This is a genomic window from Ekhidna sp. ABH4_415 (assembly GCF_056161305.1).
This window is the reverse complement of the sequence record NZ_JBSWYW010000001.1, coordinates 173,014-230,684: the sequence shown is the minus strand read 5'-3', so window position 1 is coordinate 230,684 and position 57,671 is coordinate 173,014. Positions and strand designations below refer to the sequence as shown.

General features: G+C 38.4%; 53 protein-coding genes (2 of these 53 only partly in view). 18 read left to right on the top strand and 35 right to left on the bottom strand.

Annotation, left to right across the window (positions count from 1 at the left end; translation table 11 throughout):
• A protein-coding gene (locus tag ACXAH9_RS01020; protein WP_474893029.1) for a hypothetical protein crosses the window boundary here: on the top strand, positions 1-460 show its 3' portion. Its footprint begins 95 nt before the window's first position; the window shows 460 of its 555 coding nt (coding positions 96-555); its start codon lies beyond the left edge, outside the window; its stop codon occupies positions 458-460.
• On the opposite strand, the gene prmC is transcribed toward ACXAH9_RS01020, so the two are convergent.
• Positions 447-1,286, bottom strand: a complete 840-nt coding sequence (gene prmC, locus ACXAH9_RS01015; protein WP_474893028.1) for a peptide chain release factor N(5)-glutamine methyltransferase — start codon at positions 1,284-1,286, stop codon at positions 447-449. The genes ACXAH9_RS01020 and prmC overlap by 14 nt on opposite strands.
• Positions 1,287-1,309: 23 nt before the next feature.
• Between prmC and ribD the strand changes: the two genes are divergently transcribed.
• Complete coding sequence (gene ribD / locus ACXAH9_RS01010) at positions 1,310-2,335, top strand: bifunctional diaminohydroxyphosphoribosylaminopyrimidine deaminase/5-amino-6-(5-phosphoribosylamino)uracil reductase RibD (RefSeq protein ID WP_474893027.1); 1,026 nt, start codon at positions 1,310-1,312, stop codon at positions 2,333-2,335.
• Positions 2,328-2,810, top strand: coding sequence for a GAF domain-containing protein (locus tag ACXAH9_RS01005; RefSeq protein ID WP_474893026.1), 483 nt, complete (start codon positions 2,328-2,330; stop codon positions 2,808-2,810). The genes ribD and ACXAH9_RS01005 overlap by 8 nt, the downstream gene beginning before the upstream one ends.
• Here ACXAH9_RS01005 and ACXAH9_RS01000 read toward each other — a convergent pair.
• From ACXAH9_RS01000 to ACXAH9_RS00990, 3 genes are read right to left on the bottom strand one after another with little or no spacing between them, the layout of a single operon-like run.
• Positions 2,785-4,293 (bottom strand): hypothetical protein, encoded by a 1,509-nt coding sequence (locus tag ACXAH9_RS01000; RefSeq protein WP_474893025.1) that lies wholly within the window; start codon positions 4,291-4,293, stop codon positions 2,785-2,787. The two genes, ACXAH9_RS01005 and ACXAH9_RS01000, sit on opposite strands and share 26 nt — an antisense overlap.
• Positions 4,290-5,324, bottom strand: a complete 1,035-nt coding sequence (locus ACXAH9_RS00995; RefSeq protein WP_474893024.1) for a DUF4249 domain-containing protein — start codon at positions 5,322-5,324, stop codon at positions 4,290-4,292. The genes ACXAH9_RS01000 and ACXAH9_RS00995 overlap by 4 nt, the downstream gene beginning before the upstream one ends.
• Positions 5,324-7,978: a TonB-dependent receptor gene (locus tag ACXAH9_RS00990; RefSeq protein WP_474893023.1), complete on the bottom strand. Its 2,655-nt coding sequence runs from the start codon at positions 7,976-7,978 to the stop codon at positions 5,324-5,326. The genes ACXAH9_RS00995 and ACXAH9_RS00990 overlap by 1 nt, the downstream gene beginning before the upstream one ends.
• Positions 7,979-8,087: 109 nt before the next feature.
• Here ACXAH9_RS00990 and ACXAH9_RS00985 point away from each other — a divergent pair, with 109 nt between their 5' ends.
• Genes ACXAH9_RS00985 through ACXAH9_RS00960 form a run of 6 tightly spaced genes read left to right on the top strand, consistent with a single transcriptional unit; the run spans position 8,088 to position 14,042 of the window.
• On the top strand, positions 8,088-10,139 hold the full coding sequence (locus tag ACXAH9_RS00985) for a GAF domain-containing SpoIIE family protein phosphatase (protein ID WP_474893022.1): 2,052 nt from the start codon (positions 8,088-8,090) through the stop codon (positions 10,137-10,139).
• Between the two features lie 2 nt (positions 10,140-10,141).
• On the top strand, positions 10,142-10,483 hold the full coding sequence (locus ACXAH9_RS00980) for an STAS domain-containing protein (protein ID WP_474893021.1): 342 nt from the start codon (positions 10,142-10,144) through the stop codon (positions 10,481-10,483).
• Complete coding sequence (locus ACXAH9_RS00975) at positions 10,476-10,886, top strand: ATP-binding protein (protein ID WP_474893020.1); 411 nt, start codon at positions 10,476-10,478, stop codon at positions 10,884-10,886. Before ACXAH9_RS00980 ends, ACXAH9_RS00975 begins: the two co-directional genes overlap by 8 nt.
• 1 nt (position 10,887) lies before the next feature.
• Entirely contained in the window at positions 10,888-11,739 is an 852-nt protein-coding gene (locus ACXAH9_RS00970; RefSeq protein WP_474893019.1) for a peptidyl-prolyl cis-trans isomerase, read from the top strand.
• Positions 11,693-13,042 carry a peptidylprolyl isomerase gene (locus ACXAH9_RS00965; protein ID WP_474893018.1) on the top strand — a complete coding sequence of 450 codons (1,350 nt, stop codon included), beginning with the start codon at positions 11,693-11,695 and terminating at the stop codon, positions 13,040-13,042. Before ACXAH9_RS00970 ends, ACXAH9_RS00965 begins: the two co-directional genes overlap by 47 nt.
• A 37-nt stretch (positions 13,043-13,079) precedes the next feature.
• Positions 13,080-14,042 carry an AAA family ATPase gene (locus ACXAH9_RS00960; RefSeq protein ID WP_474893017.1) on the top strand — a complete coding sequence of 321 codons (963 nt, stop codon included), beginning with the start codon at positions 13,080-13,082 and terminating at the stop codon, positions 14,040-14,042.
• On the opposite strand, the gene pheS is transcribed toward ACXAH9_RS00960, so the two are convergent.
• The 26 genes from pheS to ACXAH9_RS00830 form a co-directional block, all read right to left on the bottom strand.
• Positions 14,039-15,046 (bottom strand): phenylalanine--tRNA ligase subunit alpha, encoded by a 1,008-nt coding sequence (gene pheS, locus ACXAH9_RS00955; RefSeq protein ID WP_474893016.1) that lies wholly within the window; start codon positions 15,044-15,046, stop codon positions 14,039-14,041. The genes ACXAH9_RS00960 and pheS overlap by 4 nt on opposite strands.
• A 40-nt stretch (positions 15,047-15,086) precedes the next feature.
• Positions 15,087-16,175 (bottom strand): MraY family glycosyltransferase, encoded by a 1,089-nt coding sequence (locus ACXAH9_RS00950; RefSeq protein ID WP_474893015.1) that lies wholly within the window; start codon positions 16,173-16,175, stop codon positions 15,087-15,089.
• A 129-nt stretch (positions 16,176-16,304) separates the two neighbouring features.
• Entirely contained in the window at positions 16,305-17,309 is a 1,005-nt protein-coding gene (gene galE, locus ACXAH9_RS00945; RefSeq protein ID WP_474893014.1) for a UDP-glucose 4-epimerase GalE, read from the bottom strand.
• Between the two features lie 195 nt (positions 17,310-17,504).
• Positions 17,505-18,872: an undecaprenyl-phosphate glucose phosphotransferase gene (locus ACXAH9_RS00940; protein WP_474893013.1), complete on the bottom strand. Its 1,368-nt coding sequence runs from the start codon at positions 18,870-18,872 to the stop codon at positions 17,505-17,507.
• A 53-nt stretch (positions 18,873-18,925) separates the two neighbouring features.
• Positions 18,926-19,819, bottom strand: coding sequence for an NAD-dependent epimerase/dehydratase family protein (locus ACXAH9_RS00935; protein ID WP_474893012.1), 894 nt, complete (start codon positions 19,817-19,819; stop codon positions 18,926-18,928).
• The gene (gene gmd / locus ACXAH9_RS00930; RefSeq protein WP_474893011.1) at positions 19,803-20,837 is read right to left on the bottom strand and encodes a GDP-mannose 4,6-dehydratase; all 1,035 of its coding nucleotides are present in this window, start codon (positions 20,835-20,837) and stop codon (positions 19,803-19,805) included. Before gmd ends, ACXAH9_RS00935 begins: the two co-directional genes overlap by 17 nt.
• Positions 20,834-21,943 carry a glycosyltransferase gene (locus ACXAH9_RS00925; protein WP_474893010.1) on the bottom strand — a complete coding sequence of 370 codons (1,110 nt, stop codon included), beginning with the start codon at positions 21,941-21,943 and terminating at the stop codon, positions 20,834-20,836. The genes gmd and ACXAH9_RS00925 overlap by 4 nt, the downstream gene beginning before the upstream one ends.
• Positions 21,940-23,040, bottom strand: a complete 1,101-nt coding sequence (locus ACXAH9_RS00920) for a glycosyltransferase family 4 protein (protein WP_474893009.1) — start codon at positions 23,038-23,040, stop codon at positions 21,940-21,942. Before ACXAH9_RS00920 ends, ACXAH9_RS00925 begins: the two co-directional genes overlap by 4 nt.
• Positions 23,037-24,218 (bottom strand): glycosyltransferase family 4 protein, encoded by a 1,182-nt coding sequence (locus ACXAH9_RS00915; RefSeq protein WP_474893008.1) that lies wholly within the window; start codon positions 24,216-24,218, stop codon positions 23,037-23,039. Before ACXAH9_RS00915 ends, ACXAH9_RS00920 begins: the two co-directional genes overlap by 4 nt.
• Positions 24,215-25,528 carry a hypothetical protein gene (locus tag ACXAH9_RS00910; RefSeq protein ID WP_474893007.1) on the bottom strand — a complete coding sequence of 438 codons (1,314 nt, stop codon included), beginning with the start codon at positions 25,526-25,528 and terminating at the stop codon, positions 24,215-24,217. The genes ACXAH9_RS00915 and ACXAH9_RS00910 overlap by 4 nt, the downstream gene beginning before the upstream one ends.
• Before the next feature lie 156 nt (positions 25,529-25,684).
• A complete protein-coding gene (locus tag ACXAH9_RS00905; RefSeq protein ID WP_474893006.1) occupies positions 25,685-26,845 on the bottom strand; it encodes a glycosyltransferase in 1,161 nt (386 codons plus the stop codon).
• A gap of 7 nt (positions 26,846-26,852) precedes the next feature.
• Positions 26,853-27,812 (bottom strand): polysaccharide pyruvyl transferase family protein, encoded by a 960-nt coding sequence (locus tag ACXAH9_RS00900; RefSeq protein WP_474893005.1) that lies wholly within the window; start codon positions 27,810-27,812, stop codon positions 26,853-26,855.
• 13 nt (positions 27,813-27,825) lie between these two features.
• Positions 27,826-29,250 carry a lipopolysaccharide biosynthesis protein gene (locus ACXAH9_RS00895; RefSeq protein WP_474893004.1) on the bottom strand — a complete coding sequence of 475 codons (1,425 nt, stop codon included), beginning with the start codon at positions 29,248-29,250 and terminating at the stop codon, positions 27,826-27,828.
• A 1-nt stretch (position 29,251) separates the two neighbouring features.
• A complete protein-coding gene (locus ACXAH9_RS00890; RefSeq protein WP_474893003.1) occupies positions 29,252-29,959 on the bottom strand; it encodes a class I SAM-dependent methyltransferase in 708 nt (235 codons plus the stop codon).
• A gap of 3 nt (positions 29,960-29,962) precedes the next feature.
• Entirely contained in the window at positions 29,963-31,039 is a 1,077-nt protein-coding gene (locus ACXAH9_RS00885) for a Wzz/FepE/Etk N-terminal domain-containing protein (protein WP_474893002.1), read from the bottom strand.
• Positions 31,036-33,663 carry an SLBB domain-containing protein gene (locus tag ACXAH9_RS00880; RefSeq protein ID WP_474893001.1) on the bottom strand — a complete coding sequence of 876 codons (2,628 nt, stop codon included), beginning with the start codon at positions 33,661-33,663 and terminating at the stop codon, positions 31,036-31,038. Before ACXAH9_RS00880 ends, ACXAH9_RS00885 begins: the two co-directional genes overlap by 4 nt.
• Before the next feature lie 18 nt (positions 33,664-33,681).
• Positions 33,682-34,950: a 3'(2'),5'-bisphosphate nucleotidase CysQ gene (gene cysQ, locus ACXAH9_RS00875; protein ID WP_474893000.1), complete on the bottom strand. Its 1,269-nt coding sequence runs from the start codon at positions 34,948-34,950 to the stop codon at positions 33,682-33,684.
• Between the two features lie 495 nt (positions 34,951-35,445).
• Positions 35,446-36,753 carry a sulfate adenylyltransferase subunit CysN gene (gene cysN / locus ACXAH9_RS00870; protein WP_474892999.1) on the bottom strand — a complete coding sequence of 436 codons (1,308 nt, stop codon included), beginning with the start codon at positions 36,751-36,753 and terminating at the stop codon, positions 35,446-35,448.
• Between the two features lie 58 nt (positions 36,754-36,811).
• A complete protein-coding gene (cysD, locus tag ACXAH9_RS00865) occupies positions 36,812-37,717 on the bottom strand; it encodes a sulfate adenylyltransferase subunit CysD (protein ID WP_474892998.1) in 906 nt (301 codons plus the stop codon).
• A 69-nt stretch (positions 37,718-37,786) separates the two neighbouring features.
• Positions 37,787-38,389, bottom strand: a complete 603-nt coding sequence (gene cysC / locus ACXAH9_RS00860; RefSeq protein ID WP_474892997.1) for an adenylyl-sulfate kinase — start codon at positions 38,387-38,389, stop codon at positions 37,787-37,789.
• Entirely contained in the window at positions 38,376-39,629 is a 1,254-nt protein-coding gene (locus ACXAH9_RS00855) for a nucleotide sugar dehydrogenase (RefSeq protein ID WP_474892996.1), read from the bottom strand. The genes cysC and ACXAH9_RS00855 overlap by 14 nt, the downstream gene beginning before the upstream one ends.
• Before the next feature lie 109 nt (positions 39,630-39,738).
• A complete protein-coding gene (locus tag ACXAH9_RS00850; RefSeq protein ID WP_474892995.1) occupies positions 39,739-40,683 on the bottom strand; it encodes a UDP-glucuronic acid decarboxylase family protein in 945 nt (314 codons plus the stop codon).
• The gene (gene rfbC / locus ACXAH9_RS00845; protein ID WP_474892994.1) at positions 40,676-41,236 is read right to left on the bottom strand and encodes a dTDP-4-dehydrorhamnose 3,5-epimerase; all 561 of its coding nucleotides are present in this window, start codon (positions 41,234-41,236) and stop codon (positions 40,676-40,678) included. The genes ACXAH9_RS00850 and rfbC overlap by 8 nt, the downstream gene beginning before the upstream one ends.
• Entirely contained in the window at positions 41,233-42,096 is an 864-nt protein-coding gene (gene rfbA, locus ACXAH9_RS00840; protein WP_474892993.1) for a glucose-1-phosphate thymidylyltransferase RfbA, read from the bottom strand. The genes rfbC and rfbA overlap by 4 nt, the downstream gene beginning before the upstream one ends.
• Positions 42,097-42,236: 140 nt before the next feature.
• On the bottom strand, positions 42,237-43,292 hold the full coding sequence (rfbB, locus tag ACXAH9_RS00835; RefSeq protein WP_474892992.1) for a dTDP-glucose 4,6-dehydratase: 1,056 nt from the start codon (positions 43,290-43,292) through the stop codon (positions 42,237-42,239).
• On the bottom strand, positions 43,289-44,239 hold the full coding sequence (locus ACXAH9_RS00830; RefSeq protein ID WP_474892991.1) for an SDR family oxidoreductase: 951 nt from the start codon (positions 44,237-44,239) through the stop codon (positions 43,289-43,291). The genes rfbB and ACXAH9_RS00830 overlap by 4 nt, the downstream gene beginning before the upstream one ends.
• A gap of 118 nt (positions 44,240-44,357) precedes the next feature.
• Here ACXAH9_RS00830 and ACXAH9_RS00825 point away from each other — a divergent pair, with 118 nt between their 5' ends.
• The 8 genes from ACXAH9_RS00825 (at position 44,358) to ACXAH9_RS00790 (ending at position 50,274) form a co-directional block, all read left to right on the top strand.
• A complete protein-coding gene (locus tag ACXAH9_RS00825; RefSeq protein ID WP_474892990.1) occupies positions 44,358-45,008 on the top strand; it encodes a heme exporter protein CcmB in 651 nt (216 codons plus the stop codon).
• Between the two features lie 11 nt (positions 45,009-45,019).
• Complete coding sequence (ccsA, locus tag ACXAH9_RS00820; RefSeq protein ID WP_474893356.1) at positions 45,020-45,682, top strand: cytochrome c biogenesis protein CcsA; 663 nt, start codon at positions 45,020-45,022, stop codon at positions 45,680-45,682.
• Complete coding sequence (locus tag ACXAH9_RS00815; protein WP_474892989.1) at positions 45,675-45,893, top strand: CcmD family protein; 219 nt, start codon at positions 45,675-45,677, stop codon at positions 45,891-45,893. The genes ccsA and ACXAH9_RS00815 overlap by 8 nt, the downstream gene beginning before the upstream one ends.
• 33 nt (positions 45,894-45,926) lie before the next feature.
• Complete coding sequence (locus tag ACXAH9_RS00810) at positions 45,927-46,304, top strand: GxxExxY protein (RefSeq protein ID WP_474892988.1); 378 nt, start codon at positions 45,927-45,929, stop codon at positions 46,302-46,304.
• A 75-nt stretch (positions 46,305-46,379) separates the two neighbouring features.
• Entirely contained in the window at positions 46,380-46,787 is a 408-nt protein-coding gene (locus ACXAH9_RS00805; protein ID WP_474892987.1) for a cytochrome c maturation protein CcmE domain-containing protein, read from the top strand.
• Between the two features lie 11 nt (positions 46,788-46,798).
• Positions 46,799-47,011 (top strand): hypothetical protein, encoded by a 213-nt coding sequence (locus ACXAH9_RS00800; RefSeq protein WP_474892986.1) that lies wholly within the window; start codon positions 46,799-46,801, stop codon positions 47,009-47,011.
• A gap of 4 nt (positions 47,012-47,015) precedes the next feature.
• Complete coding sequence (locus tag ACXAH9_RS00795; protein WP_474892985.1) at positions 47,016-49,511, top strand: heme lyase CcmF/NrfE family subunit; 2,496 nt, start codon at positions 47,016-47,018, stop codon at positions 49,509-49,511.
• Positions 49,512-49,548: 37 nt separating this feature from the next.
• Positions 49,549-50,274 carry a Rossmann-like and DUF2520 domain-containing protein gene (locus tag ACXAH9_RS00790; RefSeq protein WP_474892984.1) on the top strand — a complete coding sequence of 242 codons (726 nt, stop codon included), beginning with the start codon at positions 49,549-49,551 and terminating at the stop codon, positions 50,272-50,274.
• A 49-nt stretch (positions 50,275-50,323) separates the two neighbouring features.
• Here the strand turns inward: ACXAH9_RS00790 and ACXAH9_RS00785 are convergent, their stop codons facing one another.
• Genes ACXAH9_RS00785 through ACXAH9_RS00775 form a run of 3 tightly spaced genes read right to left on the bottom strand, consistent with a single transcriptional unit; the run spans position 50,324 to position 56,054 of the window.
• On the bottom strand, positions 50,324-51,370 hold the full coding sequence (locus tag ACXAH9_RS00785; RefSeq protein WP_474892983.1) for a hypothetical protein: 1,047 nt from the start codon (positions 51,368-51,370) through the stop codon (positions 50,324-50,326).
• Between the two features lie 19 nt (positions 51,371-51,389).
• Positions 51,390-52,814, bottom strand: coding sequence for a SusD/RagB family nutrient-binding outer membrane lipoprotein (locus ACXAH9_RS00780; RefSeq protein ID WP_474892982.1), 1,425 nt, complete (start codon positions 52,812-52,814; stop codon positions 51,390-51,392).
• A 12-nt stretch (positions 52,815-52,826) separates the two neighbouring features.
• Positions 52,827-56,054, bottom strand: coding sequence for a SusC/RagA family TonB-linked outer membrane protein (locus ACXAH9_RS00775; RefSeq protein WP_474892981.1), 3,228 nt, complete (start codon positions 56,052-56,054; stop codon positions 52,827-52,829).
• Positions 56,055-56,208: 154 nt separating this feature from the next.
• Between ACXAH9_RS00775 and ACXAH9_RS00770 the strand changes: the two genes are divergently transcribed.
• Positions 56,209-57,057: a geranylgeranylglycerol-phosphate geranylgeranyltransferase gene (locus ACXAH9_RS00770; RefSeq protein WP_474892980.1), complete on the top strand. Its 849-nt coding sequence runs from the start codon at positions 56,209-56,211 to the stop codon at positions 57,055-57,057.
• On the opposite strand, the gene ACXAH9_RS00765 is transcribed toward ACXAH9_RS00770, so the two are convergent.
• A complete protein-coding gene (locus ACXAH9_RS00765) occupies positions 57,054-57,566 on the bottom strand; it encodes a DUF456 domain-containing protein (protein ID WP_474892979.1) in 513 nt (170 codons plus the stop codon). The genes ACXAH9_RS00770 and ACXAH9_RS00765 overlap by 4 nt on opposite strands.
• Positions 57,566-57,671 carry the end of a GNAT family N-acetyltransferase gene (locus ACXAH9_RS00760; RefSeq protein ID WP_474892978.1) on the bottom strand. It continues 473 nt past the right edge of the window, so the window shows 106 of its 579 coding nt (coding positions 474-579); the start codon falls outside the window, past its right edge; the stop codon is at positions 57,566-57,568. Before ACXAH9_RS00760 ends, ACXAH9_RS00765 begins: the two co-directional genes overlap by 1 nt.

Sequence of the window (57,671 nt, the reverse complement as noted above, 5' to 3'; positions counted from 1 at the left end):
TAGATTCCTTTACCCTGTTCTTTGGGTTTTTATCGGAGCTTTAATTCTTTTTGCGAATTTCATTTTAGTAAACAGTCAATTCGATTTATTTCATAGAATGAAATGGAATGGTGCAGGCTTGTTTATCGCTATCTTAATAACCTTCATGCTCAACACTACTCGATATCATTTTACTTGGTTCTTGTATAGACATTATCATTCATTGAATGACTCTTCAATTCACTTAAATCAAGAATCAAATAATCTGCTCAAAAAGGTAATAAAAAGAGAAAAGCAGCATAGCTCTGTTATCACCTGGGTGTTAGGTGCCCTTATTATGTTTGCTGGAATTATAAGCTACCTTGGCGATTATGATCCTGTTTGGGAGTATACATGGATCGCTTTTATCGTATTCGAGCTTCTTTACTTCAAGAATCTAATTGGCTACTTTCAGGACTTCAAAAAAGTTACCCAACCATAGTAGCACTCACCATCCTCTCTTTCCCTTGCATATCCTGATGGATCACCACATTTGAATACCCAGTATTTTGAAGGTATGCTTTCACTTCTTCACCAAAATCCTCATGAATTTCAAAGTAGAGATTTCCACCATTCTTTAACGAATTCAAGCCTTCTTCAACGATGCGTTTATAAAAAATTAGGGGGTCATCATCAGGAACGAACAAAGCCAACTCCGGTTCATAATCAGTCACGTTTTTAGCCATCTTATCAAACTCCATGTGAGGAATATAAGGCGGGTTGCTCACCAAAATATCCAGTTCAGACTCAGGCAAGTTCTCTTTTAATATATTGGAATGATAGAACCTCACATTAGCATTTAGTTCTCGAGCATTCTTCTCTGCAATTACAATGGCTTCTTTCGAAACATCCGTCCCAAAAACACTAGCATTAAGTTCTAGTGCCAGCGTAATTGCAATACATCCCGAACCTACCCCGACATCCAGGATCCTGGGATTTTCAACCTTGTTTTCTTTGATGATTAAACTGACTAACTCCTCAGTCTCAGGCCTTGGTATCAATGCACCGGGAGCAATATGAAATTTTCTACCATAGAAATCTGCTATTCCTGTGACATACTGGATTGGCTCATGCTGAAGTAGTCTTTGAATGTAATTACCCAGTTGATCTGAGTCAATTTCTTTCTCTTCTTCAAAAAGAATAGCGGTCTTCGAAAGGCCAAATGCATCCTCCAGCAAAAGGTAGGAGATATTCTCTGCTTCCCGTCGATCATAAACTTTTTCCAGCTGTTTCGCTGTTTCTTGCCAGATTTGCTTCACATTCTTCATTCAAAAGCGAAATTACACACTCAGTGAATGATAGCCGATATATGCAACGAGCACTCGAACTTGCCGAGTTAGGCAGAGGAAGTGTTTCTCCCAACCCAATGGTAGGTTGCGTCATTGTACATCAAGGTAAAATCATCGGTGAAGGCTATCACAAGAAATATGGAGAAGCTCATGCTGAAGTCAATGCCATTCATTCAGTAAAAGATCACTCAGTCTTCCCCGAATGCACGGCATATGTCACGCTGGAACCTTGTGCCCATCATGGAAAAACACCTCCGTGTGCGGATTTACTGATAGAGAAAAAGATCAAACGTGTTGTAGTTGCTTGTCGTGATCCTTTTGATCAGGTGGATGGAAAAGGTATTGAAAAACTGCAGAAAGCTGGCTTAGATGTTGAATTGGGAATTCTAGAGAAAGAAGCGATTGAATTGAATAAACGATTCTTCACTTCGGTTCAAAAGGAACGACCTTACGTTATTTTGAAGTGGGCGCAAACATCGGATGGGTTTGTGGCAAGGAAAAATTATGATTCCAAGTGGATCAGTAATTCATTCTCACGGCAGTTCGTACACAAATGGCGAACTGAGGAAGATGCAATTCTGGTTGGGAAAAACACGGCGATTCATGACAACCCCACCTTGACGGCAAGAGAGTGGAGTGGAAAAAACCCAATTAGGATTTTATTAGACAGTAATTTGGAGGTTCCCAAGAGTGCCAACTTATTTAAGAATGAAGCGCCAACGTTAATTCTTAATTCAATCAAAGAAGAAAAATCAGGTGCGATTGAATGGATCAAAACTGATATGAATAATCCCTGGAGTGTACTCAGAAAACTCCATGAAAAAAGGATTCAGTCCGTAATCATTGAAGGTGGTGCTCAGGTATTGAACTCTTTCATCAACGAAAACTGTTGGGATGAGGCAAGGGTATTCACTTCTGAAGAATCTTTTGGATCAGGAATTGCGGCTCCTGAAGTCAATGGTGAAGTAGTCAGTGAAGAGGCTATTTTTGCAGATCGTTTAACTATTTATCAAAACACCCATGGCTGAGGATTTAACACTCATCAAAGAAGGAACAAAAGAAGAAAGATATGAAGCGTTGATCCCTCAGATCAATGGATTATTGTATGGAGAAAAAAATCTTATTGCCAACCTTTCCAATATAGCAGCTGCTTTGAAAGAAGGAATGAACTTCTTCTGGGTTGGTTTTTACCTGGTTGATTCCGATGATGAATTAGTTCTCGGCCCATTTCAGGGGCCTGTCGCTTGTACCCGAATCAAGAAAGGAAAAGGTGTATGTGGCTCCAGCTGGCAAAGAGACCAAACTTTGATTGTTCCAAACGTAGATGAATTTCCCGGACACATTGCCTGTGCATCCGCTTCTAAATCGGAAATTGTTATTCCACTCAAAAAAGATGGAAAAACCATCGGAGTGTTGGATGTGGATAGTGATCAGCTAAATGATTTTGACGAGACCGATGAGAAATATCTTTCAAAAATCATTGATCTTTTGTGTCTTGAATGACAGCTAAATTGTGCGATTGGTAAAAAAGGCCTTCTTTGGATGAAACTCCAGTGATTATTAAATGGTATTCTCCTGACTCGTGTGATGTTGGAATATTAAGGGTTACCGATTCTGTAGGCTTCAATTGTAACCGGGAAACCCATGTTAGCAAAGAAGAGAATGAAACTTGATTGCTATTAATGCTAAAATTCTTGACTTCAGAATCAAATCCTGCCAGCTTAACTATGTTACTAGACGAAGGCGGTACAATTTCTTTTGAATCAGTAGTATTAATTTCAATAATCCCTCCATTACCCGCCTGAAAATAATTTCTCAACTTTTTAAAGGATGCGATCACTCCTATGGTTTCAACGTCAGCTGGATCTATATTTAAAATGTAGTCATAATCATAGGTTGGGATTCCATTTACAAAAAACAATGGAGGCACTTTTAATTTAGTGGTGCTTTCAAGAGCATACATACTAAATGTGTTACCTCTGACATGAACCTTTGGCACAATATCATTAAATACTTGAAACATTGACTTTACGTCATCATAATCATGTGGATTTATTACCCTATCATAATCACCTGAGTAAGTGATTCGTTCTTCATCATCCTTTTCAAATAATGAATATGAATCAAAAGCATCATTGATGACCATATTTTGAAGTTCATGCTTAGCTGATGTTGTTTCCCACCCTAAAAACTCTTCTTTCTCTAAACATTGATCCTTTATTATCGAAACCGAAACCCTATTATGAATTTGAGCGGAGAAGGAAAGAAAAATGCTATAAAAGCTCTTCTTATTCGTCTCTATTAAAAGCTCAAATTTTCCGTTTTCGTCAGTCTGAGCAGAATAAAACTCGTTCATTGAAGGTACGACCATCATAAAAGAATGATTAATGAGCGTGTTATCATCCTCATCACTCAAATAGCCATTGACTTTAATTTTACGATTAACATTTTGTGCATGAGACCCTCCTCTGTGGATTTTCGGCCTCCTTTTAGTTACAAAAACCGTAAAGTTTATCTGACCTTTTTCTTTTGGGGCTGCAAGGGTAATGCTATTCATGCCGGCAGTTGTCATACTGTCCTCTGCTATAACATCCAGCATACTTTTGGAACTTTCACTGTCAGAGGTTCTAATCATTGAGGGGTCATTGTCCAACCTCCCGTTAATGAGCACCGGGATGCTTTGTATGATTTCCTCACCAGAGGATACGGTCAATACATAAATACCAGAAATAGTGCTATCTGGTATTTCTAGTTGCGCATTCCCAATACCATCAGCAAGTAAAAAATTATTTGATCTGGTTAATTCTCCATTAAGACAAATTGTTGTACTTAATGCCTCTTCGTGATGGATATTTTCACTTAAAACACTCAACCTAATCGTCTCACCTGCGAAGTAATATGATTGATCAGTATGTATTAAATATCCATTTTGTCCTTGACAAATCTGAATAGAAATTATCAAAAGGAACGATAAACTGAGCCTCATTGATCTTTCCAATATGATGGTTTAATAGTACGAGCACCGGGAAACTGCGCACAATCATAACAATATTTTGGTGGAAATCCCGGACCACCTACACGACTGCAAATATCGAAGGGTTGAGGCGCATCAATATCCGGAGGGTAAACAAACACTCTCCGCTCATCTATACTAAATGCACCAAAATATCCCAAAACAATTTCCTCAGGATTACTGATATTCCTGACATTCCCGTATATCTGAAATGGTTGAGGATCAAATACGGAACCCTTGGAGGAACGTTGCTGATTTACCTTGAAAAAGTATTCATATGCCTCATCGCTGAAACTATAAATAATTGCATTGAGCGAGTATGCCGACTTAAATCGTACATCAAAGAGTAATTCGCCAACCAGAACTCCTTGTTCATTATCTATTGAAATATTTTCATTAGATAGAATTTTTGAGAACCCACCATTTATCTCATCGACGTAACAATCGTAGGGAGTTTGTCCCAGGGAGGTCTCATATTTAAAGGTACTTTCCCATGTGATTGCTGAATAACTCATTACTGTTGAGTAACTGATGTCAGCCACAAACTGAACAGCTGGGCTCTCAAGGACCACTCCATCATCATTGATCGTTTCCCTGACAGTTTGAATAAAAAAAAGACTGTCTAATAAAGATGGTTCGGGAATCGGTTGATTGGATGATTGATACGTATCGCCATCTACTGATAAGGTAAGTGAATAAGATCTGCCAACAATCCCACGAAACGATGATGGTGTTTGGTAGTTTCCAGGGGAATTCTCTTGTAAAAACGTTTCAATACCAAGATCATCGATGATCATGACAGTTGCACCCTGAACTTTTCTAAATGATACAATCTCGTCATTTGTGAAGGGCTCTGACTTAGAAATTGAAATGGTATGCGGTCCAAAATCAGTAGTTATAAATCCATCGATTACCAAATATTCATCTCCAGACTGAAAGTCTAATTCCACCTGCTCCTGACAGCCTACAGCTATTAAAATGAAAAATATAAGTATTCTTATCATCAGTTAAATCGAAGGTTATAAGACAGTGCAGGAAACATTCTACCAAGAATTGCGAGTTTATACGCCGCTGGTGAGCTGGTAGACCGATCCCCAATAAAAACGGAATATGGATTTTTACGAGCATAAACATTATAAAATGACAATACCCAGCTTCCTTTAAGTTTTTTGTCTTTTTTATTTGACTCCTCTAAAGTCAATGACAAGTCCAGCCTGTGATAATCTGGTATTCGATAATTATTTCTCTCAGAAAAATGTGTTAATAAAACACCGTTCGAAATATACTTCACATCCGGTCCGGTAAAAGGAATACCTGAATTGTAGGTGAAATTAACCCCTAGCTGTAACCTTTTATCCAGCTGATAATTGCCGGCTAGAACGATTTTATGTGGCCTGTCATTTTCTGAAGGAAAATATTTTCCTTGATTTATTGTTTCAGTTTCAAACTGACTCATGAACTTTTTCTCTGCTCTTGAATAAGAATAATTCATCCATCCTACCAATCTACCCCGGGTTTTCTTCAGCATGATTTCAACTCCATAGCCCCTGCCGTTCCCATTTAAAATGGCTTGTTCAGGGTTTGGATTTAGAAATACTCTTGTTGCATTTTTATAATCAATCAAATTATGAAGTTTACGATAATACAGTTCCAGGGACATTTCATAAACATTATCTTTTGAATTTCTGAAGAAACCAACGGAGGTTTGATCATTTCGCAAAGGATCATAAAAACCATCACTCGCTTTCCAGATTTCAATTGGGGTAATGGAGCTTGTATTAGATATTGAATGAATGTATTGATGCATTCGATTAAAGCTCATTTTTACACTGTTGAACTCGTTTATTTTATACCCAATGGATAACCTTGGCTCAACATTCAATTCACTTGAAATCACATCACCCTTCTCATAAGATACTATTCCTGATTGAGTATCAATATCTCTTGGAGCGCCTAAAACGTATTCATTCACTGTTCTTGGTCCTAGGTATTGATAGTAGTTGACCCTCAATCCATATTCTGTTGATACTCGGTTATTAAAGAAGCCTTGTTCCATGTTAGAATAAGCAGACTGAATTCTTAATCTCTCCTTCTGTGGTACTTCTATTTCAGAAAGGGGATCAGCACGAAAATCAAAGCTACCTGGGTTAATGGCCTGATTAGAAAAACTAAATCCACTGGTAAGCTTAGCCCGCCTGGATGGCTCCCAATAAAGTTTGGTTTCAATCGTGTGATCTTGAATGCCTGTTTGTAACTGATACAGTAAGGATGGATCCTGACCCTCTATTTTAAACGTGTAATCTGAAACGAATGCACTAACTCTTGTTGAAAAATCACCTTTAAAAAAGTGATCCCAGTTCAATACCGCAGCTCTGGATGTCCAATTGTATAAGGTATCTGAATCGAACTTAAACTCATCGTAACTTCTGTAAGCAGTAATGGAAACTTTATCTGATGAACCAATTCTGCTTGACCATTTTATGTTTAGGTCATTGAAAGCTCCATCACTTTTTCTTACCTGAAGATTCTTTTGCCTCTTCAATATCCACGACAAGTATGAAACCCTTGCCGCAAGCATAATACTACTCTTACCCTTAACAATTGGTGCTTCCAGTGAAGCCTTACTAGAAACCAGGCCCAAACCAAGGTTAGCCTTAAACTGATCAAAAGATGGCTCTTTTAAACTGATGTCAAGAACAGATGAAGACCTTCCTCCAAAAGATGCAGGAATTCCACTTTTATAAAGTGTAGCACCTCCAACTACATTTGAGTTAATATTTGAAAAAAAACCAAATAAATGAGACGCGTTATAGATAGTGGCTCCATCAAGCAATAAAAGATTTTGATCGTTATCCGAACCTCTGACATTGAATCCTTGCGTGCCTTCACCTCCGGTTGAAACGCCCGGCAAAAGCGTTACACTTTTAACCACATCAACTTCACCATAGATTGCAGGTAATCTCTTTACTACTTCCAGAGAAATAGTATTTGTCCCCATTTTGGAACCTTCAATATTATCTTCAACTCTATTTGCGCTAACAGTCACCTCCTCCAACTGTGTTAAGGATTCGAACATTTCAAGTGTGGAAGTTCCGCTGGATTTGACGAGGATTACCTGTGATGCCTCAGCATACCCTACATATTTCATTGAAACAGTATACAGACCGGGACTAATGCGGAAATCAGCTTTTCCATTTATGTCAGACACTTCACCAATACCTAATTCATCAATAAATATCTGAACTCCAGTTAGTAGTGAACCGTCTTTACCATCTTTTACCGTAAAAGTAACCTTCGCCTGTGAATCTATATTTGGAAAGGAGTCAATAACTATTATATCTTCCTCTAATTGACTTTGGAGTTCTTCAGTGTCAATATATTGGTACTTGTTTTCAGGAATCAGAATAATGAATTTCTCTCGAAAAATAGCTTTAAGACCATTTTGTTGACACACATGGTTTATCAATTCGACCAAATCACCTTCCTGAATAATTGAATAGGTGGCATCCTCGATCCATTCAGCTTTATATAAAAACTGATAGTTACTCTCCCTTTCTAGTGAATCTATTAGGTGTTTCAGAGAACTTCTCGCTGAGTATTCTTGAGCTTCAATTGATGAGATGCTCCCGATTAAATAAATAAATATGAGAAGTCGCACGCCAGCGAAGTTATAACCAAAAATATTTTAACAAATAATAAGAGAATACATAAATGCCAACTACTTACATGTTCCTCATAGAGCCTTTTGTTTCACTATTTTTGTCGCAGTGTCAGACAAGATAAAAATAAGGCTGAGCTTTCTGGGAGCAATTATTTGCTGGCTGCTGTTTGCTGGTTCAAGCATCTATTTACTTTTTGTGCAGAGCTATGACATGAAGGTGGATTTCTCCAACTTTTTCCCTCAGCTATGTTTTACCGGATTTGTGCTAACCACATTCGCGTACTATCGGTACATGATCACCAAGGCAGATTCACTGAATTTCACTGATCTGCTATGGAAGGTTTTCATCACTGGCCTGGTCACTACTTTGCTTTCATTGGCTATTCGTTTCTTCCTCACCATTTTCGCCAATAGCACACTCGTAGAAAGTCCACTTACCATCAATTTTTTCTATAATATTTTGATTGGATTGGTAGTGATTTTCATGGTCTCTACCATGGTGGTTTGGAAAAGGTTGATCCTATACCAAAAATCAAAAAACCTTTTACAGCTGTGGGGCTTCTTTGAGGTAGCTCTGTTAGCCTCACTTATTTTTGACTTCCTTGGCTTTAGCTATGGTGATCAAATATTTAGTGTGGCCCTGGTAATACTTGGAAGCTTCTCCATCATCCTTGCTTTCAATTTGAAGTGGGTGGCCTACCTCAACTTTAAGCAGAAATGGAAAGGCATATTGTTTATCCTTTTGTCGGGGATATATCTATATCACTTCCTTTTGATGCTCTTTAGGTTCTCATATACAGAGGTTTTAGTCATCGACCTGCTTGATCGTGCATTCATCGCCGGGATGTTTGGGTTTCTTTTCGTTTATGCCGTCATTTCTATTCTTGTCACGCTTTTCAACCTTCCAACCTCCTCCGTTTTTGAGCAAAAACTGAAAGAAGCGCTGGATTTCCAAAAACTAAGTCAATCGATTCCACGAGGTGAAACCAAAGATCAAACGTATGAGATTCTGCTTGAAAGCTCTATGAGCGCCGTTTTTGCAGATGCCGCCTGGCTGGAGGTGCGTGAAGAAAGTGGCACAACTCAGGTAATCCGAAACTTGAAAGATGAAGAAGTTAAGATTATAAAATCCGCTATTAAGGGAGAAACCATCAAAGAAATATTGAATCTGTCGCTTAAAAGTGAAGCAAACCCAGGCAAGCTTACTGATGATTTGAAACACCCTCAATTCAAATCAATCATTGCCCTGCCCATTATGGTCCAAAATAAACAAGTGGGCTTTATTGTTCTGCTGAATGAGGTTTCTGAGGCATTCAACCGTGAGATGGTCAACATAATCACCACGTTTGTAAACCAGGCAAGTATTTCATTGGAGAACCTTTCTCTCATCAAGGAATCCATTGAAAATGAACGATACAAAGAGCAGCTGAAAATTGCCAAGAACGTCCAAAAGAGCTTGCTTCCTACCTCACTGATTAACAATGATCACCTAACGATGGCGGCCTTTTCCATGGCTGCTGATGAGGTGGGGGGTGACTATTACGATATCCTGGAGTACAAGAAAAACAGATTCAGCTTGATCATTGGTGATGTATCTGGTAAAGGCACCAGCGCCGCATTCCAGATGGCACAGATGAAAGGTATCTTTCACAGCCTTGCCAGCCAGGGTGTGTCTCCGGAGGAATTCAACAAAAAAGCAAATATTGCGTTGAGTCAATGCCTTGAGAAGACCTCCTTTATTACAGCTACTTATTTCGACATTGACACCACGAAAAACGTGTTGCATTTTTCACGGGCAGGACATTGTCCGAGTCTTTTCTATTGCAAAAATGCAAATTCGGTTGACTTTTTGAAATGCGATGGAATGGGTCTGGGTATGTTAAGAAACTCTAGTTACAGAGATTACGTTCATAGCAATACTGTGAATTATCATGCAGGTGATACCCTGCTTTTATATACTGACGGGATCACAGAGGCAAAAAACCCGGAGGGAGAACAGTATGGAAGCAAACGTCTGAAAGACGCTTTCACCGCCCTTGCCTCAAAATCACCCAACCAAGTAAAAGAAGGAATTAAAAAAGATCTCTCTGACTTTATAGGAGAAATGATAATAGATGATGATTACACTTTAGTAGTAGTCCAATTTAAAGACAATTAAAAATGGCTGAGATAACCACCGAGAAAAACGATGGAATTCACTTCATCAATGTAGATGGCGAGATAGACGCTGGCTCTAGCATATATCTGGATAATGCATTAAAAGAAGCAATGGAATCTGGTGAAAAGAAGATTGTGGTCGACCTGACACACTTAAACTATATCTCTTCAGCCGGATTGGGCGTATTTATTTCTCATCTGGATGAATTCAAGAAACAGAATATTGAGCTCACGATTTTTGGAATAAATGAAACAGTAAAACAAGTGTTTGATATTCTCGGTTTGGAAAAACTATTAACAATAAAAGAAGATAAAGAAGCAGCAGTAGCCTCTTTTAATGAGTAAGAAACTGACCATAGGATGCAGTAAAGATGAACTGGTGAGAATCCGCCAGTTCACCTCCGATATGCTGGAGGCGCAAGGTGTACCTGACCTGCAGGCACACAAGCTCGTGCTAGCTGTAGACGAAGTGTGCGCCAATTTGATTATCCATGCGAATAATTGCAATCCTCATAGTCACATAGAATTCAATATAGATTTTAGGCCAAAGCAAATCATTTTTACATTTAGAGATAAAGGAGTAGGATTCGATATAAATGAATACAAATCTCCATCCATGGAGGAGCTTATATCCACCCGGAGGCAAGGCGGTCTGGGCTTAATGTTGGTGAAAAGAATAATGGATAAAATTGAGTTCTCTACTGAAAAGAATCACAATATTTGCAGGCTCATAAAAATGTATCCTTAAAGTGAGAAATATCCTCATTTTCAACATATTACTAATCTCAGGATGTCAATACTTCCAGCCCAAAGAGCAAACGGAAGAGAAGGTAATTGCACGAGTGGGTGAAAAAGAACTTCTTGAGTCAAATCTCAATGCGCTAATCCCTGCAAATCTTTCAGCTTCAGACAGTGTGGTCTTTGTGGAGAAATTTGTGTTAGACTGGATAAAAAAGCAATTGATGATCAGTCGTGCAGAAGAAGCCATCGATTTCAATGAAGCCAGAATTCAAAATAAGGTTTTGGATTACCAATATGCATTGATGGTTCATGAGTTGGAAAAAAAATACATCGAAGCAAACCTGAATGAAGAAGTGAGCGATGCTGAGATTCAAAAATATTATGATGAGAAATCGGAAAATTTCGTCCTCCGTCAAAACCTGGCTAAGTGTGTCTATTTCAAGATACCGTCAAAAGCACCGAATGTTTGGAGACTAAGAAGAGCTTTAAAAAACTACCCGAGAGACACTACAGAGATATGGGAATATGCTGAGGAACATGCGGTGAAAGCATTCGTTGAAGACTCTGTCTGGGTCAAGTTTGACGAAGTTCTAATTGAGACCCCATTGAAAGATGTAAATGATAAGGCATCATTTTTGAAAACCAACAGTTCAGTGGAAGTATCCGATGAAGATTTCATTTACTTTTTAAAAATATTTGAGTACAAGACGGTTGGTGAAATTGCACCACTTGAATTCATAAGAGAGAGTGTTTCAGACATCATCATCAACAAGCGAAAAATTGCTCTGAAGAAGGAGCTGGAAAAGAAAATTTATGAAGAAGCAGAACAGACAAATGCGTTTGAGATTTATAGCAATTAGTGCAGCCCTACTATTTACATTACCCTCATTTGCACAAAATAATGAGGTGGTGATTGATAAAATCATCGCTAAGGTGGATGATTATATCATTCTAAAGTCAGAACTTGAGCGCTCCTATTTGGATTTTCTTTCACGTGGAGAAATGAGAGGAAGCAACGCCAAATGTCAGATTTTGCAGCAGCTGGTTGTAAATAAAATGTTAATGGCCCAGTCAGAGATTGATTCCATTTTTGTGGACGACTCAGAAGTAAACAGCAACCTTGATCGTAGAATGTCCGTGATGGCACAGCAATTTGGCGGGGAAGAGGCCATAGAAAAAGCCTATGGAAAGAGTATTGAGCAAATCAGGAATGAGATCTTCGATAACATCAAAGAACAACTCACCATTCAGCGAATGCAGTCGGAATTGACTTCTGGCTTGAAGGTGACGCCAGCGGAAGTAAAGAAATTTTTCAAAAACATACCTCAAGACTCACTTCCGTATTTTTCTACTGAAGTATCCATTGCGCAGATCGTAAAGGAGCCTGAGCCAGGCAAAACCCAAAAAGATAAGGTGAGAAACCTCATGCTTGATATCAGAAGCCAATTGGAAAGTGGAATTGACTTTGCAGTCCTGGCTAAAAAATACTCACAGGATCCCGGCTCAGCCGCCAATGGCGGGCAGTTAGGCTTTTACAGCAGGGGAGAATTAGCCCCAGAATATGAAGCTGCTGCACTCTCAATGAAGCCAGGAGAAATTTCAATGCCAGTAGAAACCCAGTTCGGTTTTCACTTAATTCAGCTTCAGGAAAAAAGAGGTAACACCTATAAAACCAGGCACATTCTGATTACACCACAGCCCAATCAGGATGACTTTAAAAAAGCAGAGAGTTTTCTGGATAGTATCAGAACAATGATTCAGCTCGATAGCATCAGCTTTCAAGCTGCAGCAAAAGAACACTCTGATGATCAAGCTACATCCTCAGCAGGTGGATTTTTTCAGGATGAAACCGGGGCTTTGAGAGTGCCGGCAGATCAACTAGATCCAAATATTTTCTTTACCATAGACACAATGAAAATAGGAAATATTACCAAACCAATAAGGTATCAGAAGCAAGATGGCAGTTATGCATTCAGAATCATTTATTACAAAAATAAAATAGCACCGCACCAGGCAAATCTGGATATCGACTATCAAAAAATTGCCAATGCTGCGCTTGCCAGAAAGAAAAATGCCAAAATTTCTGAGTGGTTTGAAAAGGCCAGGGGCAATGTCTTCATTGAGATAGACCCGGATTACGATTATTGTGACCTAGCTAACTAAATTGGGACTTAAGGTGCATTATTAAAGAAATAATTACATGGCAGGAAATACAGATGTGAAACTTGCAGATGAGTTAGCCAAAGATTTTCAAAGTCTGGAGGCAGAAATTTCTAAAAAAATCATAGGACAGGCTGATGTCGTTCGATTACTCATCACCTCCCTTTTTTGTAATGGACACTCACTCTTAGTAGGTGTACCGGGCCTGGCCAAAACCCTCTTGGTTCAAACTGTATCCAAATGTCTTGGGTTGGATTTCAACCGAATTCAATTTACTCCTGATTTGATGCCCTCTGATATATTGGGCGCTGAAACGTTGGATAAAGAACGAAATCTACGATTCATCAAAGGCCCTATTTTTTCCAATGTGATCCTTGCGGATGAGATCAACCGAACCCCTCCAAAAACACAATCTGCATTGTTGGAAGCCATGCAGGAAGGAGCTGTGACAGTGGCAGGACATAACTACGATTTAGATAAGCCATTCTTTGTTTTGGCAACTCAGAATCCAATCGAACAAGAGGGTACATATCCTCTACCTGAAGCTCAGCTTGATCGATTTATGTTTATGATCAAATTGGATTATCCTAAATATGAAGATGAAGTTGAGGTAATTAAAAGTACCACTTCACAGCAATTAGAAGAAGTAAGTGAAGTCATTTCGAAAGAGAAGATATTGGATTATCAAGAGCTGGTGAGAAAGGTGCCTGTAGCTGATAATGTATTTGAATATGCTGTTAATTTGGTTTCCAAAACACGACCCAATGGAGAGAAAGCAGACAAATTATCACAGGAATACCTGGAATGGGGAGCTGGTCCACGGGCAGGGCAGTTTTTAATTCTTGCAGCTAAATGCAATTCGTTAATAAATGGAAAATATTCGCCTGATATCGAAGACGTGAAGCTGGTGGCGGCACCTGTTCTTCGTCATCGCATTGTACGAAATTTTAAAGCGGAAGCAGAAGGCATTTCAGAGGAAAAAATTATCTCTGACTTACTTTAAAACTGCTTCAGGAATCTTACGTCATTTTCTGAAAATAAACGCAGATCATCAATCTGGTACTTGAGCATAGTGATGCGCTCAATACCCATTCCAAATGCAAACCCACTGTACTTTGTAGAATCGATACCACAATTCTCTAGTACGTAAGGATCTACCATGCCTGATCCGGCAATTTCTACCCATCCTGTTTGTTTACAGATTTTGCACCCATCACCACCGCAGATAAAGCAGCTAATGTCAATTTCGGCACTAGGCTCAGTGAATGGGAAATAAGATGGGCGCAACCTTATTTTGGTGTCCTTACCGAACATTTCTTTTGAGAAATGATACAGCGTATTTTTCAAATCTCTGAAGCTGATATTTTCTCCCACAACCAATCCCTCTACCTGGTGGAAAAAGCAATGTGCTCGCGCTGATATGGCCTCATTCCGGTATACCCTTCCAGGCATGATGGATCGGATTGGTGGCTTTTTCTTATTCATCAGTCTTATCTGAACGTTGGACGTGTGTGTTCTCAATAATACATCCGGATTCTTCTCAATGAAATAGGTGTCCTGCATCTCTCTGGCAGGATGATTTTCAGGGAAGTTTAAAGCTGTGAAATTATTCCAGTCATTATCTATTTCCGGACCATCTTCCACATTAAAACCCTGACGCTCAAAAATCTCAATGATACGACTTTTAGTTTGAGAAATAGGGTGAATGGATCCTTCTGTACCATACGCTCCAGGAAGTGTGACATCCACATCACTGGATGAAGCGTTTCCAGTACTTACTGCGTTTGATAACTCTTTTAATCTCGATTGTGCAAGATTCTTAAGGCTATTTAAGGCTGGTCCCAGCTCTCGCTTCTGTTCAGCAGGCACCTGCTTAAACTCTTCAAAAAGGTCATTGATCACATTGTTTCTCCCAACAAACTTCAAACGAAAGTTTTCTACTTCCTCCTCCGTTTTAGCAGTGGCATTCTCAACTTCAGAAATAAACGATTTTACCTTTTCGAGCATATTTTTTTTTGCAGTTCAAGATCAACCGCAAAAATAGCAATTATACTGAGGTATGCGATTTACTCATCTTGATTTCCGGTGGAATCAGCTGAGCTAATCGAGCAGCTTCCCTTCTCATTAGTTTGCGATCGAGGAGCGCTCCTAAGGAAACAGTTGTGACGGTCATGATTAGCATGATCCATAGTTCACCAATGTGTTGGAATCCTACTGCAAAAGCAATCATTAGAATACTGTAGGCAACAAGACTCAAGGTGGATTGACTATGGTTCAAGCCAAGCTTTAAAAGCACGTGATGGATGTGATTCCTATCCGGTGAAAGTGGGGGCTTGCCAATAAACAACCTGATAAGAATTACTCTAAGGGTATCGTAAACCGGTAATGAAAACAATGCCAAGCTAGTTGCAACCGGTGATAATATAGTAGAAGGTGGTATCGGCGTGGTTAAAAACTTCACCATTAAAACAGTAAGAATAAACCCAAATACCATTGATCCGGTATCCCCCATGAATACTTTCGATGGGTACCAGTTATAAAGTAAAAATCCTAAGGTTGAACCGGATACTGCTAATGCAAGAGTTGCATTGACGTACAATCCACTCTGAAATGCAGCCCAACCCAAAAATGTTGCTATTACTAATGCAATACTCCCTGCTAATCCGTCGATACCATCAATCAGGTTAAATGCATTTGTCATCACAACGATTACAAAAATTGTAAAGATTTCATCAAAGAGCCATGGAAAATTATCAACGCCAAATAAGCCATTGAAGCCTTCTATTTTGACATCCCCCAAAAAAACGACAAGGAATGCAGCAAAAATTTGCACAATGAGCTTGTGCTGAGCCAGTAGGCTTGATAAGTCATCTCTCACACCTAGCAAGAAGATAAGTGAGGTAGCACCCAACAAGTATTTTTCGTTCGCTAACTCTGCAATTGGTAGTGCAAGTAATAATGCCATCACCAAGCCAATGAATATAGCTATGCCACCAAGCGATGGCGTGCTTACGCTATGTATCTTTCGCTTATCCGGCCGATCCAGTAGGTCTATGGATCTGAAGATCCTAATTACTACGGGCATCAGGGTAAGTGTTACTGAGAACGATGTTGCTATGGCGAGCGGCAGTCCCATGATTTAAATTTTGATCAGACTTACGGAAATACTCCAAAAGCCTGATTCAAAAATGTTGATTTTTTAAGGGATATTTTAACTATTTCGGCAAAAGGATCGATTTTGTAGTTGAAACGTAGCTTATTAACATTATAAGGTTTTTTGCCACTTCCAGGCCGAACGAGTCATCTCATCCAACCCCAATTCGGCTTTCCAGCCTAGTTTTTGATTCACTTTGGTTGTGTCCGCATATATTTTCTCAATGTCTCCAGGCCTTCGATCTACTATCTCATAATTGAGCTTTACTCCTGAAACCTTTTCAAAAGACTTGATAACCTCCAATACAGAGTATCCGTTTCCGGTACCAACATTGAAGAAATCGTAATTTTCTCCCATTCTGTCAGCATACTCCAGTGCAGAAATATGTGCCAATGCTAAATCCACGACATGGATATAATCTCTGATGCAGGTTCCATCCGGGGTATCATAATCGCCCCCAAAAACATTGAGTTTTTCTCTTATTCCAGCGGCTGTCTGAGTGATGAATGGAACCAGGTTGTTAGGTACACCTAATGGAAGTTCACCGATTAATGCGGTTTCATGAGCTCCTATAGGATTAAAATACCGCAGTGAAATCGCATTAAACGACGGATTTACCCTACAAAAATCTTCGATGATCTCCTCACAAATCTGTTTCGTGTTACCATATGGCGATTCTGCTGGTTGTTTAGGAGTATCTTCTGTAACAGGAAGTTTATCTGGCTGGCCATATACAGTACATGAAGATGAAAATACAAACTCATTGACATTATATTCAATGCAAATCTCCAATAAATTCATAAGAGAGATCAGGTTATTTTGGTAGTAATGAAGCGGCTTTTCGACCGACTCTCCTACCGCTTTTGATGCAGCAAAGTGAATGATTGCGTCAATCTTATGACTCTCAAAAAGGGATCTTACTTTACTTTTATCAGTTAAATCAAACTCCTTGAAAAGGATATCTCTACCGGTGATTTTAGCTATTCTATCTTTAACTTGAATTTCTGAGTTGGACAAGTTATCAACAGCGATAACCTTATATCCCCTTTGTAAAAGTTCTACACACGTATGAGAACCGATAAAACCAAGCCCCCCGGTTACAAGTACATTCTTCATTTATTCAAAGTTTTGGCAAAAGTAGTAAATGGATATTGGTAGTTTATTGAACATTTTAGAGGTTGCTAACTGCTAAAGCTAATGGCCAAAAACACACCCCTCGATCCCCTAAAGGGGAAGGGCAAAACCTCCAACTAAAGGCCAGTTACCAACAGCTAGAAGCTAATAGCCAAGAGCTAATCGCCAACAGCCAACCTAATATGCTTTTTGATCTCCCCGGATAATTGAAATTGCCGTCAACAGAATGATCTTGAAATCAAGTGTCAGGGACCAGTTCTTCACATAAAAGCGATCCAGTTTTACTCTTCCACTCATGTCACTTAGTTCTGCCGTTTCCCCTCTAAATCCTCTTGCCTGTGCTAACCCTGTAATACCTGGCTTTACAGCATGTCTTTGCCAGAATCGATCAATTTGTGGTTGAAACTCTTCATTTAACGCGATTGGGTGTGGTCTTGGACCTACCACAGACATATCACCTAAGAAGACATTGATAAATTGAGGCAACTCGTCGATCGATGTTTTTCTCAGTATAGCGCCAATTTTAGTGATGCGATTATCGTTCTTTTTGGCTTGCTTAAATGCTGCATTTTTTTGGTACGTCATGGTTCTAAACTTCCAGCACAAAAAATTCTCATTATCCTTTCCATGTCTCTTCTGCTTAAAAAAGATGGGGCCCTTTGATTCCATCTTTATCAACAAGCCGATGATTGGTACAAGCCAGGAAAGTATGCCCATAAGTACCAACGAAGAGAATAAAATATCAAAGGATCGCTTCACGATACGATTCAATTCATGATCCAGCGGTATGGTATTAACATTAATGATTGGAATATTGCCGTACTGCTCAATGGTCAGATTATGTGTCATCAACCTACTGAACTGAGATATTAGGTTAACCTTAATAAGGTTATTTTCTGCAAAATCAATAATTTCTTTCACCTCCTCCTCGCTGAGGTTTGGAAGGTGGCAAAATATAATATCGGTGTTTTTTTCTAAAGCCATCTTTTCGAGCTCCTGAAGAGAGGAGCCATCTTTACTGATATCATGTATACCTACCAGATTATATCCCAATTCCGGATTCTCCTCAAAGTGCTCAATCAAGGTGTCAGTAAGATCACCGGCTCCAATTACAAATACATTTCTAAGGTTGAAACCTTTAGTTCTGGAATACCTTATGAAATAGTGCCAGACAGATCTCCAAATAATAATTGCAATCGTAAATACCAGATACGTTACAAAAAGATATTTTCTTGAGTAATCAACCGGTTGCAGCGCAAACCAGAGTGCAAATACGATAGAAAGATTAATCACCAATGCCGATAAAACTCGATTAAGATGATCCAGTAACTGAGACTGACGGTTAATATCCTGGAGGCGGCTGCTAAAGAAAATGAGTACCCATAGTATATTTAAGAACATATGAAGTGTGGCATATCTCTCAGGATAGTCAATCGAATTAAATTGATAGTATGTGGCGGCAAAAACACCCAGGTTAAGTGATACCAAGTCTCCAACCAGGAAGATTATGAGGAAATATTTGGATAAACGATGGTGAGAAGGCATAGCCTTTTGAAATTAAATCAAATATAGTACGAGATAACTACTTACCTGCGAACTTAGCTATCTAACATTTCACGCAAGACAACTTCCAATGGTAAGGGTTCAGGAACTTCAATAAGCTTTGATAACTTTTCTATCGAACCTTTTAACTCATATATTTCATTTTTCCTTATAAAATCAGGATTGACCTCTACGGCTATTGAGTGATTAGTTAACCATTCAAGTTCCTTCAGTATGTTATTTATTGAGTATGATACTGATGAACAAGCATTAACGATTGTAGAATGCGCACTACTTAATAAAAGCCGTTTATAGATTTCTGAGATGTAGCCTATATTATTGAATTCTCTTTTGACATTAATATTTCCCAGGAAAATTTTACTTCTCTTTTGCTTGAAATGGTCAACAAGTTTTGGAATTAGAAAATTAGAACTTTGATTTGGACCGGTATAATTAAATGGTCTTACAATAATGACAGGTATCTTGTCATAGTAGTTAGCAATTATTTTCTCCATCGCTAATTTTGAGCATCCATAATGATTTGATGGTATTGGGGTCATTCCCTCATGAAGAATTGATGATTCTTGGTTGCCATAAACAGTAGCACTACTAGGAATCAGAATCTTCTTTGGAATATGCTCAATACTCACTAATGCCTTTAAGATATTTTCTGTTCCAATTGTATTAACCCTATAAAAATCTAAAATTTCAGGATGACCAACGTACGATATAGCTGCTAAATGAACAATATAGTCTGGTTTAAGGTCATTTAGAACTCTCTTAACATCCTCTAATTGGTTAATATCCAGAGTTGATGTTTCAGCATCTTTTGGATTGAGTGCAGTTCCAAGTACTTCGAAACCATTGTTTTTTAGATATGACCTGAGATGAGTACCTGTAAAGCCTTCAATTCCCGTAATAAGAACTTTATTTTTAGAATGAAGCTCCATCCTGATTTCTCTGAATATCTGATTTTACCATTATTCTGGCTAACTCTTTAAGATCTGTTTTTGGTGACCACCCTAATACTTTATTTGCCTTCGAAGCATCTCCAATCAATAAATCAACCTCGGCCGGGCGGTAGTATTTCTTATTTACAGAAACTATTGTCTTTCCTGTTTGGGAATCAATACCAACCTCATTTTCTTCCTTGCCTGACCACTCAATTTCTTTACCTATCTCTTTGAAAGCCATGGTAACAAAATCACGGACTGTACTAGTGACCCCAGTTGCTAAAACATAATCGTCTGGTTTTGACTGCTGAAGCATTTTATACATTCCTTCAACATATTCCTTTGCAAAACCCCAATCACGTTTTGCATCTAAGTTTCCTAACTGTAGACTGTCCTGGATACCGAGGTGAATTTTAGCCACAGAATCAGTGATTTTTCTGGTGACAAATTCTTTCCCCCGTAAGGGGGATTCATGATTGAATAAAATTCCACTACAGGCATAAATATCATATGACTCCCGATAATTAACCATTATCCAATGTCCGTAGAGTTTTGCAACACCATAGGGACTTCTGGGATAAAATGGGGTAGTCTCTTTTTGCGGTATTTCTTGTACTTTCCCAAACATTTCAGAAGTAGAAGCTTGGTAAAAACGAATCTTTGGGTTGATGATTCGAATTGCTTCAAGTAAATGGGTTACGCCAAGACCTGTAATTAAACCTGTCATTATTGGTTTTTCAAATGAAACACCGACAAAGCTTTGAGCAGCTAAATTATAAACTTCATCAACTTCGTATTTTGTAAGAATCCGGATGATGTTCGCCTGATCTGTGAGATCAAGCTCAACCAAATGAAAGTTTTCGTGATTTCGAATACCCAGATCCTCAATTCTCCAAAAATTTTCACTGCTTGTTCGCCGAAAAGCACCGTAAACCTCATAACCCTTATCGAGTAATAGTTCGGATAGATAAGCTCCATCCTGTCCGGTAATTCCAGTAATTAATGCTTTTTTCATTTTACAATTGTGTCTATAAAAGAAGTTATTTCTTGTTTGAATCTTTTCTTGGAAAATCTTTCGGCATTCTTTCGTGCTGCTTCCGGCGCAAAAGTAAAGCTTTCAAAATTTTCAATCGCCTCATTTAAAGCTTTGGCTGATTGTTCATAAAAAAAGACTGCAGTTGCATTTTTTTTATCTAGATGGTAAGGTATCATGGTATCGAGAATACCTCCTTTCCCATAAGCGATTACAGGCCTTCCTGCAGCATTAGCTTCGATTGGAGTCAATCCATAATCTTCATGTTGCGGAAAAATAAATCCTTTACATTTCATATATAATTCAGCCAACTCTGAAGCAGAAAGCATTTCTTGGAATTCAACGTTATCTCTCGCTATACTTTTCAAGTACCGCTTCATGCTGCCGTTACCAACTACTACAAGTTTTCGTTTGGAAATATTAAACGCCTCAATTGCCAAATCAACCTTTTTATACGGTTCCAACCGGGAAACAATTAAATAATAGTCGCCAGTTTTCTCTGATTGCTTATAATCATCGAGTTCAACTGAGGGATTAATAATGGGAATTTCATTTTTAGGTTTATAACATTCTATCAGTCTCTGCTTGGTTTCTTTAGTCATTGCAATAAAGTAATCTATCTTTTTCGATTCTTTAAAGTCAATTTTTATGAGGCAATTGATGACACGGTTGAAAATATATCTCACTATTCCTTTTGAATTCGAATAGGCTGAATAAGAATTAGGATTCCATGCTAACCTAAATGGTGTATAACAGTAAGCAACTACAGTACTTTTTGGATCGATTTTTACATATTTACCGCAATAAGTGGTCGATATTATTACTAAATCAAACCCTTTAATTGTTAAAGATTTCATTGCTATTAAACCCAAAGGGAAAAACAACCACTTCATTAATAACTCATTTTTAGCGAAGTATTGAAACCATGATGTATAAATCTTTTTTGTTTTAAACTCAGGATAAGTTAGATCTGGACGATAGGCTAAAGTGAAAATAGGTGCGTCAGGATACATTTCACTAATTGTAAGGGCCACTTTTTCAGCTCCACCTCGCCGCATTAAATCATCATGGACTATTGCTACTTTCATCTACTTAATAAACTTTTTACTTTATTTAAAACTTTAGTATTAAAGTCTTCCCAAGAATAATTATCAATCTTTTTGTATCCGTTATCAATTAATTTTGCTCTTAACTCAGAATTACTAAAAATTTCAACCAGTTTCTCAGACATATCCTTTACATCGTTAGGATCACAATAGATTGCAGCTTCTCCACAAATCTCAGGAATTGAAGATGAATTGGAACCAAGAACTGGACACCCCATACTCATAGCCTCAAGAGGTGGTAAACCAAAACCTTCATACAATGATGGAAAAAAAAGCGCTTTTGCATTTTTATAAAAAAATGCTAATTCTTTGTCATTTATATATCCAGTGAAAATGACATTTTCTCTAAGCTTCTCGCTACTATTGATTAAATAAGAAATACTATTATCTCCGGTTAGAAACCCATCTCTTCTTCCAACAATACAGAATTTAATCTTATCAATTCTATCCAGAATTATCTCAAAAGCCAATAATGCATTATATAAATTTTTGTGGGGCTTTACATTACCAACGAATAGAAAATAGGGTTTATCTAATTGTATATTTATTGAATCATCTAGCTTCAAACGATCAACACCACATTTAGCTACCAATATTTCTTTAGGTTGTATTATCAAATACTTACTAATCTCATTTTTTGAAAAATCTGATATTGTTATAATGGAGTGTGCTCTTAAACTTGCCAAGTTGAACATGATTTTAGCATACAATCTTTTTGAAAAGGAAAGAGATTGTCCCATTGCTAAGTGATTAACATCGGGGAAAAACACGACACTAATTCTCTGTCTAAAAGAAAAAATCGGGAAATTATAATGTGGTGAAATAAACACATCACAATCTGGCATTTTAAAAGCAATCTCAAATTGCTCCTTCAATGAATAGATAGGTGCAGTAATATTAACTATCTTAATGCTCGGGTGATACCAATGACACCTCACAACTTCCTCCTTTCGACCCAAAAAAATTGTATTTTCATTGCCAAAATGATCTAATAAAGCAGGTATTAATGAATTAATATATCTTCCTATACCTGATATATTAACCATTCTTATGTCTACAGCTATGGTTTCTTTGCTCATTTTCCCTCCATTAAGGTCTTGAAGTGATTGCTGTATTGAGAAATTATTTCATTTCGTGAATAGTTTTGGGACATTTCCAAACACTTCGAACTCATCTTCAAGTATGATTTATTTTTAAGCAAATTATTAATACACCTTGTCAAATCCCCTGGGACTTTGGGATCAAATATTAACCCTGTAACATTGGGTATTATAAGCTCAGGAATGCCCCCTCTATTTGAACCAATAACCGGAATCCCGTTAGAATAAGCCTCAACAATAATTCTTCCGAATGGCTCATGCCATAAAGACGGCACAATCAAAATATCTAATGATTGATAAATCTCATTTAGTGATTTAAATCCATGAAAACTGATTCTTGGATCAAGATATTTTTCCTTCAAATATGAACAGTAATCATCATCTATGCATTTACCATAAATAGAGAGACGTAGTTTAGTGTTCGTTATTTTTATAAACTCTTCGAGTAAAATTTCAATACCCTTCTTTTCTTGAATGGAACCTACAAATCCAAGTTCTACTTTCTCTTTTTTTTCTTTTTTTATTGTCGATTTTGAAAGCCCAAGTGGATTGCCAATAACTACTTTTTCAGCGCTTTTAAAATATCCTAACTGGATATGCATGTTCAAAATAAACTCACTAATTCCAACAACTAAATCAACATAATTATTGGAATGAACTTTCTTAATTCCAGTCAATAATTTGCATTCGATACACTGATTTTTACAAGAACTGTTGTTCTTGAAGAACCCCGATCTTGGACAGAATAAAGAGTAGCTTCTTAAAATATGAACTACTTTTAATCCTCTTTGAGAGGCTTCCTTCCACACTATACCAGAAAATCCATCTATCGTACTTGTAACAAGTAAATCATAGCTATTTCTATTTAACTCATACCTAAGTATCTTTCTTGCCTTTAAATTGTATTCATTTAATAGATGCCAAAAAAGCTTAATTAAGCCGGGCTTTTCATCTTTTTCATAGCTCCAGTATATATTATTAGGTTTTCTGGACACAATTATCCCGTCAACATTATCTTCAGAGGAATTTTTACCTGAGGTCAAAACCTTTACAGTATGTCCTGCCTCAACTAGTCCTTCGCAAAGGATTTTAGTTGATATTTCACCCCCTCCAATAATATAAGGATGATACAAGTTGGCTATCACTAAAATTCTCATGGGTATTTTTGATTAAGTGTTTCCGAAAAAACACAACAGTAAGCGATAGCAAACCCACATGAAATCTGAAAAAGATAGCTTGATATTTGACTCATGCTTGTTAGTAATAATACTAACATTACTAAGCCAACTCTTAACACATTATACTCCCTTACAGACAAGCCTCTAAGGAGAGCGCCTAAATAAAACAGACAATATAATGAAAGTCCTATATAACCATAAGCCCTTAAAACAAAACCAAACTGGTTTTCTATAATACTAGCAAGTGCAGTTCCTTTCCCAAAAGTCATTTCGATTGGAGAATCAAAATATTTTATGGTAGAGTTTATTTCCTCTTGTCTCACATGGTAAGTCGCTGTAACGAAGTGATCGCTTGTTTCAGAATCAATTCCAAAAAGCTTAAGTTTTATGTAATAAATAATAAACTCACTTTTAGCCGATAATAAGGAGACAAAGGAATCTACCACTTCTTTATCAACAATAGTGAAGATATAAACAATGCCAACCGCAACAATTGCCACCAAGGCTATAAGTGCCTTTATAAATTGTTTGTAAGACTGGCTACTTCCGATTCGTCTGCCAAGAAAAAAAAATGAAAAATACACTAAACCTAAAGTCGCTACTCCAGTCGTTGTAGCTTGCATAATAATCGCCAGTGTCAACAAAATAAACTTTGCTGTAAAAAACCTAACATGTTTAGCACCAACAAAATATAACGCTAATAATGTAAAAGAAAGGGATTGACTATCTGCTGTTGGATATCCGCTACTAATTCTCCCAACATATGGCCGAAACTCTGTTATAAATGGTAAAGAAACGAAATAAGATATTACGCTAAATATCAGATATGCAATCGAAAGGTTGACACTAAAGTTGACTAAGCTTACAAGGCTTTTTCTTGTCAGTTTTGAGTAGTTTGAAAATAAATAAATTAACAAAAAAAAGTTAATCGTTTTAATATGTAGAGCTATAGGGTTGATTGGAGGATCACGTTGCACCACCTTTTGGAGTAGGTCCAAGTTGCCTAATGTTATGAAAGACCCAAATACAATCAAGTATCCTACAAATAGTATTATATCAAGATGCTTTAGTGGGTTTCTGACTTTAAAATTTAGGTCAAGTAATAAGAAAAAAAGTAAACTATAGGTGAATAATTCTTTAAGCGGAGAAAATGGGTAAAAAATAGAGTTATGCCTAACCCCATCAAAGATGGCCAGAAAAACCAGTACTTTGAATCCGAAATCATACAAGCTAAATTTTTGAATTGTAAAATAGCTCTGGAATGAATGTAGTTTGGCCGCCTCTTTCAATAGTGTGATTTAAAAAGCACAAATATCTACAAATGTTAAACAATCAAGAAATTGGTAGACTCATTAAAACTGTTTAACACATTGGGTATCTTTTTGAAAAGAGACTTGAATAATAATATAGAAAGCTAAATTACAAGCCTTATAAATACCAAATATTTAACGCAAAAATGATTGGTATATATTAACTAGTTTTTTATTTTGTTTTTTAACATTGAATATGCTGTTTACTTTTTTATGAGCTTGCATAGGCAGTTCAGAATAGTCTTTTTTTAATAAGGAAGTAAGTTTTGAAAGATATGCTTTCTGATCTTTCTCGTGCACAAGGAAACCATCAAGTTGATCTTCAATTAATTCAGGAATACCAGAGTGATATGTGGACACCACTGGCATGCCTGTTGCCATAGCCTCCGCAATAACTGTGGGCAGCCCTTCTTTATCTCCATTTCGAGATGTAATACTATGATGTAAAAAGACATCAGATTTAGAAAAAAGATTAAAAACTTCAGTAGAGTTTACACTCCCAATAAATTGAACTTTATTCTGTAGTCCAAGTTTTCCGGATAAAGAAATCAATTGTTTTTTCAGTGGTCCATCTCCCGCAATTAATAAAGAGCTATTGTCATGTTTTTGTATGAATTTAGCAAATACGTTTAAAGTTACTTCAATTCCTTTCTTCTCACTTAGCCGTGATACCTGTAAGAAAGTAATTCGTTCCCCTTTACTAGCTTTTTTCTTAATAGACTCTCTATGTACAAATGGAAATTTATCAAGTGGAATCCCTATATAATGAACAATTAAGTTATGGGGTGAAATTCCTAATGAAATGGCATGAGTCCTTATTCCCTCTGAAACACAAATTACTTTAGAATAATTAGTGAGTTCTTGAAGTTTTTTTAAGTACCTTCTGTTCCGAGCATATTCCGTAATGTCAATCCCATGCAGAGTTGTAATCATTGGCACATTCATTTCTTTGGCAATTTCGAACAGCTTAACAGCATTGACGCCAAAATGAGCATGTATTAAATCTATTTCGTGCGATGAAATCAATTCTCTAATTACTTTTATTTCCTTTTTGGAGATAAATGTAAGATTGAATCCAGTTCTGAATAATATACTATTTAAAGCTTTTTCAAAGAAAGATCTTTTCCATATAAATAAGTTTCTTATTCCAAACCTATCCTGATTTTCTGGAATAGCACATATTGAATAGGGTACAAATTGTTGTGATATGCCTTGTAATTGACGATATATGAAGGTACAAGACAATGGCAAAAACCTGACACCATTATAAATTAAAACATTTCTTTTTTTTGTCAAACCAAAATTAATTTTTCAGATTCAATAACTGATTCTTCCATATTTTAATATCTTCCGAGGGAAGTCTGATGTTTGTCTCAAATTTACTTTGAATTAGCTGTGTGAGATTGAATGGAATCAACTCACGATCCAAAGTTGGAAGGTTGGTGTCGTTATTTATTTCTTTAGCTCTATTATCTATTGCAATAATTATAGATCTGTTACATCTCTGAATGGCCCGAATTCCACCGTGAAGCCTTGTACCAATAAAGTCTATTTCATTTTCATCTAATAAATTGTCAAATGCTATCAAAGAGGGAGGCACTTTTACAATTTGATTTAATTTTTGGCCATCTAAAATTGAGCTTAGATATACCCCGTCTTCAATTTGTTGAGGCCAAAAAAAGACTTTTTCATAGTTATTAAGCAGGATATCAATCATAATCACATCATTAGAATGAGGTTTATGACGTGTTAGCGTAAATACAACCTGCTTAGATTTCGATTTTGGAATCTTATTAGTGTGTTCAGAATCTATATCCCAAAGTGTTGGACATGAAGTATTAATTACATTTCTGATACCTAATTCTCGAAGTTTGTCAGCAGTATATGCATCTCTTACAGAATGAATTAACTCCTTATTGAGAATGAGCTTATATACTTGTTTTTGAAGTAGCGAATTGTTTTTTGAATAATTCCTCCATCCAACTCCACATAATAGTATTTTGTTTTTCAGAGAGTATAAGTCTGTAATACTCAATGGCCATATATCTTTCCTGTTAAGACTAAAGTGTCCTGTTAAAGCATTCGTCCCCATGAAAATAGAAACATCAGATTTTTTTATCAAAGATTTACCAGTATTACCCAAGCTATCGTGCGTTGCAACGGTTGTAATATACGCTTGCTCTAGAATCCCCGTCAAAGTTTGTCTTATTGAATTACAAATGATTTCATCTCCTACATTATCAGAAGAGACAGACGTATCCATTAAATTTATATGTTTATGCATTAGATATTAGCTTTTTCATTTTCTTTGGTAAGAAGAAATATGAGAGTCCATATGAAAAAATTGTTACAAAGGCAACTTCCAGAATTAAGCTATCAAAATGGAATAGTTTGATTAAAAAAATGATCAAACTGGTTGGAATCAAAATTATCAACCCAGTGTTTACAACACTCCCAAAGTCACGTATCCTAATCGGCCCAGTAGCAGTCAAAATGTAAATTAAAAATGGAGATCGAATAAAAATACCAGTCAATGTGTAAGCCCATATCAATCCTTCAACTCCCCAATTAATCCCAATTAAAAATGATGTCACAGAAACAAAGCTTCCAAAAATGGTGATTTTTAATATATCGTTGCTTCGTCCTTGGGAAATTAACAGCCAGCTTGAAGTATTCGTCACAATTTGAGTAAATGCACCTAATATCAATATTTTAAAATATTGAGCTGATAATGACCATTTATCTCCAAATATATAATCAAACAATTCACTAGAATAAAAAAAACCTATTGTTAAAGCTGGGTAAATCATTAATATTAGAGCCTTAACAGTTGAGAGGTAGATTATTTTATACTTTTGTTTTTCATCTTGAAGAATGCTCAGTGTAGGTATAAGAGCGCTCCCGATTGGATTATTTAATTGGTTAAGCGGTAATAATAATAGACCGTATGCTCTATTATATTGACCAAGTAAATTTGATCCAAAAAATTTACCTATTAGCAAGTTGTCAACATTCCTTGATCCGAAATTTAAAATATTACCAATCAGAAGTTTGAATCCAAATCCATATAATGGTTTAATTAGTTTGATATTAAAACGTATCCCAGGAGCCCATGAATAATTATAGATAGTAAGAGATAAATTGACAATCGAGAAAACAAATTGTTGGATTATAATTACTCGGTAATCTTTGATAAACAAAAGCATTACAATTGCAATTAAATAGCTAATTACTATCGAAAATCCTTGAATCTTTGATGTCAAATTCACCTTAAGATATCTATTTAGAAAAGCCTCATGAACGCTTCCCGAACTATTGAGAATAAAAGGAACAATCATCAGCTTAATAATCAAACTAAGATTATCAAATTCAAAATATTTCTCTATTAAGTTTGAAGACACAAACAATATGGAGGATAAAGAGATTGTCAAAAAGAGATTAAGCCAAAAAATCGTGTCTTTCTGGGTTTTACTAATTCTTTTTGATTGAATTATTGGCTGTGAAAAACCCATATCTTTAAAAATCAACAACAACCCAATAACGGTTTGGGCTATTGCAATATATCCAAAGTCTTGAGGCTTAAGGTAAAGTGTAAATAGCAGGTTACCAGTAACTAAGGTTATTAACCTGACCCCTTGAACATAAATAGAGGATTTAACATTAGTTACAGTTTTATTTTTAAGTTTTGTAGAATAGTCCAAGTTACTTGGCTTTCTTAGCCTTTATTGTGTAATTTTTACAATAGCCACTTTTTGTATACTTGTGATTTATATCTAATTGAGAAAAGTAAAAATTAAGTAGCATCATAAAAGGTTTTAAAAGCAACACGATTTTAGAATTAAGCCATCCAAATACTCCACCACCATAGGAACTACTATTAGTTGGCAAGTACCGATACATGGATTGAAATTGATAAGCTACAGTACCATAAAAACCCTCCAACCAAGAGATATCCTCAATTTCAAAACCTGAATTTTTTAGTAAATGATTTAAGCCAAACTGGGTATATCTAAAATAATCATATGGCTGTTCATGTTCCTCATAATAAAGTGGGACTGAAAGCCACAATTTACCATTTGGTTTTAAAACTCTATTTAATTCTTCTAGAACAACCTCTGGGTTGGGTATATGTTCAAGTACCTGAGACAAGAAAATTAAATCATACCTGCAATCCTCAACAGGTATTTCATCTAAACTACATACGTATGTTACTTTAGCATAAGGTTTATCTACTTGGCAAAAGTCAGCGGATTCATAAGTAGCATCCATGAAGTATTTTTTATATCTGCAATCCCCTGCACCAGCATCTAAAACCAATCCGTCTTTCCCAATTGCATCCCCTGCCTCTTTTGCAAAAGATTCAAGATAAAACCTACTTGAATTCTTATTTAATTTTTTAATTGCTCCCATTATCTATTTGATATGAATTTGATAAATCACGATTAAATTAGATACAACTAGACCAACTAAAAAAGCAAGTATGATTATAAGCACTCTATTTGGTTTACTTCTGGATTCCGGTATTCTTACAGGCTCCAATAATGTAAAAACCGGGGTTTCGTTGTTAATCTGAATTTTAGCCTGCTCCAACTGATTCGCGAGCCCCTTATAAACTTCAAAAGCAATATCCACCTCGTTTTGCAATCTGCTATACTCCATTTGAATTACTGAGGATGTCATATTCCTGTTTGCGTCTGTAAAAAGAGCTATTTGGTTTTGCTTCTTCTCATACTCATCCTTAGCAATTAAGAATTGTTCTTTGACAAAATTTAGGTTCCGTAAAGACTTGTCGGTCTTGTATTGGGTAATTTCTTCAGTTAAGTTTTCTATGAGCAATTTTGCTACACTAGCCGCAGCGACTGGATCTGGCAATTCAACTGTCACGCTTACTATTCCTGTTTTTCGATCAACTGAAACAATTAATCTATCTGAGTATTTCTTTATTATCTTCCATTCTTCCTTAGTAAGTCTAACAGCATTCAAATCTGCCTTAGTGGTAGATTCGTCATTAGAAAACATTTTTTTTATTTTACCTGGAAGACCTATAGTATAACCTAAGGCATACTCAATGAGAGACGGTTTATCAAAGTTTACGAAATAATTATAACTTGATATAGTGGTGTCTAAGTGTTCAAAAAAAACAGGCTTTTTGATTAGGTTAATAATAAAAGGTGTACTTCCTACAATCTCAGGAAAAAGTTCGGGACTTAAAACCTGCCCCTCTCCACCAAAAGATGATATATCAAAACCTGCTAATCCTGCAAGTCCTCCCAATCCTCCAAGATTGGGCATACTACCTTCTTGACTTTCAGGAAGCAACTTTGCACTCGCTTCATACTCTACCTTAGAGGTAAAGGCAATGATAAGGCCCAGCAATATGAATACACCTGTCACCTTGATGATAAACAAACGCTTGGACCAAATGACCTTAGCCAGTTCGATCAGGTCGATCTCATCCTCCTGGACAATATTTTTTTGCTGATCACTCATCGGTTTACCAGTCTGTCAATGATTAATGCCATGGTTGCCAGGGATGAGCTAATTCCTAAAACTTCCTGAGCGGAAAGTTTTCTTCTTGGCTCTCTTTGAGGTACAATGATGTCTGCGCCTGGCTTTACCTTCGGAAATTTCTTTATAAAGAGAAAGTTTTTTGTGCGCTTGGCCGAGCCATTCGCATATACTATATAAGACTTGCTTTCCTTGGCTTTTGAGGAAAATCCACCTGAGGCAGAAACATAAGTTTTGAAAGACGTGCCTTCCTGATACCTCACCGTATTGGGATACAAGACCTCTCCCTGCACTCTAACGGTCTGCAATTGTTTAGGTACACTGATTAAATCACCGTCTTTCAAAATCAAATCGTATTTTGATTTAGGTTGGTTCAGGATCTTATCAAGTTCAATCCCTATGGCCTGCCGCTCAATCAATTCCTCTGAGCCGCTGACAGAATCTCTGACTAACAATTTTCTAAGCTCTTGTGCACGAAATATTCTCGCTTCCAACTCATCGGTTGATTCTTCAATCTTAAAGGCCTCCGTTAATTGCTTTTCGTATTCTATTAGCTGCTCCTCAATCAGATCATAGTTCTCAAGTCCTTGTGGATTATCTGTTAAAAACTTTTCTTCCAGTTCATTCCTCTTGGCTTCAATGAGGGCCTCTAATTCTTCTTTTTCAAACTCCGTTCGAAAATATTCGGTTCTTCGTATCAAAGAGGCACCCTCTGGATAACCATATTTAGTTAAGCCACCAGCTCTTTTAATCAAATCAGAAATTTTATCTTCGTTCGTTTCCAATGCATAGAATCCAGGAAAATTAACTTCACCTTCAATTCTAACTACCTTATGTTCTCTAATGAAAGGAGTAGATTTAATAAGTACCAAATCAAACGGCTGAAGTAGAAAGTCTGATGCCTCTTCATTTATCGACAGATCACCATTGATTTTGAACGTAAAAATTTGTGACGACTTTGACAAATCCTCGTCTGTACTCAATCTCCTGGCAACTTCGATCGTTGTTGTACTTGCATCTTCCTTCAACCCACCCGAAATGGCTATCAGGTCTTCAACCGTCATTGAGTCAATATACGGGAATTCACCAGGATTTCTGACCTGCCCCTCAATGCTGATCAGTCGCTGCTCCGTTAAGTCAAAAATGGATGAAATGCGTATCACATCGTCTGGACTTAAAACCACATCTTGATTTCCATCCAAAACTTCCCTTACATCAAATGATATGTTTTTTAAAGAAAGGGTTTGTGATAAACGAATCACATTGCCTCTTTGAAGGTAAGCATCCTCCCTGAGACCATTTGCTTTTTTAAGCAAAGAGGACAGGGTCATATTTGGCATTAATTCGTAATATCCGGGACGATTTACCGCACCTTCTATTTTCACTCGATTGGCATAGGTATCCAACACTTTGGTCACATAGATGGAATCCCCATCCATTACTTGTTCCGAGGCAAATGCCGATTGCTCGATGGTGGCTACCTCCCGTTCAGTCTCACCCACACGATCTATTGTGATGAACTCTTTAAACGCTGAACTATTAAAACCACCTGAAAAATTGAGTAAATACTCTACCGACTCTCCTTCTTTCAATTCATATATGGCTGGTTGTTTTACATTTCCAGCAAGTTTTACCCGGTTTTGGTAGGGTTTTACGATTAATACATCCTGATCTAATAATTGCGGATTCTGTGTATCATCCCCCTCAAATAAATACTTATACACATCCAGAACAGCAATCTTTTTCCCCTTTCTGAATACTTCTATTTGACGCAAAGACCCGGTTTCTGTTGGCCCTCCGGCAAAATAAAGCGCGTTGAACGCGGTTGAAAAAGATGAAAGCTCATAGGTGCCCGGCTGCACCACATTGCCTACCACATTCACCTTGATCGACCGTACCTGACCTAAAGAAACCTGAATGAAGGTATTCGGATTCCTCCCTTTCAGACCTGAATAAATGGACGAAAGACGGTTAAAAATACGATTCCTGGCTTCCTTTACACTTAATCCACCCAGACTGATAGGACCCACACCGCTAATCAGAATGGCACCATCCGGGCTGATGACTTCCTGATAGGTGATTTCAGAGGCACCATACACATCGATAATCATTTCATCGCCAGCTCCCAGTATGTAGCTTTCGGGTGTGGCCACATTCAAGGATGGCTCAAAAGTCATGTCTGCCGTTTTGAAGATATCCATTCCGAAGATCTTCAGGGCTTTAGATTTTGTGGAATCGCTTGTGTTTAAAAAGCTAAAAAACGAATATTCGTCACTTTCTTCATTTACGGATTCTCTTAACCTATCTGATGGTGTTGTTATCTGTGATTCTTCGGTAGCTCCCAATTGTAATTGCCTTATGCGATTTCTAAGCTTGGCAATCTGAGAGCTGGACATCCCCCTCTGCTTGGCTACCAACTCAAGCTGCTCTAGTGTAAGTCCACTTTCTTTCGCTCGATCCAGAAACCGCTGCACCTGCTCATCGGTCAGCTCATCTATATTAACTGAATTCAAATCACTGGGGGAGAAATCATTAGGGTCTTGTGCCCACACATGTGTGACAAACACCAGCGAAATCAAGATCAGGCAATACTTTAAAAATCTCATTTGTTTGATTGATTCCAATTAAAGTGGCAAAACTATAAAGTATGGATTTAACAAGTTCGGTTTATTATAAGATAATGGTGTAATCCGATCTTCCAGCGTGACACGACCACCTGCCTCTGTGACTATTGCGTGCGCTGCGGCAGTATCCCACTCCATGGTTGGGCCAAAGCGAGGGTACATATCTGCTTCTCCTGAAGCAATTAACAAAAATTTTAAAGAGCTTCCTTTTGAGACCACTTCTGGTTTATCCAGTTTTGAAACAAACTGTTCTGTTTCAGGACTCATATGGGATCGTGATGCTACCACCTTTAACCCTGACTCACTTATTAACTTTTTGGTTGTATGAATCTTTTCTATTTCACCATTCTTTTCTTTAAATGACCCTGTGCCCCTCACTCCCCAGTACATTTCACCTAATACCGGAGGATAAACGACTCCAAGGATTGGCTCACCATTATGAATTAGCGCAATGTTAACGGTGAATTCACCATTTTTTTTAATGAACTCTTTAGTACCATCTAAAGGATCCACCAACCAGAAATATTCCCAGTTTTTTCTTTCTTCGTAGGGAATATCTCTTCCCTCCTCGCTCAAAATAGGTAGTTTGGTTTCTTCTAAATAGGAAACAATTTTGTTGTGAGCAGCTTTATCAGCAAGCGTTAAAGGAGAGTCGTCTGATTTAGCTTCAATTGAAAAATTGCCCGACTCATAGATTTTAAGAATTTCTGCCCCAGCTGAGTAGGCTGCTTTCTTGGCTACCTCTAACAATGATGCTAAAGAACCCACCCCTACCCCTCCCGGGAGGGGACTTGATTCTACAGCAAAGGATGAATCTTCATTTGATACAATACTTGACTTTTCTAACGACGTTCTACTCCCCTCCTCGGAGGGGTTAGGGGTGGGTTTCTTCATATCTTCTTCTTTCTCTTGAATCCAGTACTCAATGGTACGTATGACATTGTTTATATTTTTTTTAATTTCCTGGTCATCAAATCTCAAAAAGCTCACTCCCAAATCCTCCAGCTTCTTTTGTCGCTTCTTATCTGCTATATATGCTTCTTCACGATCATGGCTGTCACCATCAACCTCTATGGCTAGTTTCAAGTCTTTACAATAGAAATCGACTATGAATTCGTTTAATGGCTTCTGTCGATCAAAATCATATCCCTTGATCTTTTTTTGCTTTAGCTCGTCCCATAAAAGAATTTCTGAAAGCGTCATGTTTTTGCGAAGTTTTTTAGCGAGCTCTTTTAACCTTGGGTTATATGGGATTATTTCTCTGCGCATAATTTATATGATTTAAACCCACCCCCAACCCCTCCGAGGAGGGGAGTAGTTCCTTACGGGATAAGCTAAGTTCTGGCTATATGAAATTATTTTACTTTCGCATTATTTACTTCCTATCTAAACGGAACTCAAAAATATTATTCTGATTGCCTGTCGTTGCGCCTCCGAGGAGGGATTTTATGATGATTTTTCAATTCCACTTCATATACTTCTCTGCGCATAATCTATTTTATTTTAACCCACCCCTAACCCCGATACGTCGGACCGCTCCGAGGAGGGGACTTGATTTTGTTTAGAAATTGAAACGTTTGAACTGTTATTTATTCTTCAGAAAACATTTTTTAACTCATATCCTACTCCTAATTTAATCTCCTTGTAAAATAAAAGTAGAAACAATTGAATGCTATGGATCAAAACATTCGTGCAAAATTTGGGGGCTTAACCCACCCCTAACCCCGATACGTCGGACCGCTCCGAGGAGGGGAATTGTGACTGCTAAATGATCATTCCAGCAGCCACCGTCTCATTAGTGCCCTCATCCACCAAAATAATGCTGCCGGTATTTCGGTTTTTTCGATACGAATCCACAAGAAGGGGACGGGTTGTTCTTAATTGAGCACGACATATATCATTCGCCGTGATGTTCTTATCCTCCTCATTTCGGTGTAGCGTGTTGATATCCATCTTGTACCGAATCTCTTTGATCATGGCTTTGGCCTCAGCAGTTGTATGGCGGATGGTATACTTTGTTCGTGGTTGAGGTCCTTTCGTATTCAACCAGCATAGCATCACATCAATGTCTTGCTTTGGTTCTGGTTGGTTGTTCGTACGCACAATCATATCACCGCGACTAATATCAATGTCATCTTCCAAAGTGATTGTCACTGACATGGGAGCAAAGGCCTCTTCCACTTCACCGTCATAGGTGTCAATCGATTTAATCTTTGAGCTAAATCCGGACGGTAACACCACTACCTCATCACCAGGTTTAAATACCCCACCCGCAATTCTACCAGCATAGCCCCGATAATCATGGTATTCGTCTGTTTGTGGACGAATGACTGTTTGAACTGGGAACCGGCAATCAATGTGATTATGATCGCTTCCAATATGAATGTTTTCCAGAGTATAAAGTAGCGTGGATCCTTCATACCATTTCATGTGCTCGCTCCGATTCACTACATTGTCACCCTTCAACGCGCTTATGGGAATAAATTGAACGTCTTTAACATCCAATTTTGAAGCAAAATCTTCAAAGTCTGCTTTTATCTCATTAAATCTATCTTCTTCATAGCCAACCAGGTCCATTTTATTTACACAGACAATGATGTGCGGTATCTGGAGCAAGGAAGCAATGATTGAGTGTCTGCATGTTTGTTCAACCACTCCATTTCGAGCATCAATAAGGATCAATGCAACGTTCGCTGTAGATGCTCCTGTTACCATATTCCGTGTGTATTGAATATGTCCGGGAGTATCCGCAATGATGAACTTTCTTTTTGGCGTAGCAAAATATCGGTAAGCTACATCGATCGTTATTCCTTGCTCACGTTCATCTTTCAGTCCGTCTGTCAAAAGTGCTAAATCCACCTCTGTTGCTCCTCTGCGTTCACTTGTCTGCCTAACCTGGTCTAATTGATCTTCAAAAATAGACTTTGAATCGAACAGCAAACGCCCAATCAAAGTACTTTTTCCATCATCTACGCTACCAGCAGTGGTAAAGCGCAATAATTCCATATCTAGGTAGCTATTGGTCTTTGGCTGTTGGTTTTTGACTTTTGGATTTGATTCTTCTTTTTTCATTATGTTTACCTTTTTATAACCCACCCCTAACCCCTCCGAGGAGGGGAATAGGTATGTGTTAAAAATACCCTTCTTTCTTGCGATCTTCCATGGCGGTTTCAGAGCGCTTATCGTCAGCTCTATTCCCTCGCTCAGTGTGTCTGGCTGCAGCGACTTCCTCTACAATCTTATCCAGTGTATCGGCTTCAGATTCAACCCCTCCTGTGATGGTAATATCTCCGAGTGTTCTAAACCTCAATTTTTTATTGACCACCTTCTCTGCATCATCGACTTGAATAAAATCTGAGACTGGCAACCAGGTATTATTCCTCCAGATCACCTCTCTATTATGAGCAAAATAAAGTGATGGGATGGCTATGTTTTCAGCAAGAATATATTGCCATACATCCATCTCCGTCCAGTTACTTAAAGGAAAAACTCTAAAGTGTTCACCATATTGATGTTTACCGTTGAAAATATTCCATAATTCCGGGCGCTGATTTTTGGGATCCCACTGACCAAATTCATCTCTATGACTAAAGAATCTTTCCTTAGCCCTGGCTTTTTCTTCATCCCTACGAGCTCCACCAATACAGGCGTCAAATCCGTGTTCCTCGATGGTGTCCAGCAGCGTTACTGTTTGAATGGCATTTCTACTGGCATTCTTTCCTTTCTCTTCAGCAGCTCTTCCATCATCTATGGACTTCTGTACAGACCCTACGATGAGCTTAGCTCCTAATTCCTTCACCAGGTTATCACGAAACTCCATTGTTTCAGGAAAATTATGCCCAGTGTCTATGTGCACTAATGGGAAAGGGATTTTAGCAGGATGAAAAGCCTTCCTTGCAAGGTGAGTCACACAAATCGAATCCTTTCCCCCGGAAAAAAGAATTGCAGGATTCTGAAACTGTGCAGCTACTTCTCTAAGTATGTAAATAGCTTCTGCTTCTAATTCTTTTAAGTGCGTTAAATTGTAATTTTTCATAGCTATTAACTAATCCACCCCTAACCTCGAAGCGTCGAACCGCTCCCAGGAGAGGATTCGGTTAGTGAACTAAAGAATTATTTTTGGTTCTACATTATCAATTAGTTTTTTCAAGCATGAATCCAGAGAATTTGCAGCTGTATTCACCCGCATATCCGGGTTATCTGGTGCTTCGAACGGAGAGTCTATGCCCGTAAAGTGTTTGATCTCTCCTGCTCGCGCTTTCTTATACAGCCCTTTCACATCTCTCTGCTCACAAACTTCTAAAGGGCAATCAACATGGATTTCAATAAAATTTTCTTTCCCGATCACTTTTTTTGCCATCAATCGGTCCTCCTTAAAAGGAGAGATGAAGGCGGTTAAAACCACTATTCCAGCATCAACAAACAACTTAGACACCTCTGCTATCCTCCTTATGTTTTCTTTCCTGCTTTCATCTGAAAAATCTAAATCAGCGTTCAGACCAGACCTGATATTGTCTCCATCTAATATGTAGGTATGATATCCCTTTTCATGTAGATACGACTCAAAAGCACTGGCTAATGTTGATTTACCAGATCCAGATAGACCTACAAACCATAGCACGCTAGCCTTGTGACCATTCTTTTGCTCTCGATCAACCTTGCTAATTGCATGGGAATGAGGAATGATATTTTCTCTATAATCGCCCATCTACAAGTTCTTTAGGCAAAACACTTTTTACATCATATATGATTGGAGTGTTTTTTCTCATTTCATCCCAATCCAGTTCAAGAAATTCATTGTGAGCAACAGCTAAGATGATGGCATCATACTCCCCTTTATAAGATCCTGAAAGTTGGATACCATACTCTTCAACAACCTGCTCCGAATCCGCCTGTGGATCATATACATCAACATTCACTCCGTATGAGTTCAGCTCGTGGTAAATATCTATGACCCGGGTATTTCTGGTGTCTGGACAATTTTCCTTAAAAGTGAAACCGAGGATCAAGACTCGAGCATTGTTGCCAAGGCGTTTCTTTTGCCCAAGCATTTTAATGATTTTTTGAGCCACATATTGTCCCATTTGATCATTGATTTTTCGCCCGGAAAGTATTACTTGAGGATGATACCCCACTGATTCTGCTTTCTGTGTTAAATAAAATGGATCAACTCCAATGCAATGGCCTCCTACTAACCCTGGCCTAAATGGAAGAAAATTCCACTTGGTTCCGGCTGCTTCCAGCACCTCTGTGGTATCTACTCCTAACCGGTCGAAAATCAATGCCAATTCATTGACGAAAGCAATATTGATGTCCCGTTGAGCATTTTCTATCACCTTTGCTGCCTCAGCCACTTTTATGGAAGATGCTTTGTGTGTGCCTGCTGTTATGAATGATTTGTAGAAATCATCAACCACAGCAGCTGATTCAACCGTACTTCCGCTTGTAACTTTAAGAATATTTGTGATCCGATGCTTTTTATCTCCAGGGTTAATACGCTCAGGAGAATATCCACAAAAGAAATCCGTGTTGAATTTTAATCCACTTGCTTTCTCCAAAATGGGAACACAAACCTCCTCCGTGCACCCCGGGAAAACAGTTGATTCATAAACAACAATGTCACCCCTTTTTAGCAAAGGCCCAATAAGTTTTGAGGCACTTTTTAATGGCGCTAAATTCGGATTCTTGTTTTCATCTACCGGAGTAGGGACCGTAACAACATAAAAATTACAATCTTTTAAATCCTGAGGATTTGAACTGAATGTCAGGTAAGAGGCTTTTTTCAGTTCATCGGATTCAACCTCTAAGGTCCGATCTTTTCCTGATTTTAGCTCTTTAATTCTACCTTCGTCGATATCCAGTCCAACAGTAGGGTATATTTTTCCACTTTCCACAGCTAGCGGAAGTCCAACATATCCTAGCCCTATGATTCCTACATTATAGTTCATGCAATTCTGTTTTTCAGAGCAGCGAATTCTTTAGGAGCCCACCCCTAACCCCGATTCGTCGGATCGCTCCAAGGAGGGGAATAGTAAGCCGCAAAAATAGAATAAAATATTAGCCTAATACCTTCTTCTGGAAATATTCGAGTGTTGGCTTAAGTCCCTCTGCACGAGAGTATTTTGGTTCCCAGCTTAAAACCTCTCTAGCTCGAGATATATCTGGTTTCCGTTGTTTGGGGTCGTCCTTAGGCAGGTCTTTATAAATAATTTTAGAATTACTACCTGTTAAACGAATGATCTCCTCACCAAATTCCTTAATAGTTATTTCTTCCGGATTACCAATGTTTACTGGTTGTGCATAATCGCTTTTAAGGAGTCTGTAAATTCCTTCTACCAAATCATCTACGTAGGTGAAGGATCGTGTTTGCGATCCATCTCCAAAGGCAGTTAAGTCTTCCCCTCTTAAAGCTTGAGAAATAAAGGCTGGGAGAACTCTTCCATCGTCCAGTCGCATTCGAGGACCAAATGTGTTGAAGATTCTAACAATCCTGGTTTCTAAACCGTGGAAGGTGTGGTAGGCCATAGTCAAGGCCTCCTGAAACCTCTTAGCTTCATCATACACTCCTCTCGGCCCTACTGGATTCACGTTTCCCCAATAATCTTCGCTTTGTGGGTGCACCAGGGGATCTCCATATACTTCGGATGTTGAGGCAATCAACATTCGAGCTCCCTTATCTTTCGCAAGTCCAAGACAATTCAAAGTCCCTAAAGAACCCACTTTCATGGTTTGAATGGGCATTTTCAAATAATCAATAGGACTCGCAGGCGAGGCAAAGTGGAGAATGTATTCAAGGTCACCGGAAACATGTACATACTTTGATACATCGTGATGATGAAACTCGAAGTTTTTGTTTCCCATGAGGTGTTCAATATTTTCCATGTCACCTGTGAGAAGGTTATCCATTGCTACCACGTGATAGCCCTCCTTGATAAACCGATCACACAGATGTGAGCCTAAAAACCCTGCACCTCCGGTGATTAATACTTTTTTCTTAGACATTTATAAAATCGATTTTAGCTTCTTTTAGTAATGGTAGATTTTGATCTTTTTCAGATAATATGATCTCATCCTCCGGAAATCCCCAGCTGATATTCAGATCCGGATCATTAAACATAATTCCCGTATCGTGCTCCTTAGAATAGAGTTCGTCTACCTGGTACATGAGTTTGGCATGGTCTGTCAAAACAAGAAAACCATGTGCCATTCCTTTGGGGATGTAAAAGTGTTTCTTGTTATGTGCTGATAATCTCACCATCGAATATTGACCAAAAGTAGGTGACTCTCTCCTTAAATCCACAGCAACGTCTAGTACCTCCCCCTCAATACAAGATACCAGTTTTGCCTGTGCCTTGTTACCATTTTGATAATGAAGGCCCCTCAATACACCTTTCGAAGAACGGGATTGATTGATTTGTTTGACCTCAAAATCAAAGCCAGTTGCATCGTTGAACTTCTTTATGTTAAAGCCTTCATAAAAGAACCCTCGCTCATCCTCATAAACGTCCGGCTCCAAAATCCAACAGTCTTTAAGGTTCGTCTTTTCTGATTTCATTTCTTTAATATATTGAGCAGGTAGGAACCATAACCGCTCTTCTCCAGTGGTTTAGCCAACTTTGTTAATTGGTTTTCACTAATAAAATTCATTTTGTAAGCCACCTCCTCAATGCAGCCCACCTTCAACCCTTGCCTTTCTTCAATCACCTGAACAAAATTTCCGGCTTGCATCAAAGATGCAAATGTACCGGTATCTAGCCATGCTGTTCCACGATCAAGTACTTGTACCTTTAGCTTACCTTTTTGCAAATAGTAGTTATTAACATCTGTAATCTCAAGTTCACCGCGAGCACTTGGCTTTATGTTTTTTGCAATTTTCACAACGTCATTATCGTAGTAATACAAGCCTGGAACAGCAAAATTTGACTTAGGGTTATCCGGTTTTTCCTCAATTGAGATTGCTTTGTTTTGGCTATCAAACTCTACTACACCATATCTATCAGGGTCATTCACATGATAGGCGAAAACAACTCCTCCATTGGGATTTATGCATGATTGTAATTTTTTTGAAAGGCCGGATGCATAGAAAATATTGTCTCCCAAAATCAGAGCCACACTATCAGTGCCTATAAAGTCTGATCCTATAATAAAGGCCTCCGCTAATCCTCTGGGTTCTTCCTGAACTGCATAAGAAAAAGAGCATCCTAAGTGTGAACCATCACCTAACAACTCTTTAAAGATTGGCAAATCACGTGGAGTGCTTATAATGAGTATTTCGTTGATCCCTGACAACATCAACGTTGATAAAGGGTAGTAAATCATCGGCTTGTCATATACCGGTAAAATCTGCTTACTAACTGCATAGGTCAATGGGTGCAACCGTGTTCCTGATCCTCCGGCTAATATTATCCCCTTCATGCGTACATAGATTTATCCTGAAAAGCACGCATGGAATTCGCATAGTCGTCATTCCGTAATTTGATATGTGACTTCCTAAACATGCTCATTTTATATAAAGTCGATTTAATAAACCCACCCCAACCCCTCCAAGGAGGGGACTACCTATTTGAATAATGTTCATCATAATATTTCATGTATTCACCTGAGGTAACATCATTCAGCCATTGCTCATTTTCAAAAAACCAATCTACGGTTTTCTCAAGACCTTCTTCAAACCGCAAAGATGGCTCCCAACCCAGATCTTCTTTAATTTTTGATGCATCAATTGCATATCTTAGATCATGTCCTGCTCGATCTTTTACAAAAGTGATGAGTTCTCTGGAAGTTCCTTGCTCATTCCCAAGCTTGCGATCCATGATATCACACAATAAATGAACTAAATCAATGTTTTTCCATTCATTGAAGCCGCCAATGTTATAGGTTTCTCCGTTTTTACCCTTCTCAAAAATTAATTCAATGGCACGTGCATGATCTTCCACATAGAGCCAATCTCGGATATTTTCACCTTTTCCATAAACTGGAAGTGGCTTCTTGTTCCTGATGTTGTGGATCATTAAAGGAATCAGCTTTTCGGGAAAATGATAAGGTCCATAATTATTTGAGCAATTTGAAATGACATAGGGTAAATCATAGGTGTTTCCGTATGCCCTTACGAGATGATCTGAAGAAGCTTTCGATGCAGAGTATGGAGATTTTGGATCATATGGGGTTTTTTCGGTGAAAAGCCCCTTATCACCAAGTGAGCCATATACCTCATCGGTAGACACATGATAAAACCTTCTGTTTTCTTTTCCTTTCCAGACTTCCTTAGCCGCATTCAAGAGATTGACTGTTCCAACCACATTGGTTTGGATGAATTCCATGGGGTTCGTAATTGAACGATCTACATGTGATTCTGCCGCAAGATGAATAACCCCCTGAAAATCGTGTTTTTTGAAAAGTTCGTTTATAAAATCAAAATCACAGATGTCTCCTTTAATAAATTGATAATTCGGATCATCCTCAACATCTCTAAGATTTTCCAGATTTCCTGCATAGGTCAGTTTATCTAAATTGACCACATGATATTTTCCAGACTTAAGGAGTTGCCTCACTACATGTGATCCAATGAAACCTGCCCCTCCTGTAATTAATATTTTAATCTTGGCTTTCATGCTTTCTCCAGCCTTTTGTACCAATCGATTGTAATAGCAAGGCCTTCACTAACCTGATAATCAGGTTGATAGTTTAATTGAATCTTAGCTTTTGAAATGTCAGCCATGCTATGTTTTACATCACCATCTCGTTCTTCTGCATAAACCGCCTCTACTTTTTCACCCTCAATATCATTAATAATATTAACAAGATCATTAAGTGTAGTCCTTTCACCGCAAGCTATATTGTATATGGAATTATAATTTTCTTGTGATGCTTCCAGTGCTTTTATATTTGCCTGAACTGCATTTGCCACAAAGGTAAAGTCCCTGCTATGGCTTCCATCTCCATTGATCACCGGTTTTTTTCCGGATAAAATTGCCTTAATAAACAATGGTATCACCGCTGCATATGGTCCATTTGGATCTTGCTTTGGGCCAAAAACATTGAAATACCTCAAGCCAATTGTATTTAAACCATACGTTTTATGAAAAACATCAGCATATAGTTCGTTAACCAATTTAGTCACTGCATATGGAGACAAGGGTTTGCCGATATTCTCCTCCTTCTTCGGTAAAACGATTGAATCACCATAAGTAGATGAAGAGGCGGCATACACCACTCGATCAACTTTGTTTTCAACACATGCTTTAAACACATTCAGCGTACCCTCTACATTCACTCGGTTAGATGTTAGCGGATCTTTAATTGATCGGGGCACTGAACCAAGTGCTGCTTGATGAGAAACTGCAAAGACTCCTTTGGAAAGCTTCTTTACAAGTTCAAAGTCCAGGATATCTCCTTCAATAAATTCAAAATGCTTATGGTCTGAAAATTCCTGAATGTTTTTGATATGACCAGTTGACAGGTTGTCTAAGCAAATCACCTCATATGATCTATCCAGTAATGATTCAATTAAGTTTGAACCAATAAATCCTGCTCCACCTGTTACAAGAACTTTCTTCATATCTGATTATCTATACGGAAATGGTTTTAGAGGCAAGAGCTAACAAAGAATATGCAATGCTAAAAGGATTACAATGTATATGCAAGGCTGGAAGGCTGTTTGAATTTATCTTTGCGACGTGCAACGCATTATTTCCCTTATACACAAAGATTTTATCGTTGACTGGAGACAGCAAAATCCTATATCCGGGATACTTCTCTACTTAGCCTCAACCATTTTTGCCACCTACATGGCATTCAAAGGGTTTGTCTCTGTAGAAGTTTGGAATGCACTTTTCTGGATCATCCTGTTATTTACAAGCATCAATGCCATTTCAAAAAGCTTTATCCAAGAGGAGAGGCGAACACATTATTATTTTTTCTTATGCAAACCATCGGAGATAATACTTGCTAAACTGATCTACTCTTTTGTTTATCTATGGATTGTTTCTGTTATATCTCTCCTCATCTACATAATCCTGATGGGTAACCCAATCATCAATTATCCCCTTTTCTTTCTCAACCTAATTTTGGGATGTGTTGGTTTAAGTTCAGCATTTACCATGGTTTCTTCTATCGCATTTCGCACCAGCAATCGATCGATTATGATGGCTGTGCTGGGGTTTCCAGTGATCATCCCTGTGCTTATTCTGTCTATCAGCAACAGCTTCAAAATACTTGACAGTTACGTATTTACGCAGATTCAAGGCAACATTATCACCTTGTTTTCAGTCGATGTGATTATCATTGCGCTCACATTCGTATTATTCCCTTTTACCTGGAAATCGTGATGGGTTATTTACTGAAAAAAGACTGGTGGAAATGGCTGTGTGTAGTGCTTTTAACCTATACCGTAATTGGGGGATTGCTTTTTCCTGTACCTAAGCTTCCAATACTAAACGAGACCATTCGCTCACTTCACTTTCATGTGCCAATGTGGTTTGGGATGATCCTCCTTTTCCTGGGTTCGGTAATTCATGCAATTAAGCATCTTAGAACCGGGGAGATTAAGTATGATATCTACAGCTTTCAACTAGCGAACATGGGTATTGCGTTTGGTGTTCTTGGTATTTTGACCGGTATGATTTGGGCCAATTTCACATGGGGTGAACCATGGAGCAACGATCCCAAACAGAATGCTTCGGCCATATCACTTCTAATCTATCTGGCTTATTTCGTATTAAGAGGGTCGATCCAGGATGAACAACAGCGAAACAGAATTTCTGCAGTGTTTAATATTTTCGCCTTCTTTTTAATGATCCCACTCCTTTTCATTTTACCGAGGATGTCTGACAGCCTGCATCCGGGAAACGGAGGCAATCCGGGGTTCAACGCTTACGATTTGGATAGTAATCTGAGAAAAGTGTTTTATCTCTCAGTCATTGGATGGACATTGCTTGGATACTGGCTGACAACTATCACTATCCGACTTTCCTTAACAAAACAAAAACTGGAAGATGTTTAAATATATTTTTGGAATATTGATGCTAATCGGAACTCAATTTGCCCACGCTCAGGTTGAAATGGCAGATGACTTTCGGGGCGAAGGAAAAATTTATGTGGTGATCGCTATCATCCTAGTCATTCTTGCAGGATTTTTCTATTTACTGTTCAAACTGGACAAGCGATCTAAACGTTTAGAAAATGATATCTCGCAAAGGCGAAAAGACAATTAAAGGTCACGCAAAGAAGCAGAGAAACATAAGGTTATGTCTGAAAATGAGCTTTCAAGAATTATTGTTGATGCGTCTTATCAGATTCACACCAAGCTTGGAGCAGGGCTATTTGAATCGGTGTACGAAGAAGTTTTAAACTATGAGCTCATTTCACGAGGTTTAAGCATTGAACGTCAAAAGGGTATCCCTGTATTTTGGAATGAAATTAAAATGGATCAGGGTTTTCGAGCGGATTTGATTGTAGAAAGCAAAGTCCTCATCGAAATAAAATCCTTAGAGAATATACTCCCTGTTCATCAAAAACAAGTTTTAACATACTTGAAACTTACGAAGTTGAAGCTTGGTTTACTTATTAATTTTAATGAATCACTAATCAAAAACGGAATACAAAGAATCGTTAACGGACTTTGATAATTCTTATCGAAATTTGCAATTCTAGATTAAGAGAATCAGATCAAAACTTAGCGATCTTAGCGACTTAGCGTGATGAAGAAGAAATACATAGCTGCCATTGTAATTATTGCAATCGCCATTACCATGATCATATCGATGGCTGGTGATGCAAGTACATATGTCTCATTTAAGGAAGCAAAAGAACTTTCTGAAAAGGGTTTCAAGAAGAGCATTCATGTGGTAGGAGAATTACCAAAGACTGCATCAGGAGAAGTGGTGGGGATTGAAGAAAGTCCAGACAAACTCTCGTTTAAGTTTGAAATGATCGATGAGAATGGGATGAAGCAGCAAGTATTGTTTGCAGAGCCAATACCTACAGATTTCACACGATCCGAACAAGTGGTGATAGTTGGGGCTTATCAGGGTGATAAGTTCGTTGCTAATAAAATATTATTAAAGTGTCCTTCGAAATACCAGGAGGATCCAGAATTTACCAGCTAAATTTATTCGTCATGGATAAGAGATTTAAAGAATTCAAAACACGCATAGATCGAAAAATCAATGTAATGGAAGCTACGATTTCCTACATGCATGATGGCTTAAAAGGACTCAACGAGGCGCTCGGTGACTTCAAAGAGGAATTTGATTTATTCATTGATTTCGCATCCGAGAATTACACCGATCACGAAAAAAGAATTGCACCACTCGAAAAAAAATTGTCTTAGCTGAATGATACATTATTTCGAGGGACAATTAGGTCATGCGTTTGTAATCATTGCATTTGTCACAAGCTTGCTTTCAGCATATGCTTATTTCAAAGGGAGAAATCAAGACGAACAGTGGACTTCATTCGGCTCCAAGATATTCTACGCACACTCAATTGCCATATTAGGAATTATAGGTACGCTCTTCTATCTGATTACCAACCACTATTTTGAATACCACTACGTATTTAGCCATAGTTCAAAGCTACTTCCGGTCTACTATCAAATTTCCTGTTTTTGGGAAGGTCAGGAGGGGTCTTTCCTGCTTTGGATGTTTTGGAATGCTGTGCTAGGAGTCATCCTTATCAACACCAACAAATTCTGGAAGGCTCCCGTCATGCTTATCATGTCATTAACCCAGGTTTTTCTCGCATCCATGATATTAGGTGTAGTAATTTTTGATGTGAAGCTGGGTAGCTCTCCTTTCATGTTACTAAGAGATGTAATCGATGCACCAATTTTTAAAACAAATCCAAACTTTATCCCTGAGGATGGGAATGGATTAAATCCATTATTACAGAACTATTGGATGGTGATCCATCCGCCAACTTTATTTCTCGGATTTGCGACGACCGTCATCCCTTTTGCCTATTGCATAGGTGGGTTGATGATTGGAAAAAATAAAGAGTGGATACGACCTGCATTACCATGGGCACAGTTCTCAGCAATGATCCTTGGAGTAGGGATATTAATGGGTGCGTATTGGGCGTATGAAACGTTGAATTTCGGTGGGTACTGGAACTGGGATCCAGTTGAAAATGCGATCTATGTTCCCTGGCTTGTTTTGGTAGCAGCTATTCACGTAATGATCGCCTACAAAAAAAGTGGATCTGCACTTAAGCTTTCTATGATTCTCGTTGTGGCGAGCTTTTTATTGGTACTCTATGCCACTTTCTTAACCAGAAGCGGAATTCTCGGGAATTCATCTGTACACTCATTCACAGATTTAGGACTTTCTGGTCAATTGCTTATTTATCTATTGGCATTCCTAGCCATTGCTGTTTTCTTCATTTCAAAACGATGGAAAGAAGTCCCTAGTACCAAAGAAGAAACATCCACCTATTCCAGGGAATTCTGGATTTTCATGGGTGCAGCAATCTTGTGTCTCATGGCTTTCCAGGTCCTGATATACACTTCAATGCCTGTCTACAACAGCATAGCAGGCAGTCTGGGAGTTGACTTAAACCTCGCACCACCAACCGACATTTATGATGCGTACTCATTGCCACAAATGATTCTCGCAATATTCCTTGCCATTTTATCGGGTACAGGACAATTCTTTTGGTGGAAAAAAATGGACGGTAAAAAGCTAAAAGCTGAGCTAACCACTCCGTTCATCATTGCATTGATCATTTCTGGTTTGATCATTGTTTTGTCTAAAATCACAAACCCTTATTACCTGATTCTTCTGGTAGCATGCACTTACTCCATTGTGGCTAACGCCAAGATTTTTTATGGGGTGGCTAAAGCAAATATTAAACTATCTGGTGGAGCCATTACACACATAGGAGTGGCTTTAATGCTTGTAGGAATACTTTTTTCAAGTGGCTACTCCACAATCCTTTCCACCAACTATACCTCGATGGTTTGGAGTACGGAGTTTCCAGAAGAAGTAAATCGAGACAATCTTCTTCTTTTTATCAACGAGCCTCGTCAGATGAAGGAATATTCGATGATTTATCGTGGGATTCGAAAAATGACAAGAGAGGAAGGATATGTAGATCAAAATGAACTAATGCCAACTGCTGATCCATTAAAGGTGGTTCGCATAGGAAGCAACGAAAAAGATACACTAACACTGATCAATCCTGAGAACAGCTACTTCGAAGTAGAATATCATAAAGAAGGCGAGAAGCAGTTTACTCTTTTTCCAAGAGTTCAAATCAATGAGACCATGGATATGATCGTCTATTCACCTGATATAAAAAGGAATCTAAGTGCTGATATGTACACACATGTTCGTACGTTTCCCGACCCTGAACAAGAACCGGATTGGAGCGATCCAAAGGAAATTCAAGTAAAAATTGGTGATCAATTTTTTATCAATGATTATGTAGCAACGTTAATTAAAATGGAGCCGATCTCTGAGATTGATGGCACACCATTATCCAGTGGAGATGTGGCTGTTAAAGCAGTTATTGAGGTGCAAGGTGAATACGAAAATTATTTAGCAGAGCCAGTCTTCGTGATTCGGGATCGAGAGTATATTGGCAGAATTGATGATCAGGTAAATGACCTGGCGTTTAGAATATCGATTCAAAATATCATCCCTCAGGAAAATGCAGTGGTCTTGGTATACCAAACCACTCAAAAGGATTGGATTATCATGGAAGCAGTGAAAAAGCCTTGGATCAATCTGCTCTGGCTGGGGACATTCCTTTTAGTAATTGGTTTTCTGGTGGCCATCAATCGTCGCTATTCCGAATTCATGAAGATGCGAGATAAAGGAGTAGAAGCTTAGCTTCACATTTTGCTTATTAATCACCTATTTTTACTCAATGAGCAAGGTAGCAATCATTGGGTATGGAAATGTTGGCTATCACCTGGCCAACAGAATTTCTTCCAAAAGACATGAAGTAACCATCTTTTCACGGACTTCTTCTGAAGATTTTATTCTTTCGATGGATGACCTGGAGCCAGGTGCCTTTGATTTTATTATTCTTACCGTTCCGGACGATAAGATTAAAGAAGTTTCTGACCGCCTGGACGTTTCAGAAGCAATCGTCCTGCATACTTCAGGAGCCAACGCAATTTCAGATTTAAATAAGCATCCTAAGCATGGTGTGGTTTATCCCTTACAAACCTTTAGCAAAACGAAGGAAGTAGACTTCACAGCCATTCCCATTTTTGTAGAAGGGTCTGAAGAAGGGGAAAAGGACATTTTCACGTTTGTTAGAAGTTTTAGCAATGACGTTAGGCTTCTCACATCAACTAATCGCTCAAAACTGCATCTCGCAGCTGTGTTTGCATGTAATTTCAGCAATCACATGTTTCATCTGTCCGAAAAGCTACTTGCCGATTTAGAGATGACGTTTCAAGACATCTTACCTCTTGTAGAAGAAACATTCAGAAAAGCCATTGAGCTCAACCCTTCTCGTTCGCAGACAGGACCTGCGGTTCGAGATGATGATGACACCATCAACAGGCATCTGGAAATGTTAAAAGACGAACAGATGAAAACGATATATCGCTTGGTAACGGAAAGTATTCAGAAGCACAAATAAAAAAGGGAGTCCAATTGACTCCCTTTTCTACATTTATATGAAGAGGGTATTACTCAACATCAATTACAATCTCCTTAGTATCGAGATCATCGTTAATACTAGCCTCTGCTGAACCAGTGGTACTATTCAATGAAATAGTAATCGTCTGATCTGCAGAAAACGCATTACTACCTAATCCAAGAACGATTGACTTTTCAGTCTCCCCTTTCTTGAATATCAACTGACCCGGATCTACTGAAGAATCATTAACTCCAAAACCAGTAACTGAATAGTTTACCGTGATCTCTGAAAGTGCAGCACTAGTCAAGGTAACTGGAAACTCGTACTGTCCTTCATCTCCATCAGTCAACTCTAATGTTGTAGTGTCTATCGAAGCTATCTTCAGATCGTTGGCAAAAGAGTACTTAATTTCTTGATCGAGTGTATCCGTCAAGAAATATTCATCTGCAAGATCTGGCGTAATGCTATTGAGCGTTACAATAATAGAAGTGGTATCTGCATCAAGCTCGTCCTCTGGTAGCATGATTAACCTAATCTCAGCTAGTGAATCAGTGCTTGCAGTAATCGGACTAGCATACCCTGGAGCAACTTGATAATCCACACCTTCTGTCAAGTCACCTGAAAGCGTATATGCGAAATCAAAATCGCCTCTAAAACCACCACCTATTTCCAAAGGAATGATGATTGTATCATTTACAATTGTTTCCATTTTGAAAATGGAATCAGTTTCAAACGATACTTGTCTTTGAGAAATACTGATGCTCTTATCACCATCTGCAGTACCATTAGTAACAGACAATACATAAGATCCATCTTGAGTGAAATTTACATCAACGTATGCATCATTTTCGGAGTTTTCGGTAATTGTAGCTCCTGCATCAATGCTCCATGTGTAATCAGTCTCCTTGATGTTCATAACAAGGTAATACTCTTCAGTATCTCCAATGTATGCCGAACTCGGTCCTGATATCGTCAAGGTATTTCCAGGGGCATACTCAATTGCGTTCTTATCCTCATCATTACATGAGGCAGTCAGAACCAATATTCCCACCGCTAATACATAAAGCGGTTTAAAATTTATCTTTAAATATTTCATATCTATCTAATTCTAACTTTTAGTTTACGTCCCACCACATTCTTGTCGTCATATCATTGAAACCTACAGCAGAAAGACTTGCGCCATTCGCTTCAGCTTCAGATGCCGGGTAAAATGCTCTCACAGGTATCACACTGATTTCAGCTGCTGCAGGTACTGGTAGAGCTGGCTCATCCAGTCTTCTTCTTTCAGACCATGCCTCAAGTCCCTGGGTATACAAGGCAACCCACTTCTCATAACCAATTGATTCTTCCCAATTAGCTGCATCGTAAGGATTAGCTGCTAAATAAGCTGCAGCTGCAGAAGATGAAACACCCCACTGCGCATGCGAAGCTGCAACCGCGTTGTTGAATGCTGTCTCAGCGTCTCCAGTGATAATTGCTCTTTCAATTGCTTCGGCTCTGAAGAATTCTACCTCTGCATATGTCATAAGATATGCAGGAGCAGTCGCTTGCTTGATTGATTCTGCAGGTCTTGATGAGGTTGCTTTCCCAGCAAACGCCTGTGCGTCAGTCAAACCGTAACCAAGTCCTAAAATCACACCGTTGGTGTTTGGCTCAGCATATTTAGATAGCCTTGGATCACCGTTCGCCTCCATGCTATTTTCCAAAATCAAAGAAATAGCAAAATCATCCCTGGTAATTGCATCCACATAAAATGGATTTGCAATATTCTGATCTGATCCAAAAACAAATGTTGCATTCTCATCATTGGATGAGATAACACCTAAAGAGTGAGAAAACGCTTCGGAAACCGCTGTTGCTGCAGCACTTGCATTGGCATCAGCCATTCTCATTCCTAATCTTACTTTCAAAGAATTAGCAAATCGTCCCCATGCAGCCATGTCGCCACCAAAAACGATATCTCCTGACTCAAATCCACTTGCACTTGTGTTGATCAATGCAATTGCATCGTTCAATTCAGTTACAAGACCCGCGTAAATATCAGCCTGGCTATCGTATGCCGGGTTAGGATACTCCTCTGGCTGGAATGCCTGAGAATAAGGCACGTCACCCCAGATATCCGTGATATACTGGTATGCCCACACTCGCATGATAGCAATCTGAGCCAGCATATTGTCTCTCACTGCTGTTTCAAGACCTTCATTCGCCTCAACAAGGTTTCTAGCTTCTAGCAAATCATTCAGACCTGCCGCATAAAAAGAATCCCATGACGCACTGAAGTTGGCTGGTGCCTGATTGTATCTAGAATCTTCAGCATACTCATTTTGAGCAAAATGCTGAACCATTAGCATACCGAACTCAAAGTTCATCGCTCTACTCCATACACGATTCGCCAGTGAAAATTGAGCTTGTGTATAGAGGTTTTCAGCCGGAACAACCGTAGGGTTGTTTGGGTCTGTATTTACCTCTTCAAAATCACCTGTACATGCAGTAAATACAAATACAAGAGCTATTGAAAGTATTGAATATAATTTCTTCATTTCTATCAAATTTTAAAGTTTGAAGCTTAGGTTGAAACCAATTGATCTGGTTGTAGGAACCTGTGCATTTTCAAGACCTTGATTGTTTCCTGTACCGGTTACGGCCTGAGGATCCAAATAAGGGATCTCGCTGTAAAGAATTCCAAGGTTTCTACCCAAAACAGCTAAGGAAACATCTCTGAATGGTAAGTTTCCAAGTACACTGTTAGGAAGTGTATAACCTAGTCGAACCTCTCGCAACTTGATGAAAGAAGCTGAGTATACGTTTGGTGCAGCTACTCTCCAGATACTCTGATAGTATCTTTGAGGATCTACAGCTACATCATTTGCCTCTTCACTGTAACCAGTTACATTTCCATCAGTATCATAAGTTGCTTTAACTCCGGTGATAATCATACCCTCTTCTCGGATATTACCTTCTGCCGTCTTAGGAGACATCCCTGAGTAGGCAGCCCACTGAAGTGAGGTAGAGTGCATTGCACCTCCACTTTGGAAATCAATTAGAACGCTTGCTGAGATGTTTTTCCATCTGAAAGAGTTTCTTAGACCTCCAGTGAAATCAGCAATTGCAGAACCTAAGAATTTTCTGTCAGCCTCTACCAATGGAATGCCATTGCTTCCAATGATTAGCTCACCGTCTTCATTTCTCTGGAAATCCTGACCATAGATTGACATATATGGCTGACCTTTCTGCAATCTTACATCAGCAGCCCATGTGTTTCCAACGATGATGTTATCTACACCTTCTGCCAGTTCAACCACTTCGTTGTTATAAGTAGCAAGGTTGAAGTTCACATCCCAGGTGAAATCTCCTGCTGAAACCGGGGTACCTCTTAATGAGATTTCAAACCCACTGTTTTTCATCGTACCTGCGTTTACTACTCTGGAAGTATATCCTGTAGTAGAAGATGAAGCTACTGAGAATATTTGCTCAGAAGTGGTTCTATCATAATAAGAGATGTCTAATCCCGCTCTGTTCTGGAAAAAATTCAACTCTAAACCAACCTCAAATTCCTCAGTCAACTCATTAACCAGGTTAGGGTTGTTTCTGCTGTTTGGCACAGTGTATCTCGGGTTATCACCAAAGTTTGGCTGAACAGGAGTATATACATTAGCTAGTCTGTATGGGTCTGCGTCATTACCTGCAAAACCATATCCTACTCTCAACTTACCAAATGATAAAATCTCATTTCCTTGTAATGCCGGAAGCTCTGTGAATACAAAACTTGTAGTTGCGGAAGGATAGAAATAAGAGTTATCACTGGTTGGTAGCGTTGAAGACCAGTCATTTCGAATGGTAAGATCAACGAAAACCGTAGAGTAAAGACCTACTGACGTTTGAGCGAAAATCGAGTTGATTTTTTTCTCTTGATCGTTCGTAGTAATTACCGGGCTTCCAATACCATTTGCAATATTAAAGAATCCATCAAGTGCCAAACCTCCATTGGTCGTTGCTGTTGTTCTTTTTCTTTGCTGATGCATAAGGTTACCACCTACCATTGCATTAATGGAGATTGCCTCATTAATGTTCTTTTCGTATGTAACCTTCGCCTCGTAATTTGATTCACTAAAAGTTCGGAATGTTTCAGAGTAGAAAGACTGATCTACACCACCGTTAGGAATACCTTCTCTTGACTTGAAAGTAAACCCATCTGTCATGGCTCTAACTGAAACCTTTAGTCCTTCAACCAATTCGTATGATAATGCAATGTTACCGAAGAACCTGTCTCTGGTATCTTCCTGCAAAAACTCGTTTCTTACCCAATATGGGTTGTCAAAATAGTATGGTGCAGGATTGAAACTCTTCAAAGAACCATCAGGATTTTTTGTAACCCCTGTTGGGTTCCAAGTATTTTGAGTTCCATCTTGCCACTTATAATTAGGAAGACGAGTTACGTCAACTTGTGTTTGCCACCACTGAGTAAACCCTTGCATTGGGTTGCTATTAGAGTAACCTGTAGCATTTCTTCCATTTGCATTTTGCTTCACTAAGCTACCCGCTCCAGATACATTAAGCTTATCAGTGATTTGGTACTGAGTGTTAATGCTGAATGTATTTCTCTGAAGGTTAGAGTTAGGCATTGTTCCAGATTGATCCAGATTCGTGTAGCTCAAACGGAAACTTCCGTTCTCATTTCCTTTGCTAATTGCAACGGAGTTTTGAAGGGTAACACCTGTTTCAAAAAACTCAGAGTAATCATTAGCTGGAGCTACCCACGGACGAGTTTCGCCATAGTTAGGAGATTGCGGATCCCATGAGTCCCAATGACGAACCATCATGTTAGGATCATATTTAGGTCCCCACGCACCATCTTTTGAGTATACCGGAGAATAATAATTTATTCCGCCTTCGTTAAACTCAGTAAAGCCTGAAGGTGTGCTCAACACTGAACCTCCACCGTACTTCTGCTGGTGCTCGATCAGGTTTTGAACTTTATCAAAAGTCACACCTGAGCTCACATCAATACCTAGCCCTTTAGCCTTTGCACCTGATTTGGTTGTAATCAAGATTACACCATTCGCACCTCTGGTACCATAAAGAGCAGTAGCTGCAGCTCCTTTAAGTACAGACATTGAAGCAATGTCTTCAGGGTTTATATCAGAAGCAGCGTTACCATAATCGTAAGCACCACCACCAAATCCAGACTGCTGCGAGTTAGATGCATAGTTATCATTATTGATAGGCATTCCATCAACCACGAAAAGCGGCTGGTTTTCACCTAAAAATGAGTTTGAACCCCGAATTGTAATTCTGGAAGAGCCACCAAGGGTTCCTGGAGAACCTTGGATTTGCACACCTGCAACCTGCCCTTGAAGCGCATTAACAATGTTTGGCTCCTTTGCTTGAGATAGTTCCTCTGTATCCACTTGCTGTACGGAATAACCGACAGATCTTTTGTCACGAGAAACCCCCAGTGCAGTAACCACAACTTCATTAAGCTGCTGTACATCTGCACCCATAACTACATCAATTGTGGATCTTGAACCGATCTCAATTTCTGTAGTGGCGAAACCAATAGAAGAGAAAACAAGAGTTCCTCCATCGCTTGGTACTGAAATTCTGTAGTTTCCATCCAGGTCAGTTACCACACCCGTGGTAGTACCCTTTAGAAACACATTCACACCTGGTAGTGTAGTTCCATCATCTTCTGATGTTACCTTACCAGTCACTGTTCTTTGCTGTGACCATACCATTATGCATGATAACAACAAACAACCCATTAGTAGTAACTTCTTCATACTTAGTAGATTGTAGGTTTAACATAAAAGAGCTATCAAAGCTCTATTTTTAAGTCGCCAATTTTAATAAACGTTAATCTTTTGCCAAAACCGTTCATATAAATGATGTTAAAACAACTAATTATTTTAAGTTAAGAGTATTTCGTATTATTTTATGCTTATTATAAGGCACATATCCATATTTTTATCTGCTATAAGAATAAATAACCAAATTATTATTTTAATAACTCAGTTTGTTACCGCCTACTTTCTTCTAGAAATCCCATTCAATGTACTTGTTAAAGCAAAGTTCATATGGTTCATCGTCAGTACAGGCATGATCGGAGCGGCAGGGTATATTATCAATGATTATTTTGATCAAAAAATCGATATGATCAACCGTCCCGCCAGTGTTTTGGTCGGCACAGACTTTAATAGAAGAATCGCTCTAATTGCACATATGTTACTAACCCTAGTTGGAATATGCATTGGCTTCTATATAGATCCGTTTATTGGAGCTATTCATATTTTTTCTGCTGGAGCTTTATGGACTTACAGTGCCATTCTTAAAAGATGGATCTTGCTCGGAACTCTTACTATTTCATTCCTAGCGAGCCTAACCCTGCTCCTTGTTATGGTGTATTTCAGACAGTTTAGCCTGCTGGTAGTTGCATATGCAATGTTTGGGTGCGTCACCATTTTTATTCGAGAGAGTATAAAGGACATCATTAGCGTAAAGGGAGAAGGTCAATTCGGGTATCAATCAGTACCAATTGTCTGGGGTATCAGAGGTGCCAAGACATTTATCTATTTAGCAGGATTGGCAGGTGTAGGGATGCTCACTTTCTACTTGTGGTCAATTCCGAATTGGAATGTGCGATACTTCTTTTTTAGTGTCTTTCTTATCATTCTATGGATGGCTTATAAACTTACCAAAGCAGATAAAATAAAAGACTTTAAGATTCTGAAGAAATATGTTGACGGAATCATACTTGCTGGACTAATTAGTGTAACTCTAATCTAAAGCATTTCAACGATCGCTCTAACAGTGAATCCACCAACCTTCCATGCAATGATTCCTCCCAAAATGATGGAGTAGAGCAACTTGAGTCCGGTTGCTGCCAAAAAACCAAGAAAAGAACCAAAACCAGATTTAAAAGCTGATTTGATTCTGTTTCCCCCATATAGATCTCCAATAATAGCTCCCAAAAGTGGACCTAGAATAATCCCAAAAGGAATGGGGAGCATCACTCCGGCGACCATGCCGATCATTCCTCCAACAACGCCGGCTTTTGTACCACCAAATTTCTTAGTAGCCGCCACTGGTAATACATAATCAGCAACTAAAATCACTACTCCTAGAATGGCCCAAATGGTAAAAGAAGTGACACTAAACTGGGTATCATTGGAAACTGCGTGAGTGCAAATCATCGCTCCGTAAGTAAGCAAAGGGCCTGGCAGAGGAGGAAGAATTGAAAATATAATTCCACCGGCAATAAGAATGATTGAGAGTATTATCAGGAAAGCTTCCATCAGAATTCTTTAAAAATCGTTTTTCGGATATCAGGCCATTCAGATTTCAAAATACTGTATATCACTGTATTCCTTCTTTTTCCTCCTTGTGTAGCCCGATGATTT

Bases quoted from the DNA above. Each gene is read 5' to 3' on its own strand.
- ACXAH9_RS00950 (WP_474893015.1), bottom strand. From the start codon at position 16,175: ATGGGACTGCCGCTCGCCATAGCAACATCGTTCTCAGTAACACTTACC.
- ACXAH9_RS01005 (WP_474893026.1), top strand. From the start codon at position 2,328: ATGGCTGAGGATTTAACACTCATCAAAGAAGGAACAAAAGAAGAAAGA.
- galE (WP_474893014.1), bottom strand. From the start codon at position 17,309: ATGAAGAATGTACTTGTAACCGGGGGGCTTGGTTTTATCGGTTCTCAT.
- ACXAH9_RS00935 (WP_474893012.1), bottom strand. From the start codon at position 19,819: ATGGAGCTTCATTCTAAAAATAAAGTTCTTATTACGGGAATTGAAGGC.
- rfbB (WP_474892992.1), bottom strand. From the start codon at position 43,292: ATGAAAGCCAAGATTAAAATATTAATTACAGGAGGGGCAGGTTTCATT.
- ACXAH9_RS00885 (WP_474893002.1), bottom strand. From the start codon at position 31,039: ATGAGTGATCAGCAAAAAAATATTGTCCAGGAGGATGAGATCGACCTG.
- cysQ (WP_474893000.1), bottom strand. From the start codon at position 34,950: ATGCGCAGAGAAATAATCCCATATAACCCAAGGTTAAAAGAGCTCGCT.
- ACXAH9_RS00975 (WP_474893020.1), top strand. From the start codon at position 10,476: ATGAGTAAGAAACTGACCATAGGATGCAGTAAAGATGAACTGGTGAGA.
- ACXAH9_RS00880 (WP_474893001.1), bottom strand. From the start codon at position 33,663: ATGAGATTTTTAAAGTATTGCCTGATCTTGATTTCGCTGGTGTTTGTC.
- prmC (WP_474893028.1), bottom strand. From the start codon at position 1,286: ATGAAGAATGTGAAGCAAATCTGGCAAGAAACAGCGAAACAGCTGGAA.
- ACXAH9_RS00890 (WP_474893003.1), bottom strand. From the start codon at position 29,959: ATGGGAGCAATTAAAAAATTAAATAAGAATTCAAGTAGGTTTTATCTT.
- rfbC (WP_474892994.1), bottom strand. From the start codon at position 41,236: ATGAAATCAGAAAAGACGAACCTTAAAGACTGTTGGATTTTGGAGCCG.
- ACXAH9_RS00830 (WP_474892991.1), bottom strand. From the start codon at position 44,239: ATGAAGAAAGTTCTTGTAACAGGTGGAGCAGGATTTATTGGTTCAAAC.
- ACXAH9_RS00855 (WP_474892996.1), bottom strand. From the start codon at position 39,629: ATGAACTATAATGTAGGAATCATAGGGCTAGGATATGTTGGACTTCCG.
- ACXAH9_RS00780 (WP_474892982.1), bottom strand. From the start codon at position 52,814: ATGAAGAAATTATATTCAATACTTTCAATAGCTCTTGTATTTGTATTT.
- rfbA (WP_474892993.1), bottom strand. From the start codon at position 42,096: ATGAAGGGGATAATATTAGCCGGAGGATCAGGAACACGGTTGCACCCA.
- pheS (WP_474893016.1), bottom strand. From the start codon at position 15,046: ATGCTCGAAAAGGTAAAATCGTTTATTTCTGAAGTTGAGAATGCCACT.
- ACXAH9_RS00980 (WP_474893021.1), top strand. From the start codon at position 10,142: ATGGCTGAGATAACCACCGAGAAAAACGATGGAATTCACTTCATCAAT.
- ACXAH9_RS00900 (WP_474893005.1), bottom strand. From the start codon at position 27,812: ATGGATACGTCTGTCTCTTCTGATAATGTAGGAGATGAAATCATTTGT.
- ACXAH9_RS00790 (WP_474892984.1), top strand. From the start codon at position 49,549: ATGAGCAAGGTAGCAATCATTGGGTATGGAAATGTTGGCTATCACCTG.
- ACXAH9_RS00770 (WP_474892980.1), top strand. From the start codon at position 56,209: ATGCTTATTATAAGGCACATATCCATATTTTTATCTGCTATAAGAATA.
- ACXAH9_RS00915 (WP_474893008.1), bottom strand. From the start codon at position 24,218: ATGAGAATTTTAGTGATAGCCAACTTGTATCATCCTTATATTATTGGA.
- ACXAH9_RS00800 (WP_474892986.1), top strand. From the start codon at position 46,799: ATGGATAAGAGATTTAAAGAATTCAAAACACGCATAGATCGAAAAATC.
- gmd (WP_474893011.1), bottom strand. From the start codon at position 20,837: ATGAAAAAAGCATTAATTACTGGAATTACCGGACAGGATGGAGCTTAT.
- ACXAH9_RS00940 (WP_474893013.1), bottom strand. From the start codon at position 18,872: ATGCCTTCTCACCATCGTTTATCCAAATATTTCCTCATAATCTTCCTG.
- ACXAH9_RS01000 (WP_474893025.1), bottom strand. From the start codon at position 4,293: ATGAGGCTCAGTTTATCGTTCCTTTTGATAATTTCTATTCAGATTTGT.
- ACXAH9_RS00920 (WP_474893009.1), bottom strand. From the start codon at position 23,040: ATGAGCAAAGAAACCATAGCTGTAGACATAAGAATGGTTAATATATCA.
- ACXAH9_RS00765 (WP_474892979.1), bottom strand. From the start codon at position 57,566: ATGGAAGCTTTCCTGATAATACTCTCAATCATTCTTATTGCCGGTGGA.
- ACXAH9_RS00785 (WP_474892983.1), bottom strand. From the start codon at position 51,370: ATGAAATATTTAAAGATAAATTTTAAACCGCTTTATGTATTAGCGGTG.
- cysD (WP_474892998.1), bottom strand. From the start codon at position 37,717: ATGAAAAATTACAATTTAACGCACTTAAAAGAATTAGAAGCAGAAGCT.
- ACXAH9_RS00815 (WP_474892989.1), top strand. From the start codon at position 45,675: ATGTTTAAATATATTTTTGGAATATTGATGCTAATCGGAACTCAATTT.
- ACXAH9_RS00810 (WP_474892988.1), top strand. From the start codon at position 45,927: ATGTCTGAAAATGAGCTTTCAAGAATTATTGTTGATGCGTCTTATCAG.
- ACXAH9_RS00775 (WP_474892981.1), bottom strand. From the start codon at position 56,054: ATGAAGAAGTTACTACTAATGGGTTGTTTGTTGTTATCATGCATAATG.
- ACXAH9_RS00960 (WP_474893017.1), top strand. From the start codon at position 13,080: ATGGCAGGAAATACAGATGTGAAACTTGCAGATGAGTTAGCCAAAGAT.
- ACXAH9_RS00925 (WP_474893010.1), bottom strand. From the start codon at position 21,943: ATGAAAGTAGCAATAGTCCATGATGATTTAATGCGGCGAGGTGGAGCT.
- ACXAH9_RS00995 (WP_474893024.1), bottom strand. From the start codon at position 5,324: ATGATAAGAATACTTATATTTTTCATTTTAATAGCTGTAGGCTGTCAG.
- ACXAH9_RS00795 (WP_474892985.1), top strand. From the start codon at position 47,016: ATGATACATTATTTCGAGGGACAATTAGGTCATGCGTTTGTAATCATT.
- cysN (WP_474892999.1), bottom strand. From the start codon at position 36,753: ATGAAAAAAGAAGAATCAAATCCAAAAGTCAAAAACCAACAGCCAAAG.
- cysC (WP_474892997.1), bottom strand. From the start codon at position 38,389: ATGGGCGATTATAGAGAAAATATCATTCCTCATTCCCATGCAATTAGC.
- ACXAH9_RS00850 (WP_474892995.1), bottom strand. From the start codon at position 40,683: ATGTCTAAGAAAAAAGTATTAATCACCGGAGGTGCAGGGTTTTTAGGC.
- ACXAH9_RS00805 (WP_474892987.1), top strand. From the start codon at position 46,380: ATGAAGAAGAAATACATAGCTGCCATTGTAATTATTGCAATCGCCATT.
- ACXAH9_RS00965 (WP_474893018.1), top strand. From the start codon at position 11,693: ATGAAGAAGCAGAACAGACAAATGCGTTTGAGATTTATAGCAATTAGT.